General features: G+C 62.4%; 52 protein-coding genes and 2 pseudogenes (1 of these 54 running past the window's edge). 20 read left to right on the top strand and 34 right to left on the bottom strand.

Going from position 1 to position 56,354, the window contains the following annotated elements; all coding sequences use genetic code 11:
* The 6 genes from baeS to EV679_RS16165 all read left to right on the top strand — a co-directional run.
* Positions 1-1,247, top strand: partial view of a sensor histidine kinase efflux regulator BaeS gene (gene baeS / locus EV679_RS16190; RefSeq protein ID WP_339139345.1) — the 3' portion only. The gene continues 199 nt to the left of window position 1, outside the view; only the last 1,247 of its 1,446 coding nucleotides appear in the window; its start codon lies off the left edge, out of view; its stop codon occupies positions 1,245-1,247.
* Positions 1,244-1,957: a response regulator gene (locus tag EV679_RS16185; protein WP_130487777.1), complete on the top strand. Its 714-nt coding sequence runs from the start codon at positions 1,244-1,246 to the stop codon at positions 1,955-1,957. The genes baeS and EV679_RS16185 overlap by 4 nt, the downstream gene beginning before the upstream one ends.
* Before the next feature lie 219 nt (positions 1,958-2,176).
* Positions 2,177-2,740: a Spy/CpxP family protein refolding chaperone gene (locus EV679_RS16180; protein WP_130487776.1), complete on the top strand. Its 564-nt coding sequence runs from the start codon at positions 2,177-2,179 to the stop codon at positions 2,738-2,740.
* Positions 2,741-2,753: 13 nt separating this feature from the next.
* The gene (locus EV679_RS16175; protein ID WP_068370329.1) at positions 2,754-3,962 is read left to right on the top strand and encodes an efflux RND transporter periplasmic adaptor subunit; all 1,209 of its coding nucleotides are present in this window, start codon (positions 2,754-2,756) and stop codon (positions 3,960-3,962) included.
* Positions 3,962-5,920, top strand: coding sequence for a MacB family efflux pump subunit (locus tag EV679_RS16170; RefSeq protein ID WP_068370331.1), 1,959 nt, complete (start codon positions 3,962-3,964; stop codon positions 5,918-5,920). The genes EV679_RS16175 and EV679_RS16170 overlap by 1 nt, the downstream gene beginning before the upstream one ends.
* 2 nt (positions 5,921-5,922) lie before the next feature.
* Positions 5,923-7,329, top strand: a complete 1,407-nt coding sequence (locus tag EV679_RS16165) for an efflux transporter outer membrane subunit (RefSeq protein ID WP_130487775.1) — start codon at positions 5,923-5,925, stop codon at positions 7,327-7,329.
* An 80-nt stretch (positions 7,330-7,409) separates the two neighbouring features.
* Here the strand turns inward: EV679_RS16165 and EV679_RS16160 are convergent, their stop codons facing one another.
* The gene (locus EV679_RS16160) at positions 7,410-8,708 is read right to left on the bottom strand and encodes an MFS transporter (protein ID WP_068370335.1); all 1,299 of its coding nucleotides are present in this window, start codon (positions 8,706-8,708) and stop codon (positions 7,410-7,412) included.
* 582 nt (positions 8,709-9,290) lie between these two features.
* Positions 9,291-10,553 carry an aspartate kinase gene (locus EV679_RS16155; RefSeq protein WP_068370337.1) on the bottom strand — a complete coding sequence of 421 codons (1,263 nt, stop codon included), beginning with the start codon at positions 10,551-10,553 and terminating at the stop codon, positions 9,291-9,293.
* Positions 10,554-11,052: 499 nt separating this feature from the next.
* Between EV679_RS16155 and EV679_RS18075 the strand changes: the two genes are divergently transcribed.
* Entirely contained in the window at positions 11,053-11,445 is a 393-nt protein-coding gene (locus tag EV679_RS18075) for a helix-turn-helix domain-containing protein (protein WP_083953781.1), read from the top strand.
* 51 nt (positions 11,446-11,496) lie between these two features.
* Positions 11,497-11,787, top strand: coding sequence for a hypothetical protein (locus tag EV679_RS16145; protein ID WP_130487774.1), 291 nt, complete (start codon positions 11,497-11,499; stop codon positions 11,785-11,787).
* Between the two features lie 105 nt (positions 11,788-11,892).
* Here EV679_RS16145 and EV679_RS16140 read toward each other — a convergent pair whose 3' ends face one another.
* From EV679_RS16140 to EV679_RS16050, 19 genes and pseudogenes are all read right to left on the bottom strand, one after another.
* The gene (locus EV679_RS16140) at positions 11,893-12,117 is read right to left on the bottom strand and encodes a DUF2274 domain-containing protein (RefSeq protein ID WP_130487773.1); all 225 of its coding nucleotides are present in this window, start codon (positions 12,115-12,117) and stop codon (positions 11,893-11,895) included.
* Positions 12,114-13,391 carry a TraB/TrbI/VirB10 family type IV secretion system protein gene (locus EV679_RS16135; RefSeq protein ID WP_130487772.1) on the bottom strand — a complete coding sequence of 426 codons (1,278 nt, stop codon included), beginning with the start codon at positions 13,389-13,391 and terminating at the stop codon, positions 12,114-12,116. Before EV679_RS16135 ends, EV679_RS16140 begins: the two co-directional genes overlap by 4 nt.
* Before the next feature lie 2 nt (positions 13,392-13,393).
* On the bottom strand, positions 13,394-14,398 hold the full coding sequence (gene trbG / locus EV679_RS16130; protein ID WP_130487771.1) for a P-type conjugative transfer protein TrbG: 1,005 nt from the start codon (positions 14,396-14,398) through the stop codon (positions 13,394-13,396).
* Entirely contained in the window at positions 14,395-15,099 is a 705-nt protein-coding gene (gene trbF, locus EV679_RS16125) for a conjugal transfer protein TrbF (protein ID WP_130487770.1), read from the bottom strand. Before trbF ends, trbG begins: the two co-directional genes overlap by 4 nt.
* A gap of 17 nt (positions 15,100-15,116) precedes the next feature.
* On the bottom strand, positions 15,117-16,496 hold the full coding sequence (gene trbL, locus EV679_RS16120) for a P-type conjugative transfer protein TrbL (RefSeq protein ID WP_130487769.1): 1,380 nt from the start codon (positions 16,494-16,496) through the stop codon (positions 15,117-15,119).
* Positions 16,497-16,508: 12 nt separating this feature from the next.
* Entirely contained in the window at positions 16,509-17,246 is a 738-nt protein-coding gene (gene trbJ, locus EV679_RS16115) for a P-type conjugative transfer protein TrbJ (protein ID WP_130487768.1), read from the bottom strand.
* Entirely contained in the window at positions 17,243-19,693 is a 2,451-nt protein-coding gene (trbE, locus tag EV679_RS16110; RefSeq protein WP_130487767.1) for a conjugal transfer protein TrbE, read from the bottom strand. Before trbE ends, trbJ begins: the two co-directional genes overlap by 4 nt.
* Before the next feature lie 12 nt (positions 19,694-19,705).
* On the bottom strand, positions 19,706-19,975 hold the full coding sequence (locus EV679_RS16105) for a VirB3 family type IV secretion system protein (RefSeq protein WP_130487766.1): 270 nt from the start codon (positions 19,973-19,975) through the stop codon (positions 19,706-19,708).
* On the bottom strand, positions 19,972-20,340 hold the full coding sequence (locus EV679_RS16100; RefSeq protein ID WP_130487765.1) for a TrbC/VirB2 family type IV secretion system protein: 369 nt from the start codon (positions 20,338-20,340) through the stop codon (positions 19,972-19,974). Before EV679_RS16100 ends, EV679_RS16105 begins: the two co-directional genes overlap by 4 nt.
* Positions 20,337-21,379: pseudogene (gene trbB / locus EV679_RS16095) on the bottom strand (P-type conjugative transfer ATPase TrbB). Before trbB ends, EV679_RS16100 begins: the two are co-directional and overlap by 4 nt.
* On the bottom strand, positions 21,376-21,840 hold the full coding sequence (locus EV679_RS16090) for a ribbon-helix-helix protein, CopG family (protein WP_021018500.1): 465 nt from the start codon (positions 21,838-21,840) through the stop codon (positions 21,376-21,378). The pseudogene trbB and the gene EV679_RS16090 overlap by 4 nt, the downstream one beginning before the upstream one ends.
* Positions 21,837-23,831, bottom strand: a complete 1,995-nt coding sequence (locus tag EV679_RS16085; protein ID WP_130487764.1) for a conjugal transfer protein TraG — start codon at positions 23,829-23,831, stop codon at positions 21,837-21,839. The genes EV679_RS16090 and EV679_RS16085 overlap by 4 nt, the downstream gene beginning before the upstream one ends.
* Before the next feature lie 233 nt (positions 23,832-24,064).
* The gene (locus tag EV679_RS16080; protein WP_130487763.1) at positions 24,065-24,340 is read right to left on the bottom strand and encodes an EexN family lipoprotein; all 276 of its coding nucleotides are present in this window, start codon (positions 24,338-24,340) and stop codon (positions 24,065-24,067) included.
* Positions 24,337-25,278, bottom strand: a complete 942-nt coding sequence (locus EV679_RS16075; protein WP_130487762.1) for a LysR family transcriptional regulator — start codon at positions 25,276-25,278, stop codon at positions 24,337-24,339. The genes EV679_RS16080 and EV679_RS16075 overlap by 4 nt, the downstream gene beginning before the upstream one ends.
* Before the next feature lie 12 nt (positions 25,279-25,290).
* A complete protein-coding gene (locus tag EV679_RS16070) occupies positions 25,291-26,487 on the bottom strand; it encodes an MFS transporter (RefSeq protein ID WP_278043813.1) in 1,197 nt (398 codons plus the stop codon).
* Between the two features lie 30 nt (positions 26,488-26,517).
* Positions 26,518-27,009, bottom strand: a complete 492-nt coding sequence (locus tag EV679_RS16065; RefSeq protein ID WP_130487760.1) for a hypothetical protein — start codon at positions 27,007-27,009, stop codon at positions 26,518-26,520.
* A complete protein-coding gene (locus tag EV679_RS16060) occupies positions 27,006-28,268 on the bottom strand; it encodes an MFS transporter (RefSeq protein WP_130487759.1) in 1,263 nt (420 codons plus the stop codon). The genes EV679_RS16065 and EV679_RS16060 overlap by 4 nt, the downstream gene beginning before the upstream one ends.
* Positions 28,265-29,293 (bottom strand): class I SAM-dependent methyltransferase, encoded by a 1,029-nt coding sequence (locus EV679_RS16055; protein WP_130487758.1) that lies wholly within the window; start codon positions 29,291-29,293, stop codon positions 28,265-28,267. Before EV679_RS16055 ends, EV679_RS16060 begins: the two co-directional genes overlap by 4 nt.
* Positions 29,294-29,304: 11 nt before the next feature.
* On the bottom strand, positions 29,305-31,329 hold the full coding sequence (locus EV679_RS16050; protein ID WP_242611512.1) for a TonB-dependent receptor: 2,025 nt from the start codon (positions 31,327-31,329) through the stop codon (positions 29,305-29,307).
* 174 nt (positions 31,330-31,503) lie between these two features.
* On the opposite strand from EV679_RS16050, the gene EV679_RS16045 reads away from it, so the two are divergent.
* Entirely contained in the window at positions 31,504-32,487 is a 984-nt protein-coding gene (locus EV679_RS16045; protein ID WP_130487757.1) for a helix-turn-helix transcriptional regulator, read from the top strand.
* Here the strand turns inward: EV679_RS16045 and EV679_RS16040 are convergent.
* Positions 32,446-33,321: a LysR family transcriptional regulator gene (locus EV679_RS16040; protein WP_130487756.1), complete on the bottom strand. Its 876-nt coding sequence runs from the start codon at positions 33,319-33,321 to the stop codon at positions 32,446-32,448. The two genes, EV679_RS16045 and EV679_RS16040, sit on opposite strands and share 42 nt — an antisense overlap.
* A gap of 12 nt (positions 33,322-33,333) precedes the next feature.
* The gene (locus EV679_RS16035; RefSeq protein ID WP_130487755.1) at positions 33,334-34,827 is read right to left on the bottom strand and encodes an efflux transporter outer membrane subunit; all 1,494 of its coding nucleotides are present in this window, start codon (positions 34,825-34,827) and stop codon (positions 33,334-33,336) included.
* Positions 34,828-35,067: 240 nt separating this feature from the next.
* On the opposite strand from EV679_RS16035, the gene EV679_RS16030 reads away from it, so the two are divergent.
* From EV679_RS16030 to EV679_RS16000, 7 genes are all read left to right on the top strand, one after another.
* The gene (locus EV679_RS16030) at positions 35,068-35,670 is read left to right on the top strand and encodes a TetR/AcrR family transcriptional regulator (protein ID WP_130487754.1); all 603 of its coding nucleotides are present in this window, start codon (positions 35,068-35,070) and stop codon (positions 35,668-35,670) included.
* A 114-nt stretch (positions 35,671-35,784) separates the two neighbouring features.
* The gene (locus tag EV679_RS16025; RefSeq protein ID WP_130487753.1) at positions 35,785-36,630 is read left to right on the top strand and encodes a MipA/OmpV family protein; all 846 of its coding nucleotides are present in this window, start codon (positions 35,785-35,787) and stop codon (positions 36,628-36,630) included.
* Positions 36,631-36,655: 25 nt separating this feature from the next.
* Positions 36,656-37,918 (top strand): MFS transporter, encoded by a 1,263-nt coding sequence (locus tag EV679_RS16020; protein ID WP_130487752.1) that lies wholly within the window; start codon positions 36,656-36,658, stop codon positions 37,916-37,918.
* A gap of 161 nt (positions 37,919-38,079) precedes the next feature.
* Entirely contained in the window at positions 38,080-39,114 is a 1,035-nt protein-coding gene (locus tag EV679_RS16015; RefSeq protein ID WP_165390073.1) for an efflux RND transporter periplasmic adaptor subunit, read from the top strand.
* Positions 39,111-42,197: an efflux RND transporter permease subunit gene (locus tag EV679_RS16010; RefSeq protein WP_130487750.1), complete on the top strand. Its 3,087-nt coding sequence runs from the start codon at positions 39,111-39,113 to the stop codon at positions 42,195-42,197. The genes EV679_RS16015 and EV679_RS16010 overlap by 4 nt, the downstream gene beginning before the upstream one ends.
* Before the next feature lie 138 nt (positions 42,198-42,335).
* Positions 42,336-43,037, top strand: a complete 702-nt coding sequence (locus EV679_RS16005; RefSeq protein WP_130487749.1) for an aspartate/glutamate racemase family protein — start codon at positions 42,336-42,338, stop codon at positions 43,035-43,037.
* Positions 43,034-43,327 (top strand): hypothetical protein, encoded by a 294-nt coding sequence (locus EV679_RS16000; RefSeq protein WP_130487748.1) that lies wholly within the window; start codon positions 43,034-43,036, stop codon positions 43,325-43,327. The genes EV679_RS16005 and EV679_RS16000 overlap by 4 nt, the downstream gene beginning before the upstream one ends.
* Before the next feature lie 290 nt (positions 43,328-43,617).
* On the opposite strand, the gene EV679_RS17740 is transcribed toward EV679_RS16000, so the two are convergent.
* The 5 genes from EV679_RS17740 to EV679_RS15975 all read right to left on the bottom strand — a co-directional run bounded on the left by EV679_RS17740 (position 43,618) and on the right by EV679_RS15975 (position 47,493).
* Positions 43,618-44,277, bottom strand: a complete 660-nt coding sequence (locus tag EV679_RS17740) for a hypothetical protein (protein ID WP_207224951.1) — start codon at positions 44,275-44,277, stop codon at positions 43,618-43,620.
* 35 nt (positions 44,278-44,312) lie between these two features.
* Entirely contained in the window at positions 44,313-44,843 is a 531-nt protein-coding gene (locus tag EV679_RS15990; RefSeq protein ID WP_242611511.1) for a RidA family protein, read from the bottom strand.
* The gene (locus tag EV679_RS15985; RefSeq protein ID WP_130487747.1) at positions 44,840-45,991 is read right to left on the bottom strand and encodes an MFS transporter; all 1,152 of its coding nucleotides are present in this window, start codon (positions 45,989-45,991) and stop codon (positions 44,840-44,842) included. The genes EV679_RS15990 and EV679_RS15985 overlap by 4 nt, the downstream gene beginning before the upstream one ends.
* A gap of 71 nt (positions 45,992-46,062) precedes the next feature.
* Positions 46,063-46,464 (bottom strand): MerR family transcriptional regulator, encoded by a 402-nt coding sequence (locus EV679_RS15980; RefSeq protein WP_130487746.1) that lies wholly within the window; start codon positions 46,462-46,464, stop codon positions 46,063-46,065.
* A 72-nt stretch (positions 46,465-46,536) separates the two neighbouring features.
* Positions 46,537-47,493 carry a LysR family transcriptional regulator gene (locus EV679_RS15975; RefSeq protein WP_130487745.1) on the bottom strand — a complete coding sequence of 319 codons (957 nt, stop codon included), beginning with the start codon at positions 47,491-47,493 and terminating at the stop codon, positions 46,537-46,539.
* Between the two features lie 102 nt (positions 47,494-47,595).
* Between EV679_RS15975 and EV679_RS15970 the strand changes: the two genes are divergently transcribed.
* Entirely contained in the window at positions 47,596-48,522 is a 927-nt protein-coding gene (locus EV679_RS15970; RefSeq protein ID WP_130487744.1) for a pyridoxal-phosphate dependent enzyme, read from the top strand.
* 103 nt (positions 48,523-48,625) lie between these two features.
* Here EV679_RS15970 and EV679_RS15965 read toward each other — a convergent pair whose 3' ends face one another.
* On the bottom strand, positions 48,626-49,378 hold the full coding sequence (locus tag EV679_RS15965) for a maleate cis-trans isomerase family protein (protein WP_130487743.1): 753 nt from the start codon (positions 49,376-49,378) through the stop codon (positions 48,626-48,628).
* A gap of 123 nt (positions 49,379-49,501) precedes the next feature.
* Positions 49,502-49,648 (bottom strand): hypothetical protein, encoded by a 147-nt coding sequence (locus tag EV679_RS17670; RefSeq protein WP_165390072.1) that lies wholly within the window; start codon positions 49,646-49,648, stop codon positions 49,502-49,504.
* Here EV679_RS17670 and EV679_RS15960 point away from each other — a divergent pair, their 5' ends adjacent.
* Both EV679_RS15960 and EV679_RS15955 read left to right on the top strand, forming a co-directional pair.
* Complete coding sequence (locus EV679_RS15960; protein WP_130487742.1) at positions 49,649-50,284, top strand: YbhB/YbcL family Raf kinase inhibitor-like protein; 636 nt, start codon at positions 49,649-49,651, stop codon at positions 50,282-50,284.
* A 3-nt stretch (positions 50,285-50,287) separates the two neighbouring features.
* A complete protein-coding gene (locus EV679_RS15955) occupies positions 50,288-51,178 on the top strand; it encodes a helix-turn-helix transcriptional regulator (protein WP_242611510.1) in 891 nt (296 codons plus the stop codon).
* Positions 51,179-51,302: 124 nt separating this feature from the next.
* Here EV679_RS15955 and EV679_RS15950 read toward each other — a convergent pair whose 3' ends face one another.
* Positions 51,303-52,316: a zinc-binding alcohol dehydrogenase family protein gene (locus EV679_RS15950; protein WP_130487741.1), complete on the bottom strand. Its 1,014-nt coding sequence runs from the start codon at positions 52,314-52,316 to the stop codon at positions 51,303-51,305.
* 111 nt (positions 52,317-52,427) lie between these two features.
* On the opposite strand from EV679_RS15950, the pseudogene EV679_RS15945 reads away from it, so the two are divergent.
* Positions 52,428-52,754, top strand: a pseudogene (locus EV679_RS15945) (winged helix-turn-helix transcriptional regulator); the annotation flags it as partial.
* 26 nt (positions 52,755-52,780) lie between these two features.
* Here EV679_RS15945 and EV679_RS15940 read toward each other — a convergent pair.
* The 3 genes from EV679_RS15940 to EV679_RS15925 form a co-directional block, all read right to left on the bottom strand.
* On the bottom strand, positions 52,781-54,727 hold the full coding sequence (locus EV679_RS15940; protein WP_130487739.1) for a relaxase/mobilization nuclease domain-containing protein: 1,947 nt from the start codon (positions 54,725-54,727) through the stop codon (positions 52,781-52,783).
* A gap of 436 nt (positions 54,728-55,163) precedes the next feature.
* Positions 55,164-55,763, bottom strand: coding sequence for a S26 family signal peptidase (locus EV679_RS15930; protein WP_130487737.1), 600 nt, complete (start codon positions 55,761-55,763; stop codon positions 55,164-55,166).
* Complete coding sequence (locus EV679_RS15925) at positions 55,760-56,305, bottom strand: DUF2840 domain-containing protein (protein ID WP_130487736.1); 546 nt, start codon at positions 56,303-56,305, stop codon at positions 55,760-55,762. The genes EV679_RS15930 and EV679_RS15925 overlap by 4 nt, the downstream gene beginning before the upstream one ends.
* Positions 56,306-56,354: the final 49 nt, after the last annotated feature.

The following is a 56,354-nucleotide window of genomic DNA, read 5'->3' as shown; positions in this document are numbered from 1 at the left end:
TGAACCAGGCGCTGGTCACCGCCTACGAACATCACGGCAACTGGGAATTCCTGCGCAGCAACAGTTCCCTCTGGCTACGCCTGCAGCGTGCTTCGTCGCGCAACCAGATGCCGCACCATGAGCGCGGCAATATGCCCCCCCCACCGCCCCCACCGCTGGCGCTGATACTGCTCGATGAGAACCGCGAACTCGTGGCAGGCGAGCGGGCGCCGTCCAGCGGCACGCCGCTGTACCCCATCCGCCTGGAAGGACGCACCATAGGCTGGCTGGCGGTGGAGCCGCCGGACCGCACGCCGGATGCGCCCGACAACCGTTTCCAGCGCGAGCAAACCCGGACCACCTGGGTCATCCTTGGCCTGTCGCTACTGCTGGCGGCACTGGTGAGCATGTTGCTGGCGCGCAGCTTTCTGGCGCCGGTACAGCGCATTGCCCGAGCCACGCACCGGCTGGCCGCTGGCGACTATGCCATCCGCATCGAACAGACCTCCCGCGACGAACTCGGCCAGCTTGCGCTGGACTTCAACCGCCTGGCCCAGGCGCTGGAAAAGAATGAACGGTTGCGGCGCCAGATGATGGCCGACTTGTCCCATGAAATCCGCACGCCACTGGCCATCCTGCGCGGCGAACTGGAAGCCATGCAGGATGGCGTGCGCCAGCTGACGCCAGCCACCATCGCCTCCATGCATGCCGAAGTCACCATGCTGAACAAGCTGATCGACGACCTGCACGAATTTTCTCTGGCCGACCTGGGCGCGCTGAGCTACCGCATGCACCCCGTCGACCTGGCCGGGCTGGCCGATACCGCACTGGCCTTCTTCGGTGAACGCCTGGCGTCTTCCGGCTTGCGCGCGGAACTGCTCGCCGCCCCGAACTTGCCCGCCATCGAAGGCGATGCCCAGCGCCTGACGCAACTGCTGAACAATCTGCTGGAGAATTCCGTGCGCTACACCGACCCGGGCGGCCTGGTGCGGGTTCGGCTGGAACAGGCGGACGATGAAATATTGCTGACGGTCGAAGACTCCGCGCCTGGCGTGCCTGAAGAAGCCCTGCCCCATCTGTTCGAGCGGCTGTACCGCGTCGAATCATCGCGCAACCGCAACCACGGCGGTGCCGGCCTTGGGCTGGCGCTGTGCGAACGCATTGTGCACGCCCACCACGGCCGCATCACTTCCTCGCTTTCCGATCTGGGCGGCCTGAGCATTACCGCCGCCTTTCCCATTCCCTCACAGAAGACGACACAGCCATGAGTACCATTCTGATCATCGAGGACGAACCCAAGTTGGCCCAGCTGCTGCAGGACTACCTGACGGCGACGGGCTTTCAGGCCATCTGGATCAGCCATGGCGACGAGGCCCTGCCCGCCTACCATCGGCACACGCCCGACCTGGTGCTGCTGGACCTGATGCTGCCTGGCCGGGACGGCCTGGATATCTGCCGCGAATTGCGCCAGGACGGACACGTTCCCATCATCATGCTGACGGCCAGGGTGGAAGAAATCGACCGCCTGCTCGGACTGGAGCTGGGTGCGGACGACTATATCTGCAAACCCTTCAGCCCCAGGGAAGTTGTCGCCCGGGTCAAGGCCCTGCTGCGCCGCGCCCAGGCCTATGCGCAAGGCGCCGCAGGCAGCCAGGGAACGGATGCCCCCGTCTCCCCCGAGACACCCGCCGCCGCGCTGCAAATCGACAGCGACCGCTACCTGGCCACGCTGGACGGCCAGGCCCTGTCGCTGACCCCGGTGGAATTCCGCATGCTGCGCACGCTGGCGTCCGCACCCGGCATTATTTTCTCTCGCGACCAATTGCTCAGCCAGCTCTATAACGATCATCGCGTCGTTGCGGATCGTACCGTCGACAGCCACATCAAGAACCTGCGGCGCAAGCTGCAAGCCATTCGTCCCGAAGACGACATCATTCGCTCCATATACGGTGTCGGCTACCGCCTCGAACTGGAATGATGCCGGCAACAGGTCTGCCGGCATACCTGGCGCAGGCGCCAGCCGCCAAAACCCGCCTGGCCGCAACCCGCACGGCCGGGGATACACCGGAATCAGGCGCCTACCCGGACGATCTCCACAATTTCTGCCCATTGCACCCATAATTTGCCCCCATTGCCTCTTTAATCTGTCTGTAAGCCGGAAATCTCCTCCGGCTATCACCTGAAAAGGAGCGCAATCATGATCGGTTTTTCTCACTCCGCCCTGTCCCGCCGCCTGCTGACCGGCGCCTTGCTGGCCGCGCTGGCCGCTCCGGTCCTGGCACAAGCCACAGACACCGCTGATGCCGCCCCCGCCGTCCAGTCCCAGGATGTCCGCTTCGGCCCGCATCCCGGCATGATGATGCATCATGGCGATGCGCGTGGACCGGGGTTCGGCCCCGCTTTCGGCCCTGGTTTCGAGCGCCTGGACTTGAGCGAAGCTCAGCGTGACCAGTTGTTCAATATCCGCCACCAGGCCGAACCGGCCCTGCACGAAAGCCGCAAGGCCTTGCGCCAGGCGCACCGTGAACTACGCGAACTGCAGCGCGCCGACAAGCTCGACGCCAATGCGCTCAAGCGCGCCACGGATGCCCTGGGCAATGCCGTTGCCGAAGAAGCCAGGCTGCGCGTAACACGCGACAACGCGCTCTATCACGTGCTGACGGCGGAACAGCGCAGCCAGCTCGAGGAGCGCCGCCAGGAATCCCGTCGCGGCATGCACCAGTCCGGCGAACGCCGCCCGCAACAACAACTGCAACGTTAAAACAGAAGCAGCCATGGCACGTATCTCCCGCCGCTGGCTGCTGGCAGGCTGCGGCATCGCCGCAGCCGCTGCCGTTGCAGCCGCAAGCTATCCCCTGCTGACTTCATCCGGCGCCGACAGCAGCTTTGTCACCGTTCCCGTACGCCGGGCCGCCATCGAGGACACAGTCCTTGCCACCGGCACGCTGCAAGCGTACAAGCAGGTGGACGTCGGCGCGCAAGTTTCCGGGCAACTCGTCAGTCTGAAGGTCGAATTGGGCGACCGAGTCGAAAAAGGACAATTGCTGGCCGAGATCGACTCCCTGCCCCAGGAGAACGTGCTGCGCAACGCACAGGCCGGGCTGGCCAGCGCCCGTGCCGAGCAGGCTTCACGCCAGGCCCAGCTCAAGCAGGCGGAACTGGCCCACACGCGCCAGAAAACCATGCTGGCCGCAGACGCCAGCTCCCGCGAAGCCTATGAAGCCGCCGTCGCTACGCTGGCTGCCGCCCGTGCCGGCCTGGAATCGGTCAAGGCACAGGTTGAACAGGCTTCGGTTGCCGTCGATACCGCCACGCTGGACCTGGGCTATACGCGCATCTCCGCCCCCATAGATGGCGTAGTCGTCGGCCTGTCCGCCGAGGAAGGCCAAACACTCAACGCCAACCAGCAAACCCCTACCATCCTGACCATCGCCCAGCTCGATACGCTTACCGTCAAGGCACAGATTTCCGAAGCGGACGTGGTGCGCGTCGCGCCCGGCGATCCGGTTTACTTCACCATCCTGGGCCAACCCGGCCAGCGCCGCAGCGCGGTACTGCGCGCCATCGAGCCGGCGCCGGAAAGCAGCACGAGCAGCAGCAGCTCATCGAGCAGCAGCACTTCGAGCAGTTCCTCATCGAGTTCCGCGGTGTATTACAACGGCCTGTTCGAAGTCGCCAACCCCGACGGCCTGTTGCGCATAGACATGACGGCACAGGTCTACATCGTCCTCAAGCAGGCCGAAGATGCACTGGTCATTCCCTCGTCGGCACTAGGCGCCAGCCAGCCCGACGGCAGCTATCTGGTGCGCGTGCTGAATGCCCAGGGACGCCCCGAAGAGCGGCACATCACAATCGGCATGGACAACCAGATTCAGGCGGAAGTGCTGTCAGGACTGGCCGTCGGCGACGCCGTCATCCTGGGAGATGCGAGCCAGTTGTCCAGCACTGGCGGCATGCGCCGCGGCCCGGGCATGAGGCTGTGATGGATAGCGCAACCCCTTTGTTGGACATGCGCGGCATCCGCCGCGAATTCGGAAGCGGCGAACAGTGTGTGACGGTGCTGCAAGACATCGACCTGCAGATCCGGGCGGGCGAGATGGTCGCCATCGTCGGCGCCTCCGGCTCTGGCAAGTCGACGTTGATGAACCTGTTGGGGTGCCTGGATCGCGCCTCCGGCGGGGAATACCGGATCGCCGGCAAGAACGTCGCCAGTCTGGATGCCGACGGCCTGGCGGCATTGCGGCGCGAGCGCTTCGGCTTCATTTTCCAGCGTTACCACCTGCTGCCTGACCTCAACGCCAGGGACAACGTGGAAACCCCGGCCATCTACGCCGGCGTCAGTGGACAGGAACGTGATCAGCGCGCCCTGGCGTTGCTGGGTCGCCTGGGGCTGGCCGATCGTGCCCTGCACCTGCCCAGCGAGCTTTCGGGCGGACAACAGCAACGGGTCAGCATTGCGCGCGCGCTGATGAACGGCGGCCAGATCGTCCTGGCCGACGAGCCCACCGGCGCGCTGGACAGCCGCAGCGGCAAAGATGTACTGGACATCCTGCAGGAACTGCACGGCCGCGGCCATACCGTCATCATCGTCACCCATGACATGAACGTGGCGCGCCATGCCCAACGCATCATCGAAATTCATGACGGCCGCATTGTCGCCGACCGCGCCAATTCGGATGCGCCGGCAGCGACCACTGCCGCCCCGGAGTCCCCGGCACCGGAGGCCGCTGGCCGCACGCGCAACAGCGACCGCTACCTGGAAGCAGCACGCATGGCATGGCGCGCCATGCGCGCGCACAAGCTGCGCACCTTCCTGACGATGCTCGGCATCATCATCGGCATCGCATCGGTCGTCTCCGTCGTGGCGCTGGGCGAAGGCTCGCGCCAGCGCGTGCTGGCCGACATCAGCGCCATCGGCACCAATACCCTGGAAATATATTCCGGCCGCGGCTTCGGCGACGAGCGCTCAGGGCGCATACGCACCTTGCTGCCCGGCGACGTCGATGCGCTGGCGCAGCAACCTTATGTCGATAGCATTACGCCGCTGGTCAGCACCAACGCCAGCCTGCGCTTTGGCAACACCTCTGCCAGCGGCCAGATCAACGGCGTCAATGAGCAGTATTTCCGCGTGAAGGGCCTGAGCATTGAAGACGGCCATGCCTTCAATGCAGCGGGCGTGCGCAACCTTGCGCAGGAAGCCGTGATCGACCAGAATACCCGCAACACCCTGTTCGGCCCAAACACCGACCCCATCGGCCAGGTCATCCTGCTGGGTAACGTGCCGGTGCGAGTCATCGGCGTGACCGCAAAAAACGAATCGCCTTTCGGCAACAGCGAACAGCTCAATGTCTGGGTGCCCTACACCACAGCGATGAGCCGTATTCTGGGGCAATCCTACCTGCGCAACATCACCATCCGGGTCGCCGATAACATCTCTACCACTGCCGCGCAGCAAGGCGTGGAAACGCTGCTGACCCGGCGGCACAAGGCGCAGGACTTCTTCATCGTCAATACCGACAGCATCCGCAACACCATTGAAAGCACCAGCGCCACCATGCGCCTGCTGATTTCCGCCATCGCGCTGATTTCGCTGGTCGTCGGCGGTATTGGCGTGATGAACATCATGCTGGTTTCCGTGACTGAACGCACCGGCGAAATCGGGGTACGCATGGCGATCGGCGCGCGGCGCAGCGACATCATGCAACAGTTCCTGATCGAAGCGGTTCTGGTCTGCCTGTTTGGCGGCGTGCTGGGCATTCTTGGTGCGCTCGGCATAGGCGCCCTGTTCTCCGTGTTCAGCACCGGCTTTTCGATGGTGTTTTCATCCATGTCCATGGTGGCCGCAGTGGCCTGCTCCAGCCTCGTCGGCATTGTGTTCGGTTACCTGCCCGCACGCAGCGCTGCCAACCTGGACCCCATCGTCGCTCTCTCGAAAGGATAACCATGCCTGTTCCGTTCTCCTTGCGTCACGGCGGCGCCAGCCTGTTGCTGACTTTGCTGGTATCCGGCTGCGCCGTCCATACGCCGTACTCCCAGCCGGACCTGAACCTACCTTCGGCCTGGCAGGCAACCGCCGCCACACCACTGGTGCTGGCGAGTGCAGACAGCGCGACCGGCTGGTGGCAGCAATTCGATGACCCGCTGCTGGACCGCTGGATTGCCGATGTCCTGAACCGCAACAGCGACCTTGCCAGCGCCAGCCTGAAGACCCGGCGAGCGCGCCTGCAGGCCGGTCTGAGCGCAGATGCGCTGCGCCCGGCGCTGTCGGCCGATGCCAGCAACAGCCTGAGCCAGGATCTCGACCATGGCAATGAAAGCCGCCAGAGCAGCGCCCGGCTGGGGCTTTCCTATGAATGGGATCTCTGGGGCCGCCTGTCATCCCGGGACGCTGCGGCCCAATGGGAAGCCCAGGCCACCGACGCAGACCGCGAAGCCGTGCGCCAGGGCCTGGTTGTGACCACGGCCTCACTCTACTGGCAGGCCGGCTATCTCAACCAGCGCGTCGCGGCCAGCAGCGAAAATATCGCCAATGCCCGCAAAACCTGGCAGATCGTCAACGTGCAGCACCGCGCCGGCGCCGCCAGCGCCCTGGACCTGGCTGAAATCACCCGCAACCTGGCGGCCCTGGAGAGTACGCACGCCCAGCTACTGCAAAGCCGGGACGAGAATCTGCGCGCACTGGCGCTGTTGCGCGATGCACCGCCCAGCACCGAGCTGCCCGTGCCACTACAACTGCCCGACACCCGTCTGCACGATCTGGCCGCCGGGCTGCCGGCCAGCCTGCTGGCCCGCCGCCCGGACGTGCAGGCGGCGGAACTGCGGCTGCGCAAGAGCTACGCCAGCGCCGACGCCACCCGGGCAGACTACTACCCGCGCCTGTCTTTGACGGGTGCGCTGGGCACCAGCAGCAGCGCCCTGCTCAACCTGCTGTCCAACCCTGTGGCCACCCTCGGGGCCGGCCTCAGCCTGCCATTCCTGCAAGCCACGGAAATGCGCCTGAACCGGGATATCGCCGACACCGATACGGAACTGGCCGTCATCAGTTTCCGCCAGACGCTTTATCAGGCTTTCGCGGAAGTGGAAAATGCCCTCTCTGCGCAGACACGCTATACCTCGGAAACGTCGCAACGCCAATTGGCGCTGGATGCCGCGCGTGAGACAGAACGGTTGCAACAAGTCCGCTACCAGGCGGGAGCCGTGGACCTGAAGACCCTGCTGGATGCGCAGGACGCTCGCCGCAGCAGTGAAACCTCGCTTTGGGAAGCCCAGCTCAACCAGCGCATCAATCAACTGAAACTGTGGCAGGCTTTGGGGGGCGTGCCTGATGACACCCCCGCGGCAGCGGCCTGACTCCCTTCTGCGGGCAGACACCAGGCGGGCAGCAGGCAATCCTGCCTGCTGCCCGCTACCAGTAAGCTGCCCCCATTGTTTCAGGGGCGTGCCGGCACTGTGGCGGTGTTATTGCCCTGCGATGGGTCCAGCAGCTCATTATCCAGCGCCCCCTGAACCATATCCTCGGTCACTCGCAATTCCACCCCAGTAGGCGACATCTGTGATGCCGCCGCGAAAGGCGCTGCGGGCGCCGGGGCCGGCCGTTCCTGACGGCGCCACACATACAGCCCCAACATCATCAGATTCAGCAAGGCAAAGGCCCAGAACAGACCGCTTGCGCCCATCCAGGTCATCATGGGTGCAATCGCCAGCGGGCTGATGACCGACCCCAGCGAATTGATCAACAACAAACCCTGGATCATGCGCACCAGCGCATCGGCCGTGGCTCGATCTGCCGCATGGCTGACCGAGACCGGATAGATAGCAAACACGCCACCGCCCAGCAGGAACAGCAGGACGGACATCAGTGGCAGCGACGCCGGCAGCAGCAGGATGGCCAGCGAAAGCAGCGTGCAGAACACGCTCAGGGAAATCAGCACGACCTGGCGGCTTTGCCTGTCCGACCAGCGACCGACCGGATACTGCAAGACCATCGCACCGAGAATCGTGATGGCCATCATCCGGCCGATGTCGCCTACGCTCAGCCCGATACGCTGCAGGTACAGCGGCAACAGGGTATAGACCGCAGCGATAGCCACGCCGGAGCCGAAGCAGCCGATAACGCCGGTAGGTGACATGCGCAGCAGCTTGTGCGGCGACAAGGGTTCCACCCGTTCGACAATGGGCGACACCCGGGGCAGAATCACCATGGGCATCACCGACAGCGAGGCCAGCATGCCGGCCACCATGAAAGGGGCGGCCGCACCGGAGGCATCCACCGCGCCAAGCATGGCCTGGCCCAACATGCCCGCGCCGTACAGCGAGATCATATAGACCGCCAGCAGCCGCCCGCGCAATTTCGGGTCTGCCGCCATCAGCAGCCAGCTTTCCACCACCAGGAACACGCCCACCGTCGCCCAGCCGTTGAGCAGGCGCAACAGCGCCCAGCCCCAGGCATCCAGGAACAGGCCCTGCAACAGCACCGTCACGGCGATCAGCGAGGCAAAGCTGCTGTATGCGCGGATGTGTCCGATGCGCACGATCAGGCGATCATTGAACATGGCCCCCAGGGTCAGGCCGATGAAATAGGCGGAAGAAACGATACCGACGACGATGGCCGATTCACCCACCGCATCCAGCCTGATCGACGTCAGAGAAGAAATAAACCCGTTACCGATGCAAATGATGAACAGGCCGAGTAATGGCGCCAGCGCATTGGCCAGCAGTTGCCGCAACATAAGAACCTCGAAGCACCGGCGAAACTGCCGGTAAAACGCAAAGGAAATCCGCGAAAAGGAGAATCCGGAAGAAGAATCCGCAACACGGATTCAGGAAAGGGAGACGCCTGCCTGGCCCCATGCCCGGCCTGGCGGACCCTGGGCGCGCAACAGACCCAGGCAGCTGGCGGGACGGGATTGCGACAAACGCGCATACGCGGGTCGGGAGGATCGTCCCGAGGCACGCCCGTACAGTTTCATGATGAGGGGGATCTAGGCCACAGCCAGCCCGGGCTTGCGCGCATCCGGGGCAAAGGTCTGTCCAGGACGGGAAGCCGATGGAGGGAAACTGGCGATCAGGGCGTGCGCGTGTGGCCTATGGACAGACAAATGAGGGGAAGTAAACGGATGCCCGCCCCGCCTTCGGGGAGCAGGCCGTGGAAATTTTACTCCCAACACGGGAAAAATCACGTATCGCGCAGGCCACACCACAGCCGGTGTTGCTGAAGCAAAACAGCCCTGCCGGGACATGCCCGGCAGAGCTGTTTATTTCTGCCGCTGCCACCTGCCCCAAGGACAGGCACGCGCAGGAAAATGACAATATCAGGCGACCTTGGGCTCGCCGTCCAGGCCGAAGGCCTTGTGCAGCGAACGCACGGCCAGCTCCATGTACTTGTCTTCGATCACGACCGAGGTCTTGATTTCACTGGTGCTGATCATGCGGATGTTGATGCCTTCCTTGGCCAGCGTTTCGAACATCAGCGCCGCCACGCCCACGTGGGAGCGCATGCCGATGCCGACGATGGAAACCTTGCAGACCTTTTCGTCGGTCAGCACTTCGCGGGCCTTGATGGCGGGCACGACTTGCGTGTCCAGCACCTGGCGGGCGCGCAACAGCTCATTGCGGTTGACCGTGAACGAGAACAGCGTCGTGCCTTCGACCGACTGGTTCTGGATGATCATATCCACGTCGATGCCGGCTGCAGCAACCGGGCCCAGGATGGCCGATGCCACGCCAGGGGTGTCGGGCACGCCGACCAGGGTGATCTTGGCCTCATCGCGGCTGAACGCGATGCCGGAGACAACGGCGGATTCCATTTTTTCGTCTTCCTCGAAAGTAATGAGCGTGCCCGAGCGCATTTCTTCGTCGAGCGGAATAAGGGGGTCGGTGAGCGAGGACAGCACGCGCACCGGAACACGATACTTGCCGGCGAACTCCACCGAGCGGATCTGCAGCACCTTGGAACCCAGCGACGCCATTTCCAGCATTTCCTCGAAGGAAACGACATTCAGGCGGCGCGCTTCCGGGACGATACGCGGATCGGTGGTGTAAACGCCATCGACATCGGTGTAGATCAGGCACTCGTCTGCACCCAACGCTGCAGCAATGGCCACGGCCGACGTATCCGAGCCGCCACGGCCCAGCGTGGTGATGTAGCCGTTGTCATCCACGCCCTGGAAACCGGTGATGACGACCACGCGGCCAGCATCCAGATCCGCCTGCACACGGGTGGCGTCGATCTCCTGGATACGCGCCTTGGTGTAGGCGGAATCGGTACGCACCGGCACTTGCCAACCCGCATAGCTGCGCGCAGCCACGCCTTCGGCCTGCAGGGCCAGGGCCAACAGGCCGCTGCTGGCCTGCTCACCGGTAGCAGCGATCATGTCGAGTTCACGACCATCGGGCATGGCAGAAATTTCACGTGCCAGACCGAGCAGGCGATTGGTTTCGCCCGACATGGCAGACGGCACCACCACGACTTTATGGCCGGCAGCGTGCCATTTGGCGACGCGCCGCGCGACATTCTTGATCCTTTCGACAGACCCCATGGAGGTTCCGCCGTACTTGTGAACTATCAGAGCCATCTTCCACCCGGTTTAAGCACGCGCCCGTTGAACGGGAAATAAAAGGGGAATAATTTTAACGCCTAGCGTTTATTTGCATATGGCGCAAACGGTCTATCTTATCAATGATAGATAGCCAAATGCACAATTTCCTCGCGGAACTTGCGTATCTGTCGGCCCCGGCCTGCCAGATTCGCCTGCTGGCGGTCAAAAAAGGGCCGACGTCAAGCGTTTTATGAAAACAGCCTGCAAGCCAGAAGTCTATAAGAGGCGCGGGTTTGGCTCTACTTCATGCCGCGCTCCAAGGCAGCAGCGTTGTGGGCTAGGAGCCATATAAGAGCGTTGGGAAAGTAAGCGGCAGTAAGCTATGGCGGCCACTATCGCACATAGGCAACGCAGAGCAGCATGCTTGTCATGACCGTAGCTTAACAGTCTGTCCAATGCTCAAGTCCTGCAGGACAAACGGCAGAGCCATGTTTCTCATAAAGTAGTATGAGTTTCATTAGAAACGTGCTACAGTATGCGTAACTTAACTGAGACGTACGACGACATGGCTCCCCGACCACTCGCACCTATCCCCCCCCAACCGGCTTCTCGCCGTGAGTCTGTTGGGGAGATTTCGCAACAACTGGTAAGCGATCCCAATGTCGCATCCTTCGAGGTACGAGTGAATAAGCGAACCGGAACACTTCAGGTGAATGCTCGCCATACAGATGGTCGAACTGTTCACTACGAAGAGCCCGTACCCGGTCTGGCACAGACAACCCGTTTCGATCCGAACACTGTCACCATCGAACAGCGCGACAACGCAGCGATGCATCTCCTTGCCGAAGGTTGGTCTCAGGCTGAAGTGGGGCGGCGGCTGGGGATCTCCCAGTCTCGTGTTTCTCAGATATCCCGCAACCGTCGCTAGTCAAGACTCACTAGCGACGATCCTGATCGACTAACTGGAAGAGGTAAAAATATGAGCAAGCTTATTGATGCTGGGCGCGAAGTTCTTGGAACATGCCGTGAGGCGAAAGAAAATTTCGACTTTGATCAGCTGGTAAAAAAGTACGATCGTCACACGGCTGAAATGTTGGTTTCTGATCAACTGAAGAATGGGGATATCAGCCTGGATGAATTTCGCACGTACAAGAAGGTCAAAACATTCGTTCAGAATGGCGGACTCGATGTATCTCAGGCTCACAAGGAAGCTCAGAAGGCGGCATCTGATGCCTTGGCATCAGATGGGTTCAAAGCAAACGCTGTGTAGCGACAGCAGGTCGTGCGCGTAGGCAGATACCACAAGCTCCTGTAGTTCGTTGGAAACATGGTCATATTGAAAACGTAGCCGCTAACGTCATTTGGACAGGCAAATTCAGGTTGTAGTGCTTGTTCTCTTGAATCCGCGATCCCCCGCCATGAATGCCTCCAGCATGTGCGGGATCAGCGTCATGGCATCCACGGCCTCGCCATACGCTTGAGCGTGCAGCGCGGCGTAGCGATCGAGGTTGGCTTTCAAGCTGGTCGGACAGGCGAAGGTCAGCTTGATGCTCTCGGTCTTGGGCAGCGGCCCCAGCCGCAGTTTCCTGGTTGTGCTCATCGTGAAGTCCCCTTGTTGAAGAACAGCGGCTGATAGGGCCGCAGCACCAGATCGCGGTTCACGATGATGCGCACCGGCAAGCCGGGGCGGCTGGTCAGCGTGGGCTGGATGTTGAGGTTGCGCCGGGTCACTTCCTGGCCCACCTGATTCACGGTGTCCTGCAAGCTGTCGCGCCCGGCGATGATGACGCGATCACCGTCCTGACGGTTTTCAGGTGCGGCCAGTTCGGCTCCCACACCCAGCAGTGTCGTCAGCACGGCACCAGCAAAGATCCGATCCCAATGCCAGTCCACGTCGTCTTCCAGACCGGCATAGCCCGCCGGGTCGGTGCCGATCAGGTTGTCGAGCGTCAGCGAAGACGTATCTGGCAGGATGATCCGGTTCCACACCACCTGCACGCGGCTCTGGCCGTAGCTGACCTGGCTGTTGTACTTGCCCAGGATGCGCGCCCCCTGCGGGATCAGCAGAAACTTGCCCGTGGCGGTGTCATAGATCGGTTCCGTCACCGTGGCGATGACATCGCCTGGCAGGTCGGACTTGATGCCAGTGACCAGTGCCCCGGCAATGACGGTTCCGGCCATCACCTGATACGGCGAAGTGGGCATTTGCAGGTTGCCGGAGTTACGGGTTTCCGCAGAACTAACAGTCAGGAACGCTTCTTTCTGCTCTTGCCGGTTCTGCACAGCAGTTGGGTCGGCAGGCTGGGCCGCCATCGAGGCCGGGCCAGCGGCCAGCGGATCGAAAGCAGCATTGGCCGCGAAGCCCGGTGCGGCAGCGACTTGCGACTGCGCCACGGGCGCAGCCTGCGGGGGGCCAGTGCGGAAAAACACCGACGAAGCTGCAGCCGCTTCTTCCTCCTTGCGCAGCGCATCGTTGGGGTCGTAGCCCGGCGCGGCATAGGTGGCGGCGACCGGCTGCTGCGAATTGACGATGGCTGGCCCCAAATCACCCGGCAGCGGTGGCCCCAGTTCCGGCACGTCTTGCGGCAGCGCTGGCAGCTTGGAATAGTCCGTTGGCAGCGCATCCAGTCCTTCCGAGCGCGAGACGCGATCCACGTTGTACAACTCCGTGGATTCGCCCGCACCGCGCTGCTGCGGTTGCAGCGACCAGATCAATGCGCCCATCACGCCGACCGACAAGCCACCGACGAGGATGGCCAGCGTGCGCCGGTTCAGGCGCGTGACCGGGCGCGGCTGCGCGCGCAGCGCCACCGCCTCGGGCGCGACCTTGCCCGCCTGCGGCGTGGTGAGGTCGGGGGTGTCGTCCTGGCTCATGGTCAGTTCCTCCGCGCCACGCCATCCGTGCGTTCGATCCGCACCACGTCGCCGTCATCACCGCCCAGGCGCAGTTCGGCCGCGCCGAACAACCGATCGACGATGTAGTACGGCGAGCGGAAACGGTAGTTCACCAGTTGCCCATCGCCCTGCGCGCCGATGACGAACAAGGGCGGCAGCTCACCTTGGGCGATACCCGGCGGGAACTGGATATAGACCTTCTCGCCGTCATCGAAAGCGCGCAGCGGCTTCCACGGCGGATTGCTGCCCGACACCGCGTAGCGGAAACGGATCTTCTCCAGCGAGAGGCCGGTATCGACCGGCGCGGCGGCGCTGGCAGCCTGCGCCTGGCGTTGCAAGGCCAGCATCCGATCCTTGGGATAGTCCCAGGACACCGATGCCATCCATGCCTTGTCGGTCGAAGTCAGTTCCAGCAGGTACGTCCTGCGGCTGGTGGTGATGACCAGATTGGTCTTCAACCCAGAACGAATAGGCTTGACCAACACATTGACTCGCAGATCGGCCCCGCTGCCGCTGGACGTGTCGCCCACGATCCAGCGCACCGTGTCACCCGCAGCGACCGTTACCAGTTCCTCGCCGGGCTGGAGCGCGATCACCGTCACACGGCCCACGGACGCATAGATCTGGTACAGCGCGCCGTCGGTGAATGGCCAGACCTGGATTGCATTGACATAGCCCTCTCGGGTCGGCGCGATACGCGCTTCGGCATTGGCACGCGAGACGCGCACCTTCTCGTCGGCAGGCTCCGGCACAGCCGGGGCCGGATCGACTGCCGGCAACGGTTTCAACTGGGCGGGCAGCGCCAAGGGCTCGGGAACCGCCACGACTTCGATGGGCTTGGGCGGCTCGGGCAATGGCTGGGCCTGCACCGGTTCATCGAGCGAGATTACCGGCGGCGGTTTGCCCTGCGTAGCGCAGCCCGCAAACAGTAAAGTCGATGCCAGCAGAATCACCGGCAATGCGGTTTTACGGAAACGTGCATTCATGGCTTCACTCCTTCAGAAGAATCCAGTTCACGGCTCCACGACAGGCCATTGACGTAGATGCCCAGCGGATTGCGGCGCAGGCGTTCTTCAGTGCGTGGGGTCTGCTGCACGATGGACACCACCGCCGTCCATCGTTCCAGCCCAGCAGCAGCGCCATTGACGTAGCGGCGTTCTGTCCAGCGGACGTTGAACGACGTGTCGCTGGCGCGAACCACGCTGGTGATCTGCACCGTGACCGACTCCTTGCCGATGCGGGCGAACGGATCATTAGTGCGGGCGTAGTCGTTAAGCACCGCCGCGCCCCGATCGGTGGCGTAGTCGTAGGCATCGAGCCAGTTCTGGCGCACGACGATAGGGTCGATGGACAGTGAGCGCACCAGCGTCACGAAACGCGCAATGTGGTGCGCCGTCTGCGCATCAGTGGGCCGGTATGGCGTCGCCGCTTCACCCACAGTGCGCACCTGACCGGACTGATCGACCTCGATGACATAGGGCGTGACGATGGACTGGGCTGATCGCCATACCAGGCCGCCAGCCATCAGCAGCGCGAGCACCAGGCAGCCAAAGGCCATCAGCCGCCAGTTCTTCGCCTGCACGCGGGCCGAGCCGATACGCTCATCCCAGACTTGGGCAGCGGCTTGATACGGGGTGGCAGGCTGCGGCGTATCGGCATAGCGCACCTGCGGTCGTTTGAATCGCATGGGGTTCTCCTTGAAAGTCAGCTATCGGAATCGCGCAGGCTCGGGCCTTGGCCCGAACCGCCACCGTCGCCACCGCGCAGCGTGTGCGCGGCGGTCGTGGTGGCCTGTGTGAGTTGTTGTCGGCGATGCAGGCGTTTGGCCCAGCCGGGTTGTTCTTGCTTCTGAGAACTGGCTTCGCCAGAGGCGGCCTGCCCGGAAGCGGCAGCGCCACTACCTGAGCCGCCATCTGTGCCAGAGCCTTGCCTGCCTGCCTTGAAAGGTGCAGTCGTCTTCGCTGCCGCTGACTTGATGCCTGCACTGGCGCGTTGCCCAGCCGCTTGCGCACCACTCTTGGCAACATTGCCCAATCCCGCCATCGCGCCTTTGGCACCGCCGCCCGCAGCAGCGGAACCGGCCTGAAATGCCGACTTCGCGCTGCCAGCCGCTGAGGTGGCGGCCCGCGCACCAGCACCCGCGAGCTTGGCCGCCGCCGGTGCCATCCTTGCCCCGGCCATCACGGCACCACCTACCCCGGTGGCAGCAGCCCCCACGGCAACTGCCGCGCCGGCAGCGCCAAGGGCCGCACCGGCCATGGCACCTGCGCCCAACTGCGGCGCACCCGACACCAGCCCGGTCGCGATACCCGGTCCGAAGATTCCCAGCGCCAGCAGCGTCAGTGCGGCCAACATGATGACCAGCGCATGGTCAATCGAGGGCTCGGCTGGATGTACCTGGAACTGGGCAAACAGTCCTGAGCCGATGCCCACGATCACGGCCAGCACCAGCACCTTGATGCCCGACGACACCACATTGCCCAGCACCTTTTCGGCCAGAAAGCTGGTCTTGTTCCACAGCGCGAACGGCACCAGCACGAAACCCGCGAGCGTGGTCAGCTTGAACTCGATCAGGGTGATGAAGAGCTGGATCGCCAACACGAAGAAGCACAGGATCACCATCGCCCAGGCCAAAAACATGACTACGATGGGCGTCATGTTCACGAACACTTCGGGGAAACCCGCCATGTCGCTGATCTGGTCAAGCAGCGGCGCAGCCGCGTCAATGCCTGTTTTGGCCAGTCGGCCCGGCTGAAGAAAGTTCTCCATCGTCAGGGTCGAGCCGGATGCGGTCAGACCCAGTCCGGCAAAGGAGCGGAACACGATGCCGGCCAGCCAGTTGAAGTTGTTGAGGATGTAGGCGAAGGCACCGACGTAGAGCACCTTGCGCAGCAGCTTAGCGATCACGTCCTCGCCCTGGCCGGTGGCGTGGCTCATCGCCCAGTACAGCCCGGCAATCGTCATGTCGATGACGATCAGCGTGGCGGTCAGGAATGCCACTTCGCCCTGCAGCAGCCCAAAGCCCGAGTCGATGTAGCGCGAGAAGGTATCGAGGAAGCGATCAATGACCGTCACGTTGTTCATGGCAGTTCCTCGTCAGTTCCCGTAGAAATTCACGCGCTCAGGCGTGTACGGCGTGCCGCTGCCCAGAAAGCGCCGGGTCACCTCACGCCCGCGTTCCACAGCCGCTGCCTGCCGCGCCAGTTCCAGCGAGGCCGCTCGGTCTTGCGTGATCTGGAGTTGCTGGGCCTGGATGGACTGCTTGGCCTGCAAGGCCAGAAGCTGGTTCGTCGCCTGCATGGCTTGCAGCGCACCTGTGGCCGACTGGCTCTGACTCACGAGGTCGGCCAGCGCGCTTTCGTCTTGCGTCAGGCTCTGCGACACCTGCGCCTGCATCCGCATCGCGGTGTGCAGGCCGTTCAGGGTGTTCTTCCAGCGCTCCTGCGCATCGCGCAGCATCTGGTCGCCGCTGATGGTGGCGGCATACTGCTCCGGGTACAGGCGCGAGAACGTGGCATCCATGTTCTGCACATCAAAAGCCAGCCCTTGCGCCTCGGCGATCAAGCGTTCGGTGGTGGCGAGCGTCGAGCGCAGCCGGTTGACGATGTTGAAGTCGAGATTCGCCAGGTTGCGCGCCTGGTTCATCAACATCTGCGCTTCGTTCTGAAGCTGGTTGATCTGGTTGTTGATCTGCTCCAACGTGCGAACGGCGGTCAGCGTGTTCTGCACGAAGTTGGACGGGTCAAACACGGTGAGCGCGGATGCGGGCTGCACTGCCAGCAGCGACACCGATAGCACGGCGGCGAGCGAAACGGAAAGCACACGGGTCTTCATGGCAGGTTCTCCTGTCGTGGTTGGGAAAGGAAAGAAGCCGCCGCCGGCGAGGACGGCAGCAGGTCGGCGGCCCAATCGAGGCCGCGATGACGCAGCCACGCGCCGGCGAAGCCGGGAGCGCCGGCCTGCATCAGCACGCGGTCAATGTCGCGTTGGTTTTGCTGTGTGGATGCGCCCGCGAAGGCGAGCGCGGCCGGCCCCAGGTCGAGGTCGAACAGGCGATTGCCTAGACGCGATTGGTAGTAGTAATCGCGCTTGGGCTGCGCTGTGGCGACGATTTTGATTTGTCGGCTGTTGAGGCCGAAGCCTTCGTAGATTGTGCGAATCTGCGGTTCGGTCGCCTGCGGGTTAGGGAGGAAAATCCGACTGGAGCAGCTTTCGATCACCGCCGGGGCAATGCTCGAATCTTTGATGTCGGCCAGCGATTGCGTGGCGAAGATGACGCTGACGTTCTTCTTGCGCAGCGTCTTCAGCCACTGGCGGATGCGGGCGGCGAACACAGGGTCATCGAGGAACAACCAGGCTTCATCGAGGATCAGCAGCGTGGGCGCGCCGTCGAAGCGTTCATCGAAGCGGGCGAACAGGTAGCCCAGCACGGCCAGCACCGCTGCCTTGCTGGGCATCAGCTCTTCCATCTCGAAGCACTGCACACTGCCGGAACCCAGGCGGTCGGCATCGGCATCCAGCAGCTTGCCGTGGGCTCCACCTAGCACATAGGGCGACAACGCCTGCCGCAGCGCGTTCGATTGCAGCAGAACCGATAGCCCGGTCATCGTGCGCTGCTCCACGGGCGCACCGGCAAGACTCCCCAGCGCCGACCAGATGGCGGATTTCTCGTCCGGGCCGATCGCCACTCCTTCGTGCAGCAAGCGGCCTTCCACCCATTCGGCAGCCCAGGTGCGGTAACCCTCCTGGTCAATACGGGCAAGTGGCTGGAACGCAATCGCTCCGTCATTGCCCAGGTCGTAGTGTTCGCCCCCCAGGCCCAGCACCGTCGCCCGCATGGATCGTCCCATGTCGAAGGCGAATATGCGCGAGCCACCATAGCGGCGGAACTGCAAGGCCAACATCGCCAGCAGCACGGACTTGCCCATGCCGGTCGGGCCGGCGACCAGCGTGTGCCCCACGTCGCCGATGTGCGTCACCAGCCGGAACGGCGTCGCGCCATCGGTGCGGGTGACGATCAGCGGCGGGCCGTCGAGGTGGGCGTTCTTCTCCGGCCCGGCCCACACGGCGGATACCGGCATCATGTGCGCCAGGTTCAGCGTCGAGACAATAGGCTGGCGCACGTTGGCATAGGCATTGCCCGGTATGGACGACAGCCACGCATCCACGGCGTTGAGCGTTTCGGGGATGGTGACGAAGCCACGCCCCTGAATCACGCGCTCCACCATGCGCAGCTTTTCGTCGGCCACGGCCGGGTCAGCATCGAGCACCGTCACCGTGGCGGTGAGGTAGCCGAAGGCGACCTGATCGCTGCCCAGCTCCTGCAAGGCGGCGTCCGCGTCGGCCGCCTTGTTGCTGGCATCCGTATCCACAAGCTGCGATTCCTGCTGGAAGATGGTCTCTCGCAGCAGCGCGATGACGTTCTTGCGCTTGGCGAACCACTGGCGGCGCAGGCGGCCCAGCTCTTTTTCCGCCTCGGCTTTGTCGAGGCAGACGAACCGGGTTGACCAGCGATAGGCAAAGCCCAGGCGGTTGAGATCGTCCAGCAGGCCCGGCCAGGTCGAGGTCGGGAAGCCTCGCACGGATACCACGCGCAGATGCTGGTCGCCCAGCATGGGCGCGAGGCCGCCGACCAGGGCGGAATCGGCCAGCAGCGCGTCAAGGTGGAAAGGCACTTCCGGTACGGCGATCCGGTAGCGCCGCGTCGAAACCGTGGCGTGCAGGTAGGTCAGCGTCTGCGAGTCATCGAGCCAGCCGATTTCCGGCATCAAACCGTCGAGCAGGTCGAACACCCGATCCGTTTCCGCGACAAAGGCATCGAGCCGACCGCGCCAGTCCACGCCATCTCCCGGCGCGTGCTCGTAGAGCAGCTTGGCCGCACGGGCGCGGGATTCTTCGGGCGGCAGGTAGGCCAGCGTCAGGTGGTAGCTGCTTTCGTAGTGGTTGCCCGATTCCTCGAAGGCGGCGCGGCGCTCCTCGTCCACCAGCCACGACAGCGGTTCGGGGAAGTCGGAATGCGGATAGTCCGCCGCTGGCTGGCGCTCGGCTTCCACGAACAGCGCCCAGCCCGAACCCAGCCGGCGCAGCGCGTTGTTCAGCCGCGCCGTGGTGGCGATCAGTTCGCCTTGCGTGGCACTGTCCAGATCCGGCCCGCGAAAGCGCGCCGTGCGCTGAAAGCTGCCGTCCTTGTTCAAGACGACACCCGGTGCGATCAGTCCGGCCCAGGGCAGCCAGTCGGCCAGCAAGGCGGGCCGCTGGCGGTATTCGGCAAGGTTCAGCATGTCGGCATCCCCCTACACGTCCAGCAGCGGCTTGTGCTTGATGTGCCGGGCGAAGACCTGCATGAACTGCGGATCGACGCGCGCGCCCCAGACCGCCAGCGAATGGCCGACGATCCAGAGCACGACACCGGGAATCCAGAGTTGCAGGCCCAGCCCGACGGCTGCGGCCAGCGTGCCGTTGGCAATCGCCACGGTGCGCGGCGCTCCGCCCATCAAGAGCGGTTCGGTCAGCGAGCGATGCAGCGGCACTTCAAAGCCCGGAAGATCGGTGGCCGTACTCATACGACGGCCCCACCGGAGAAGCTGAAGAACGACAGGAAGAAGGAAGACGCCGCAAAAGCAATGGACAGGCCAAACACGATCTGGATCAGCTTGCGGAAACCGCCACTGGTATCGCCGAAGGCCAGCGCCAGGCCCGTCGAAATAATGATGATGACCGCGACAATGCGCGCCACCGGCCCCTGGATGGATTCGAGGATGGATTGCAGCGGGCCTTCCCACGGCATCGAGGAACCTGCGGCCTGCGCCGTTCCGGCCAGGAGCAGCAACAGCGCAGCCAGCAGCAATCCTTGCCCCGCAGGACGGGCCAGGATGATCAAGCGGGAAAGCGGATTTACAGAAAAACGGAAAGCATCAACGTGCGTCATGGCAGTTCTCCAGAGTGGTAAGGGGACGGGGAAGAAAGCGGCGGCAGCTCGGGAAACGGCGTTTCCAGCGCATCCGCCAGCCGGTAGCCCACGCCGTCGAAGCCGACGACACGGGAAATGGTTTCGACGCAGCGCTTTCGGCCACGCCCTGCGATGTGGATCACCACATTGACCGCCTCGGCGATTAGCGCACGCGGCGGGTTCACCGCCACTTCGAGAATCAACTGTTCGAGGCGTAGTAGTGCGCCCAGCGCGGAACCAGCGTGGATGGTGGCGATGCCGCCCGGATGGCCGGTGCCCCACACCTTCACCAAGTCCAGGGCTTCACCGCCGCGCACCTCGCCGACGATCACGCGGTCGGGGCGCAGGCGCATCGTGGCGCGCACCAGCTCGGTCATGGACACGACGCCCGCGCGGGTGCGCAGCGGCACATGGTCACGGGCGGCGCATTGCAGTTCGATGGTGTCTTCGAGCACCAGCACGCGGTCTCCGGTGGCGGCGATTTCTGCGAGCAAGGCATTGGCGAGCGTGGTTTTGCCGCTGCTCGTCGCCCCGGCGATCAGGATGTTCTGGCGCTCGCGCACCGCGCGGCGCAGGAACTCGGCCTGCGCGGTGGTCAGGATGCCGTCGGCGACGTAGCGATCCAGGCCGATGATGTTCACGGCGCGCTTGCGCAGCGCGAAGGCCGGGCCAGGCGCAGCCGGCGGCAAGATGCCCTCGAACCGCTCGCCGGTTTCGGGTAGCTCGGCGGTCAGCAGCGGCTGCCGCGATGCACCTCTGCGCCGACGTGCGCGGCCACCAGGCGAATGATGCGTTCGCCATCGTCTTCGGACAGTTCCACGCCCAGCGGCGTGCGGCCCGATGACAGCCGATCCACCCAAAGGGTACGATCGGGGTTGAGCATGATTTCCACCACGTCGGGATCGGCCAGCGCGCTGGCGATGACCGGCCCCATAGCCGTGCGCAGCATCTGGATGCGGCGATCCAGCGAAGCCGCGGTGGCTGAGCGTTCGGGCGGGGTCTGCGGAACGGCGCTCACGAGGCACGCTCCTGCGCTTCGGCTAGCGCCGCCGCGTCGTCCATCCGCACCGGGTCGGGATGCAGTTCCTCCACCACGTCCCGCACCAGGCTGCGGCCGCGCAGCAAGTGGCGGCCCAACTGTTCAACGAACTGCTCGAAGCGCGCCCGGCCCTGGGCGCGGGCCGCGTCCTGATGGGCTTCGGGCACTGGCGTGCTGACGGTCAGGAAGTAGCGGATGAACAGCGCCAGCGTTTCGATCTGGATGTTCTGGTCGCGCTCCATGCGTTCGGCCTGGCGCGACAGGCGATCCAGCCGCTTGGCAATGGCCGCCTCGCGCTGGTCGCCTGCATCGGGCGACAGCCACGATGCGAGCGCCGCTGCGACGATGGACGACTTGGACACGCCTTTCTTGGCGGCCAGTTCTTCGAGACGCTTGGCGTGCTCGGGTTGGATGAACAGATTGAGGCGGTATTGGCTCATAAGTCGATTCCGTCGTTGGGGTCGAGGGAAGCCAGCCGGGCCGTGCGCTGCATGGCCGGATCGAGCTGACTGGGAAGTGGCAACAGGTCGTCGTCATCGAGCAATGACAGATCGCTGGCCGAGTGCTCCGGTTCGGGGTCGTAGGCGACGGATTCGGACAGTTCGGGTTGGCGGCGGGGGCCACCGTCATCGTTTGAAGGCATATCCGCCAGACCATCACTCGCAGCCGTGACCGGCATGGCAGGAATCGCCAGCCCGCTCCAGTCGTCAGGGCGCGCAGGCGGCACATCGGCATAACGGCCTGCCGCCACCACAGGCGGTGGCAACACCCGTTGCTTGAAATTGGCGTCGGCGTAGTAGCGCAGCTTCTTCGCCTTGATCGGCGCGACGCTGGACACCATCACCACGGCTTCGTCGGTCGGAAGCTGCATCACTTCGCCCGGCGTCAGCAGCGGGCGGGCCGTCTCCTGCCGCGACACCATCAGATGCCCGAGCCACGGCGCGAGCCGGTGGCCCGCGTAGTTGCGCTGCGCGCGCAGTTCGGTAGCCGTGCCCAGCGTCTCGGAGATCCGTTTGGCCGTGCGTTCGTCATTGGTCGCGAACGTCACGCGCACATGGCAGTTGTCCAGAATCGAATGGTTCTGGCCGTAGGCTTTGTCGATCTGGTTGAGCGACTGCGCGATAAGAAAGCTGCGGATGCCGTAGCCCGCCATGAAGGCCAAGGCTGTCTCGAAGAAGTCGAGTCGGCCCAACGCCGGGAACTCGTCGAGCATCAGCAGCAGCTTGTGGCGGCGCTCGATGCCGTCGCTCCCGTCGAGCGATTCGGTGAGCCGCCGGCCGATCTGGTTGAGGATCAGGCGAATGAGCGGTTTGGTGCGGGAAATGTCCGAGGGTGGCACCACCAGATAGAGGGACACCGGATGTTCGGAAGCGATCAGGTCGGCGATGCGCCAGTCGCAGCGCGAAGTGACTTCCGCCACGGTCGGGTCGCGGTATAGGCCGAGGAACGACATGGCCGTGGACAGCACGCCCGAACGCTCGTTATCCGATTTGTTCAAGACTTCACGCGCAGCGGAGGCAACAACCGGGTGCGGTGCATCGCCCAGGTGCTTCGTGGTCATCATCCGGTGCAAGGTCAGCTCGAACGGGCTGGCCGGATCGGACAGGAAGTTGGCGACGCCGCGCAGCGTCTTGTCTTCACCCGCGTACAGCACATGCAGGATCGCCCCGACCAGCAGCGCGTGACTGGTTTTCTCCCAATGGTTTCGCTTCTCCAGCGCGCCTTCGGGGTCAACGAGAATGTCCGCGATGTTCTGCACGTCGCGCACTTCATGCGCGCCGCGCCGAACCTCCAGCAGCGGGTTGTAGGCCGCCGACTTCGCATCGGTGGGGTTGAACAGCAGGCAATGCGAGAAGCGCGAGCGCCAGCCTGCGGTGATCTGCCAGTTCTCGCCTTTAATGTCGTGAATGACCGCTGACGCGGGCCACGAAAGCAGCGTGGGCACTACCAGGCCGACGCCTTTACCGCTACGGGTCGGCGCAAAGGTCAGGACGTGTTCCGGGCCTTCATGGCGCAGGTAATCGTTGCGATACTTGCCGAGGAAGACGCCGGCCGGCTGCGTCAACCCGGCCTTGCGAATGTCATCCGCTTCGGCCCAGCGCGCCGAACCGTAGGTGGTGACGAGACGCGATTGCCGCGAGCGCCACACCGACATGGCGATGGCGACGACCACGGCCACCAGACCGCTGCCGCCCGCGATGGCGCCGCCTATGTCGAAGACGTGCGGCGCGTAGGCATCGAAGAAGAACCACCACTCGAACAGCTTCCACGGGTAATAAACCGGCGTGCCGTACAAGTCGAACCAAGGCGAGCCCAGGCGTAGCTGATAGCCCAAGGCGGCGGCTGTCCATTGCGTGGCACCCCACACGCCGGCGATCACGATGCCGAATACGGCGGCGATCTGCCCGAACAACACCCCTTGAGCTTGCATACCCTGGCCTCCAATTTCTCCTGCGCTGATTCCTCATGGAAAGGCGGCACAAGCGCGTGCCGCAGGCGTCAGGATCGGTGCCGGGTCAGTGCCGGTCAAAGACCGTTATCGGGAGAAAAGTCGAGAAAAAGGCATGAATTCGCGCAGGGGGAAGCGCGATAAAAACGCCGCAAGCGAAGGCGCATTGCGGCGTAGCGAGCAAGAAAAACAAGATTTTTACAAACGGCCAGCAATCAGAACTTCGGCGGCGTTTCCGGTGGGGTATAAGGCACGTTACCGTCACCGAAGAAACGCTTGTTGGTCGCCTCGGCCACGCGGTTGCACAGCACCTCACCCATGGTCGGGCGCTCGGTCTTGCATTGACGGCGCAACTCCCTCAAACGCTCGGGGTTGGACGCCAGTTCTTCCACGCTCGGCACCTCCGGCTGATTCACAGGGGGCTTGGGTGCTTCCGATTGGCCGCAAGCTGTCAGCAGCGCGGCAAGAAACAGCAAAGTGGGTTTACTCATGGTTCGATGCCTCCCGGTTTATTGGTTTGATCCTGTGCTGCATCTTCAAGCGCAACCGCGTCGGCGGTTTGCACCCGCTGAATGAATCTGGCCAGCGTTTCCGATGGCTCGCCCTCCGGGCGCAGCAGGTAGGTGGTGATCATGTGCGCATGTCCGGCCAAGGGACGAGCGACCACGCCCGGTTCACGGCTGGAGGTGATATGCGCCTTGCTGGTCAGCCCAAGCGCCATGCCTGCCGATACCAGCACCATCATCAGGTCACAGGATGCCACCCGTTCGGCCACCATTGGCTCCGTAGCGGCTTGCCGCAACACACGTTCGACATGCCTGGCGTGCCCCTCGCACACATGCGGATCACACAGCACCAGGGGATAGCGCAGCACCTCATCCAGCGGGATGCGCTTGTGGCTGAGAATGGGATGCCGCGCTGGCACCGCCACCATCAGCGGGTCATGCCAAACCGGCTCGGCCACGATACCGTCGCCGACATCATCGCTTTGGGCAAAGCCCACATCGAACAGGTCATCGTGCAGCCCCCTGATCTGCTGCGACAGCGGCAGCTCGAACAGGCGGATTTCTACATCCGGTTCTTCCTCGCGGGAACGCGCCAGCAAGGCAGGAAAGCGCGAAGGCGTAATCCCATCGGATAGTGCTACCCGCAATTGCCGATGAAAGCCGTTGGCCGCTGCCGTCACGCTCTCGCGGGCCTGCTGCAAGGCGGTGAATACACGCGGCACATGCTCCAGAAACAACCGACCGGCCCGAGTCAGCCGGGTGCTGCGCGTGGTACGGGCAAACAAGGCCACGCCCAATTCCTCTTCCAGTTCCTTGATGGCCCGTGACAGCGGCGACTGCTCGATGTGCAGCTTCTCAGCCGCACGGGCGAAGTGCAGTTCCTCGGCTACGGCCAGAAAGCAACGCAAGTGCCGAAGTTCCATCGCATGCTGTCCTCAAATCTTTGCATTACGGCCCGCAGGCAAAGACACGATCAACTCAACGATCAGAATTGCCGCCAGTATCCCTATTGGGACATTCCAATTTCCCAGCTTGTGATACAACGCGCCTACCAACAAAGGCCCCACGGCTGCAATCAGATAGCCAACGGTTTGCGCCATCGCCGATACACGAGTTGCCGTCTCTACGCTCCCCGCTTTGGCCACGAACAACAAGGCTCCCAAAGCCGGACCGGCCCCTTGCCCAAAGCCCAGCAGCAAAGCCCACAGCAGGGCCGTACCAAACGGCGCGAACTGCAGGCCCAGCGTTCCTGCCAGGCACAGCAATACGGTCATCGCGATAAACACCCGCTGATCCGGCTTGCGCGCAGCCAACAAAGGCGTCACAAAGCTTCCCACCATCAAACTGACTTGCGACAGAGAAAAGATCCATGCTGCGCTTTCCTGGCTGGCACCACGATCCATCAATATGGTCGGCATCCAAGGCAGAAATACATACAGATTGAGCGCCTGCAGGCCGAAGAACAGCGTAATAGACCAAGCCATGCCGTTGCGGTAGACATTCACGGCGGGCTTCGCTGCCATGCCACCTGCGCCAAGCCCCGCAGCCTCTACTTTCTGAAAACGTAATTGCGGCAACCAGAACACCAGAGCCAATAAAGCGGGCAGCGCCCACAACCCGAGCGAATGGTAGGCCGCATCGGTATCAGCCCCCATTGCCTGGAACAAAGGAAACGAGGCACTGGCCCCCAGCACAGCACCCACGCCCAGCATCAGGGCATAGACACCCATGACCAGCCCCATGCGTGGCGGCCCGAAGCGCTTGCGTGCGAGCGCGGGCATGATCACGTTCATCACTGCAATGCCCGCACTACCCAGCACTGTCCCCAGGATTAATCCCTGTTCACCAAACCAACGCACGCCGCAGCCAAGCGCCAGCAATACCAACGCCAGCCCGAGGGCACGCTCTTCCCCGAAAGACTGGCGCAAGCGCACGCCGGGAATCGAAAACAAACCCAACAAGGCGGTAGGCAGTACCGTCACAAGCAGCGTCGAGCTGAAATCCAGTTCCAGGTTACGCAGCAACGGCCCCAGCGTGGAAAAGATCAGCCGCAGATTCAGGGACACGAGAACAAAGCCGACCCATAGCCAAACTGTAGCTGTCGCGCCTATGGTTTTTGCTGTCTCGGGCATTGGTTTGAGAGTGGATTGCATAGTTTTCCCTTACCTCCCGCTGAGCGAGGCGATCATTTGCTGACTGCGTACCAGCGCTCTGATCAACGCAGCCTCGCTATTGGCGATGCCAAAATTCTGTGTCATCAGAGGTCGTAGCCATGAGATGGCATCCTCGACGCTGCAAAACGCATGTGCAGGCACACCGAACAATCGTTCGGCCTGCATTCGCTGCGCTTGATCCAGAACATCCTCAGGCAGCACCAGCGCCATTCCAAGCATGTGTTGCCGGATAAGATCGCCATGCTCGGCGAGCCAGGCTTTTCGTGCCTGAGCCGCGCCTGGGGGATGAGCATAGGCATCACGATCCAGCAGAACACGCAATATCGCAAAGCGTTCACCTCGACCGAGCCATGCACGCCAGTTCGCCGCATCATCCAGCATGTCCTCCAACCGAGGACTCCCGCTCGAAAACGTCATGCCGAGCGGCCAGCAGGAGGCGTCGTACACAGATCTCTTTTGTTGGTCGCCCGTGGTACTCATGACTGACCCTTGAGGCGTTCGTCGCGGTGGATGAAGATACGATCACGGCTGCGCCACGCCAGCAGGCATACCAGCCCCAGCGCGATCGCCAGACCAGCCAGTAATCCGCCGTAACCGAACCGATCCAGCAAAATTCCGGCCAACAGAGGCGCTGTGGTCCGAGAAGCTATAAAGAGGCTGGATTGCAAACCATAGTCCAGTGCAGCCAGATGCTGGCGTGCGTGATTCATCATCAAACCGAACAACAGACCCGAGGTCATCCCCATGGCCAGCGCCAAGGCCAGAGCCGTCGCCATCAAGGCAGTCTTGCCCCATCCACAACTCACCACCAGGGCCAGCGCAATCATCACCAGCAGATTCAGTGCAGCGAACGTGGGCAAGGCTGCTTTGGCACCCATGGCCTTGATGACCGGCCCAGCCAGCATGCTGGCAATAGCGGCCACCACGCCACCGCCCACGCCAATGCTCCAGGCGATCTGTTCCTGCGCAAAACCGTGATCCAGCATCAACGGTTTCAGGTAAACCCAGGCAGCGCCGATGGCCGGGAAGTAGAACAGCAGCAGTAATGTCCATACGCGGTGTTCGGAGGTGCGGAAATAGCCGATCCACTCCCTTAAGCCCGCACGGGATGCCTTGCCACGAAACGGCTCGTCCTCACCGCCGCCATCTATTGCCAGCCAACGCAACAACAAGATGCTGGGCAGAATGCTGGCCGCAAACATGGCGAAGGGCCATGCCCAACCCAGACGCGCATGCAGCACCAGCATCACCCCGCCACCCACGATGGCAGCCAACGATGCGGCAACCGAGCGGATCGCACCGGCGCGGATGCGTTCGGATTCGGGAAGCAGCCTGATCGCCAATGCGTTGACCGGTACATCGAACCAGGTGCCCAGCAGGCTTGCCAGCATGGCCAGCGCAAACAGCAGCGCATAGGGCGTATCGGCAAGATCATTCACTGCCAACAGCACCAGCGCTGCTGCGTACAGCACACCCAACAAGACACCCCAGTTTCTGTAGCTGGCAGCGCCCAACCGCCAGCGATCGACAGGCGTGGCGAGGACGAACTTGAGCATGGCGGGCAAGCCCGCCAGTTGGAGAAGGCCGATTTCTGTGCCGCTCCAGCCATGCTGGCGCATCACCAGTGGCAGGCCCACGAACAGGTAGATGATGGGTGCAGTCAGCACCAAGTTGAGCCAGCCGATCAGCAACTGCTGCGGCCACCAGGAGCGCGGTGCGGGTATCGTTGCCGTGCTCATGGGCGCCTCCCCATGTGCAGGCAGACCGGTGCCATCGGGAAATCGACGCGCCCCAGTGACTGGATGTCGGTCAAGCCCTCATCGGCCATCATCCGGGCGATGTCTCCCGGACGCGGCAGCAGGTTGCCGCGCAGCGCCACCGTGCCGTAGAACGGCAGCACACGCGCCGCCACTGCGGGGTCGTCGCTCTGCTCAGCGTGCGCCATCAACAGCAGGCCACCGGGATTCAAGGCCTCGCTGGCCTTGCGCACCAGCGCATGCGGATCGCGCAGGAAATGCAGGACTGCAGAACACCAGATTAGGTCGTAGCCGCTGCCGATACCATCCGTGTTCAGGTCGCAGCCCTGCGCCAGGAGCCGATCAGCCAACCCGGCCGACTGGATATTTTCCTGCGCCACCTCGGCAGTTTCCGGCTGGTCGCATACAACGCCCTGCCAACCCGGCAGACGTTGCGCCAATGCAATACCGACATGGCCGGGGCCACCTCCCAGGTCAAGCAGGCGACCCGTTTCAGGCAGGGGCGGCAAGGTATCCAGCAGGCGCAGCACCGCCGGTACGGTCACGGCGATCTGCTCCTGCCCGATCTGCTCGCGAGCAGCCTGCGCCCAGCTTCCTTTGGGTGCTGCCTGGCCCTGCGGATCAAAGCCGTGGCGCAGCAGCGTTTCCCATTGCCCGGCGAAACGCGCCAGGAAACGGGCGCGATACAGCCAGCCCTGTGCGCAGTTCTCGCTGGATCCATCGACGAAGTGGCGTAATGCCATCGGTGAGGTGACGTAGCGCGGCTCGTCGGGTACATCGGCAGGTACCTGCCGTGACAACAGATCCAGACTCCAGAGCAGATCCAGCCATACCGAAGTTGCAGCCTTGTCCAGTTGCAGGTCTTTCGCTACGGCTGCTGCATCGGCAGGCCGACGCAGCCGATCGAACAGCCCCAGGAGCAATGCCTGTTCCAGCGCCTGGGTTTGGATGGGCGCAGCCGCAATATTCCAGAACGGCTGCAAAGGGTGCGGTGTAAGAAAGTCCATTACCCTTTTCCTCACATCCGCCAGGTCAGGCGCATGCCCACTTCGCGGGGCGGGCTGTAGACCGTGACAAAGCCATTCTGGTAACCGACGGCATCGTAGGTCTTGTTCGCGGCGTTGTTCACATACGCGGCGATTTCCCAGTTGCCCTGCTGGTATCCGGCCACCAGGTCGATCAAGCCATAGCCATTGCGCTTGTAGCTGTTGGCCGCATCCAGATAGACCTTGCTGGTGCCACGCACCTGGGCCTGCGCGTACCAGCCTTGTGGCGCGTCATAGCGGATGCCGAGATAGCCTGTCAGATCAGGTGCAAACGGGTTTCGCTTGCCGGAGTAGTTCGCAGCACCGTCGATGAAGCGGTCAAAGCGCGTGCGGTTCCATGCCAGGCCGCCCTTGAGCTGCCAGCCATGGCCCAGCAAGTAGTCCACATCCAGTTCGATGCCCTTGGACTGCGCCGTCGCGGCACTGGTGATGTACATGACACCCGGCATGGGCATCTGCATCACCTGCATATCCTTGATATCCATGAAGTAGGCTGCCACCGAGTAGCGCAGCCGCTTGTCAATCGCCCAGCCCTTGAAGCCCATTTCATAAGACCAGTTCTTCTCTGGCTCGAAGGCGGCATAGTTGGTTGCAGCCGACAGCGCGTTGAATCCACCAGTGCGGATGCCCCGGCTCGCACTGACATACCACTGGTGCTCGGGGGCGAACTGGTACTGGAGAGCCAGTTTTGGTGAGAAATGGGTCCAATCCCGATCCTGTTTCAATGCCCCTTGAGGGGCGATCTCCACCTTGCTGCGCTCGACACGCGCACCGGCGGAAAGGCTCCATGTGTCATTCAGCGGAACATTCCAGTGCGTGAACAGCGCCACCGTACGGCTCTTCTGATCGGCGCGAAGGTCTTCCAGCATCATCATGCGGCGACCCACGTTCTGTAGATCGTTATCGCTGCGGTCCGCGTAGATGCCAGCAAGCCAGTCGGTCGTTCCCAGCTTGCCTTCCAGCCGGAACTCTTGCGATACGGTGCGCAACCGGTGATTGCGGCGGATGTGCATGATGTCCGCCGCCATGAAGTCCGTATCCTGCTGGATGTCGTCGGTGAAATCGCTCCATGCCGTGATCGACCGCAGTCGCAGGCCAGAACCGAAAGTGTGCGAGGCATCCAGCGACAGCGACTGCCCTTCGGATCGGTTCCAGCTCGGTGTACCTGATGCCACCTGCTTGCGGGGTGCGGTGAGCGAGCCCCACAGTGCCGCGCCATCGTCGTAGTCCTGACGGGCATAACGCAGCACCAGATCAGTGGCGGCAGTGGGCGTCCAGCGCAGACCCAACTTCAGGTTGCGCCGCTCGCGGTCATCTTCTTTACCGCCAGAATGGATGTTGTTGATGAACCCATCCTGTTTCAGCCATGACCCTGAGATGCTGGCGTACAGCTTGTCCTCCACCAGTGGACGGCTCAGCGAGAAGCGAACGCCCCGCTTGTCACGGCTGCCAAGATCAGCGGAGACGCTGGCGCGTGGCGTGTTGTCCATCGGCAGGCTGTGGATCGCGATCACCCCAGCCTCGGCATTGCGTCCATAGAGGGAGGACTGCGGCCCGCGCAGTACTTCGATGCGATCCACGTCCAGCATCGCATCATCGAAGCCCTGCGCGGTATGTGTCGGCACGCCATCGACCAGCAACAGCGTTGACGTCGAGAAGGTGTTGAAGTTGGCCGTCAGCCCACGCATGACAGGCGAGTTCAGCCCCGCCTGGCCGAATGGTTGGAATGACAGGCCCGGTATCCGACCCTCCAACTGCTCCATGCCGACGATGCCGGATTGTTCGAGATCCAGGCCGTCGATCACCGCCACACTGGCAGGCACCTTCTCCAGTGCGCGTTCAGTCTTGTCGGCAGTGATGGTAATGGCAGGCAGTTCCGCAACAGTGGCGTCTGCCATCGACGCAGAAGCGCCCTCGGCGCTTGCCACGGCAGGCAACACCAGTATCGGCATTGCAAGCAGGATGGCGCGGTGTAGTGCGCAAAACTTGTAATCCATGAGATGACCCAATCAAAAAAAGCAAATGAATAGGCGTCAGTTCGCCTTTGGGTCACTATAATTTTTAATCGCAAATAGGTATCATTTGATATTTAGGCGTTCCGGATTTTTTCTTTGGCATTTCGGAGTCACGCCATCTCCCGGCAAGGAGAAAGTTGGCACGAAGGAGATGGCATGATCTATCGAATCCATACGGCAGACATTTCCAGCCCGATACCGCTCGGTCAAGGTATCTGGCTACGCTCGCAACTGCCCACGGAACTGGGCGACTGCATGAACGACATGTGCCAACTCGACGACGGCCTCGCTGTGGCCTATGCCAACTATCGACCTCGGCATGACCTGCTGGAACACAGCAACATGGAGAGGGAAAACCGCTCGCTGACCGTCACCGTGGCGCTGGAAGGTGAATCCAGCACGTTGGGCGAGAATGGGCAGCGCTTCGATTTCATCGCCGGTCACAGCACCGTGGCTGCTTTCTCAAGCGTACGCGGGGAACGTCGCTTTCCTGCCGAGCGTGAAATCCGCCAACTGCGCCTGATTGCCCAAGAGTCCCTGTTGCGTCGCTATGGGCTGGCCCACCTGCTCGATGGAGTGGGCAACGACCACTCTGCACGCCATATCTTCTTCGGCAAGCATGGCGCTGGAACCCAGCGCCTGGCGCAGTCACTGGTGCATCTTCATGGCCGAGATGCAGGATTGCTGGATATTCAAATAGCCGCTCTCAGCTTGTTGGCCGCACAAACCCGTACATTTCTCCCTTCAACGCCAGTCAAAGGTCGGCTGCGTGGCGACGATCAGGATCGGATACTGCGCGTGCGCGACATCCTGATGCACCAGCACGATCGGCAATTGACGATTGCTTACCTGTGCGCCACCGCAGGCATCAACGAATTCAAGCTCAAGCAAGGCTTCCGGGAGATGTTCGACACCAGCCCGCATCGCATGCTCATGGACATCCGCATGAAGAAAGCCTGGGAACTGCTGGAGACAGGTCTGTATGTCTCGACTGTGGCTTACAGGGTCGGCTACGAACACCTGTCCAGTTTCAGCGCAGCATTCGAGCGCTACTACGGTCGCACACCCAAGTCCGTCGCCAAGACCAAACTGGCAAACCTATCTTCGGGCTCGCTCGATGAAGCGCACCAAGGTATGTGATGGCACGCGATCAAGGTGTAGCAGATAGGTGGTCAGCGGTGGCTGAGCACCGGCTAACTGGCGAGCCACAACACCAGGTTCACGACTGGCGGCAATCTGCGATGCGCCCGCCAGCCCTAGCGCGAAACCGGCGGATACCAGCGTCATCATCAAGTCGAAGGATGTGACCTGTTCCGCCGTCAACGGTTCGACATCCACTGTGCGCAATACACGCGCCACTTGGCGAGCATAGCCTTCGCATGCAACCGGGTCACACATCACCAGTGGATAACGCAGGACTTCTTCCAATGGAATACGCTTATGGCTCAGAATCGGATGCCGTGCAGGCACTGCCACCGCCAAGGGATCGTGCCAAACCGGCACGGCCAGAATGCCATCTCCCACTTCATTGCTCTGGGCAAAGCCAACGTCGTACAGATCTTCGTGCAGCCCTTTGATCTGCTGCGCCAACGGCACCTCGAATAAACGGATATCGACTTCGGGTTCGTCCTGACGGCACTGCGCCAAGAGCGCTGGCAGCCGCGCAGGCGTCATCCCATCGGACAAGGCAATGCGCAACTGGGCATGAAATCCGTTAGCTGCCGCCGTAACACTGCCACGGGCCTGATCCAAGGCTGCAAATACGCGCGGCACGTGTTCCAGAAACAGCTTGCCTGCACGGGTTATTCGAGTGCTACGTGTGGTGCGCGCAAAAAGCACCACTCCCAGCTCTTCTTCCAATTCCTTGATGGCACGCGACAGGGGCGACTGCTCGATGTGCAGGCGCTCTGCCGCACGAGCGAAATGCAGTTCTTCAGCGACGGCCAGGAAGCATCGAAGGTGGCGCAATTCCATGATGCTGTCCTTTCATATGCCAGCGTGCATGGGTTGTGCTGCACGCAGGCTGGCGCCTCCTACTGCCTTGTGCAGTGCAACCACAGCCAAGGCCTGTTGCTCGACCACTTCCACGCCTGCCAGTTCTGCACCACGCAAGACAATGGCTGCCTCCAGCCTGTCGGAAAGCGAAGTGATGCCACGCCGATTCAGCATGTCTGCATGGGAATCTGCACGTTGTGCTGCTTGCAGGCGAACGGACTCCTCGTTCATCCGGCGGCGTTGTGTCTCGATGGCATTGAGTGCATTTTCGGTTTCTTCGATGCCTTCGAGTACGGCCAGCCGATAGCTTTCAATGGTCGCCGCCAATACGGCTTCACGCGCATTCACCACAGCGCGGCGCGCGCCCCAATCCAACAAGGGGATCTGAATCGAAAGCCCGGCGAGCGCCTGCGAGGTTCGGCCCGGCAGCGCGTTCCCGACCAGGTTGCCCGTGGCCTGCAAGGCACCGGTCAAGCTCAGGCGTGGGTAGAGGTCGGCCACCGCAACATCCAGCTCCGCTGCGGCCTGCGTTACAGCGTGTTCGGCGCGCCGAATGTCCGGTCGTACTCGCAACAGGTCGGCAGGCAATATCGGCAGCGCCAGCAACCTGGCCTGTGGTTGGGAGACAGCCTGCAAAAGTGCGTCATTGACGACCGATTCCCCGGTCAGCACCGCGATCCGTTGCACGGCCTGACCAATGAGCAAGCCTTGCGTATGCAACTGCCCAGCGGTATCGGCTGCGATCGTCAAACTGCGATCCACGTCCAGGTCGCTTCCTATTCCTGCATCACGCCGCTCACGCGCCAGTGCGACCAGACGATTCTGGGCTTCTATATTCGCTGTCAACAGCGCTTGGCGTTGCTGCGCGGCTCGCAGTTCGACATAGGTTCGCACCACCTCGGCAACCACTGACACACGGGCCATCTCCGCTTCGGCTTCGGCACCTTCGGCTGCCGCCCGTGCCGCCGTGACTCCGGCAGAGGCCCGTCCGAACAGGTCAATTTCCCACGCTGCATCGAACCCGGCCTGCCAATTGCCGCTGGCGCGTCCTTCTTCGCGCAGCAGCAGGCCGTCTGGAGACAGCTCACTGCGCTGAAGGTCAATGTTGCCCGGGCCGGAGAGTCGCTGCTGCCGCTGTCCGCTAGCACCGGCAGTAATCTGCGGGCGTTGCTGTGCGATCGCAGGTCGGACCAGAGAGCGCGCCGCGCGCAAACGATGTCCGGCCTGCGCCAAGTTCAGATTCGACCCCAGCGTCTGCGCCACCAGCGCATCGAGCACCGGATCGTTGAATGCACTCCACCATGTGGCCGGGTCCGCACCTGGGGCGGTGGTCAGCACACCGCGATTGCGCCAATCAGCCGCTACGGGCTGCGCCGCATCGGGCAACGGCCCCAGGGTGACGCAGCCACTCAATAGCGCAACGGCCATGAACAAGGATGTACGTCGAAACACGCCGCGCAACGAGAAAGGGGGTGGATAGCTCATAGGTGAGTCCTTGGTTACGGAATTGCTTGACACGTTTTAGATTGATCACAATAATAGATCGACTACTTAGTCTAGTAAAGATAAATGATGATCCAAGGTAGTTGCGGTGATGCGTGATTCCGCCCGAATGACGACTCCCAGCGGCACCTTGCACGGTGTTGATCCTCGCCGCGAGCATGGCCTATGTCGGCCAGCGACAAGCGAAATCAGCACTGGCCCCGAACATGAAGGAGTAATGCAATGCGCAAGATCGACCCCGAAAAACAGGAGGCCAAGCGCCGCCATATCCTCGATGCCGCCGTGGCCTGCTTTGCCCGCAAGGGTTTCCATGGCACCTCGACCAACGAGATTTGCGCTGCCGCCGGGATGAGTCCGGGCAACCTGTTCCACTACTACCCGAACAAGTCGGCCTTGATCGCCGCCATTGCCGAGGAAGATCGCAACGAAATGAATGCGCGTTTCGCTCGCCTGGCCGATGAGGATGATGCGATCACCGCCATCGAAACCTTAGCGATTGAATTGCTGGAACAGTCGGCCGATCCAGTCTATGCACGCATCAGCGTCGAGATTGCTGCCGAGACGATGAGTAATTCGGAGATCGGCAGCCTGTTTGCCGAGAACGAAGCACAGATCAAGGCCGACTTGGCGGCGCTGTTGCAACGAGGTATCGCCAAGGGCCAGATCGACCCCGCAATCCAGCCGGAGCTTGCGGCCACATGGCTGATTGCCTTGGCCGATGGTGCTGTAGGCCGTGCACTGATGGACCCGGACTTCAAAGCCAGCACGCATACCCCTGTACTGCTGCGCATGGTGCGTCGTTTCCTGGAACCACCTGCTGGTTAAGCGACTGAATGCGCCTTCCAGCGCTTTCCCTCGACTGCTCGATTCTTCCTCCGGCACCTGACTGACAGGCGGCCGTAGGCCCCGCTTTGTCTGTCAAAACCGAAGGAACCATTCATGAGTACGTTTTTCTCTTTCTCTCTACGCCCCACACGCACCCGCAAACTGCTGGCGACCACCCTGGTAACGACCGGCTGCATTGCAACGACGGCCGCCCACGCACAGGACGTCCCTGCCACGCCCAGCCTGTTCGGCGAAAAAACCGAGGTCATCGTCGGCCTGGGTGCAGGTGTGATGCCACGCTATCTGGGAGCCAAGGACACAAAGGTGGTGCCGGTGCCGACGGTGGCGGTGTATCGCGGCATTTTCTTTGCCGACAGCGTGCGCGGGTTGGGTGCCGAATACATGACCGAATCCGGCTTTTACGTCAGTTCAGCACTGAGCTATGACTTCGGCCGCACCGAGAAGGACAGCGACTGGCGACCCGGCTCGAAGAAACTCGCGGGTATGGGCGAGATCAAGAGCAGCGCAGTCATTAACGTGCTTGCGGCACAACAGCTCACGTCTTGGCTGGCCGTCAATGCCGAAGCCGAGTTCCGCGTGGCGGGTCAGAGCGATCGTGGCAATCGCTATCGGCTTGGCCTGGAAAGCACCGTCTTCGACGGCGCCAAGGACACCATCACCGTGGGTATGAACGTGCATGCGGCCGATCGTGACTACAACCAGACGTACTTCGGTGTGACCCAGACACAAAGTCAGCGCAGCCGCTTCTCACAATTCACGCCGAAGTCGGGCATCTACGCCTATTCGCTGACAGCCGACTGGAGTCACGATTTCAACAAGCACTGGACGCTGTTCGCGGCCGTAAACGTCATGCAGTTTTCCGAGCCTGCCAAGAACAGTCCGCTGGTCGAAGAAAAGACCGGCATCACCGGCACCCTGATGCTGAACTACAGTTTCTGACAACTGGCTCAATGAAGCATACGCCATGAGCCTGCTCCCCAAGCGCCGTCGTGCGCCCATGCTGGGCGTGATCGCCGCCAGCGGCAGTTCGCTGTTCGGCAACAGCGTGGCAGCGGTCGCGCTGCCCTGGCTGGTGCTGGACATGACCGGCAGTGCAGCCTGGACAGGCGTGGCCGCTGCTGCCGGTATGCTGCCGCTGATCCTCGGATCGTTTTTTGGCGGTGCGCTGATCGACCGCTTCGGTGCCCGTCCGGTGGCGGTCAGTGCCGATCTGGTCAGTGCTGCCAGCATGGCGCTGATCGTCTGGTTGGCGGGCCACCAATGGCTTGGGCTGACGACCCTGCTGGCCTTGATTGCGCTTGGCGCATTGTTTGATGGCCCAGGGATGACTGCGCAGGAGTCGCGCTATCCCGAACTGGCGCGACTGGCCCGTATGCCGCTGGAGCGTGCCACAGCACTGAACAAGCTGGTTGGCAGTATGGCCAATATCGTGGCACCGGCAGCGGCGGGCCTGGGTATTGCACTGTTCGGACCGGAACGGACCTTGCTTCTGACAGCCGGATGCTCGCTGATGGCAGCGGTGCTGGATCGGTTGTCCCTACCGGGCCGACGCGTGCGCCGCATCAGCCAGGACACCAGCCGATCCGCCGACGTGCTGGCTGGCGCGCGTTTCCTGCTGGGCGATCCCTCGCTGCGCAGCCTGCTGCTGCTCGGCACTGCCGTGGTCGGCCTGTTCGGTGCGCTCGATGCGATCGTGATGCCGGTACGCATCCGCGAGGCTGGGTTGGCGGCCAGCTCACTGGGCTGGTTCCTGGCAGCAGCCGGTAGCGGTGCAATTGTCGGCGCACTGGCCTTTGCCCGCTTCGGTCCGCGGCTGGGGCTGCGCCGCATCGTGCTGGCCTGTCTTGCGCTGGAGGTTATGGCGTTCTGCCTGCTCACCTTAGCCAATGACGAAGGCCTGCGGCTACTGGCCGGCGTGCTGGCTGGTCTGGGCTCCGGCCCACTCAACCCCTTGCTGACCACCGTTCTGCTGCGGCGCGCGCCAGTCGCCATCCGCAGCCGGGTACTTGGTGCTTCGACCGCCGCCGCGCTGGTTGCCACGCCTTTGGCAGTACTGCTGGCCGGTGGTGCCATCGACCTGACCGGCAGCCGTCCGGTGCTCGCGGCGATGGCCCTTGTTGCCATTGCCTTGCTTGTCGCAGCCGCATGGCTACCCGGACTGCGCGGGTTGGACAACCTGACCCACGTATCCGCTTCCGACTCTCCCTTATCCAGATCACGCCGATGACACTCCTAACCGCTGAATGCTCTCCCCCAACTGGTCGCCCATTTCGCACATGGTCGTTAAAGCTTGCCGTCTTGGCGATACTTGTCCTCGCTATCTGGTGGCTCTGGCCTGGCACCACGGATGCACCTGTCAGCGAACCACCGTTGCAGGTGAGCACAGCGGTGGCAGCCCCGGTCTCGGTGACGCCCACGCTACGCCTGAGCGGCACGCTGGTAGCGCGGGATGACATCGCTATCGGCACCGCCTTGCAGGACCTGCGCATAGCCGAGGTGCATGTGGAGGTGGGCGAACAGGTGCGCCAGGGTCAATTGCTGGCGCGGCTGGAAACCATCCATGTGCAGATGCAGTTGCAACAGGCGGAGGCGGCATTGTCGCGGGCACGAGCAGTGTTGCGCGAGCAACAGGCACAGGAAGCAGAGGCCCGCACCACGTTGGCGCGCATCGAACCACTGGCGCGCTCAGGCGCGGTCAGTACGCAACAGGTCGATGAACAACGTGCGCGGGCCACCTCCGCCGCTGCCAATCTGCAGGCGGCGCGTGCCGATGTGCAGCAGGCCCAGGCGCAGGTCGTGGACCAGCACAACCAGCGCGGCAAAGCCGACATACTCGCCCCTGTCGATGGCGTGGTGTCATCGCGCAACGCACGTGTCGGCGCATTGGCTGGTTCCGCCCCCCTGTTCCGCCTGATCGGCGATGGCGAGATCGAACTCGATGCCGACGCCACGGCAACCGATCTCTCCCGGCTTGCCATCGGCATGACCGTCAAGGTACATGTGGGCGACGCGGCGGATGACCTCAATGGCACGGTACGGCTGATCACCCCGGAACTCGATACGCGCACGCGCCTGGGGCGCATCCGTGTTGCTCTCGATCAGTCAGACAGCAGGACGCAACGACTGCATGCCGGTAGCCATGCCGAAGCCTACTTCAGCTTGCCTGTGCAAGTCTTCCCTGTGGCGGTTCCGGCACGGGCCGTCACGATCACAGCCGAGGGCCAATCCAGCGTGATGCAGGTCGATGAGCACGGCCGTGTCGTGCGACGTGTGATTACACCAGGTCGCCGCCATGGCGACCTGCTGGAAGTCGTTGCTGGGCTAGCGCCGGGCGAGCACGTGGTGCGCGAATCCATCGCTTTTGTGCGCGAAGGCGACGTGGTGCGAATGGCCAACGGCACTGAGAACGGATACACGCCATGAGCTTCCAGTTGTCCTCTTGGGCGATTCGCCGTCCGATCCCGACCATCGTATTGTTTCTGGTGTTGTCGATCGCCGGATGGATGGCCTTCGTCAAGCTGCCGGTCAATGCCAATCCGCAAGTGACCTTTCCCATCGTCACCGTCTCCATCGCCCAGCCCGGCGCAGCGCCAAGCGAACTGGAAAACGCCGTCACGCGTCGGGTGGAGGCTGCCGTGGCCGGGTTGGCGGGCATTCGTCACCTGAGTTCGACGATGAGCGATGGGTTGTCGCAGACCACGGTGGAATTCCAGCTCGGCATCAACCCAGATCGCGCAACCAACGACGTGCGCGATGCTGTGACACAGATCCGCTCCAACTTGCCTCAAGGTATCCTGGAGCCAGTAATCGCACGGGTGGATGTCGAAGGCGGTGCGTTGTTCCATTACGCGGTACGTGCCCCGGCCAAAAGCCTGCCGGAGTTGTCGTGGTTCATTGACGATACGGTCAGCCGCGCCTTGTTGGCAGCCCCCGGTGTACAGCAAGTTCAACGTCTGGGAGGCATCGGACGAGAGGTGCGCGTCGCGTTGCTGCCCGAGCGACTGGAAGCGCTTGGCATCACGGCAGGACAGGTCAATACGCAACTGGCACAGTCCAACATTGACGTGCCTGGTGGTCGCGCCACGCTCGATGGGCGCGAGCGGGCTATCCGTGCCCTGGGCAGCGCCACCAGTGTGGAAACCCTGGCCGACCGCCCGATTGCATTGCCGGATGGACGTTGGGCGCGACTGTCGGATTTGGCAAAGGTCACTGACGGCGGTGCCGAGCCGCGCACCCGTGCCCGACTCGATGGCGAGGAAGTGGTAGGTTTTGCGGTGTTCCGCACACGAGGCTCCAGTGACACCGTCGTCGCAGCAGGCGTGGAAGCAGCGATCAGTACGTTGCAACGCACACACCCCGATGTGCGTATCGAGCAAGTCTCCAACACCGTGGACTACACCCGATCCAGCTATCGCGCTGCGATGACCACGCTGATCGAAGGCGCGCTGCTGACCGTGCTGGTGGTGCTCCTGTTCCTACGCAGTTGGCGTGCCACGTTGGTCGCCGCTATCGCCTTGCCGCTGTCGATCCTGCCGACCTTCGTGGTCATGGCCTGGCTGGGCTACACCTTGAACAGCATCACCTTGCTGGGGCTGACACTGGTGATCGGCATTCTGGTGGACGATGCCATCGTCGAGATCGAGAACATCGAGCGTCACCTGGACAGGGGCAAGCGCCCGTTCCAGGCCGCCATCGACGGTGCTGACTCCATTGGTTTCGCGGTGATCGCGATCACCGCGACTATCGTGGCCGTTTTCCTCCCTGTCAGCTTCATCGGCGGCACCATCGGCCAGTACTTCAGCCAGTTTGGCGTCACAGTCTCTGTCGCGGTGCTGGCCTCAATGCTGGTGGCTCGGTTGGGCACACCGCTGCTGGCAGCGTACCTGCTCAAGCCCAAGGCCGAACACACAGACCATCCCACACAATCCGCCGGTGGCTTGATGAAGCGCTATTTGCGCCTATTGGACTGGGCGTTGCAGCACCGCCGTACGACGGTGCTGGCCGGTGCCGCGTTCCTGACGATCTCGCTGGCGTTGGTACCACTCCTGCCGACAGGATTCCTGCCGGTCAATGACCGCAGCCTGGTGCAACTGGACGTGACATTGCCGCCAGGCACGCCACTGGCCGAAACCGATGTCCGTCTGCAAGCGCTGGCTGACACCATCGCACAACGTGCTGAAGTGGCCGCGATCTTCGCCACCGCTGGCGGTGACGACGTGGCGCAAGGATCGTTGCTGATCAAGCTGGTGTCACCGCGTGAGCGCAAGCTGGATCAAAAAGCCTTCGAGCAGGCCTTGCGTCGTGAACTGGCGAACGTTGCCGACCTGCGATTGGCCGTGCGCGGTGAAACCGCCGCGCGCGAAATCTCGGTAATTCTCGTCGGCGAGGCCCCCGACACGCTAACAGAAGCCGCTCACGCGCTGCGTCGCCAGATGCAAGGAGTCCCCGGCATTGCCAACGTGCAGGTCAACGAGCCGCTGCTGCGCCCAGAACTGCGAATCGAGCCGCGTATGGACGAAGCCGCGCGCGCCAACATCCCGCCGCTGGCCATTGGCGACACACTGCGCATTGCTACCGTGGGCGATCTCGATGCCAATTCGGCCCGTTTCAACTTCGCCGACCGGCAGGTGCCGGTGCGCGTAGCACTGGCCGAATCTGCGCGCGACGATCTCGACACCCTGCGCCGCCTACGTGTAGCAGCGGATGACGGGAGTACCGTGCCGCTGCATGCGGTCGCCGATCTGCGCTTTGCCGACGGACCATCGCGCATCGAGCGCTTTGACCGCCAGCGCCGCGTCTCGGTGGACGCCGACCTGATGGCAGGCACCACACTGGGTGAGGCACTGGCCGCCATCAACGCCTTGCCAGCGCTGCGCGAACTTCCCGACGGCGTCCGTGAGGTCGAGTACGGTGATGCCGAGTACATGGCCGAAATGTTCGACAAATTCAGCATCGCCATGGGTTTTGGCGTGCTGATGGTGTTCGCGGTGCTGGTGCTGCTGTTCCGTGACTTCCTGCAGCCAATCACGATCCTCACTGCGCTGCCGCTGTCGCTCGGCGGTGCAATCGGCGGACTGCTGCTGTACGGCGCAGCGCTCGACCTGCCGGCGGTGATCGGTATTCTGATGCTGATGGGTATCGTCACCAAGAACTCGATCCTGCTGGTGGACTTCGTGATCGACAAGCGCCGCCACGGCATGCCGCGTGCGCAGGCACTGCTGCAATCAGGTGCCGAACGCGCCCGGCCGATCGTCATGACCACCATCGCGATGGCCGCAGGCATGGTGCCCGCCGTGTTCGCCAGCGGTGCCGACGCGGGATTTCGTGCACCGATGGCCATTGCCGTGATTGGCGGACTGGTTACGTCAACACTGCTCAGCCTGGTGTTCGTGCCAGTGGTCTATTCGTTGATGGACGACCTGCGTCAGTGGTGCGCACCGCGACTGGCAAAGATGACCTCGGTGACGGCCGAAGACAGAGAGGCTGCCGATGCCGCATCGGCCTGAACATACGACGAGTCATCCGTGACCACATATCGAAAGCAATTCTCGCAGGCAAGCGGGACTACCATTGCTAAGCAATGGAAGGGGTAGTTGATGGTCAACACCGCTTCCGTCAATTCAAGACCGTTCGCAAGGAACCATATGAAGACACTAGGCCTGATCGGCGGGATGAGCTGGGAATCCACCGTCCCCTACTATCGGCACATCAACCAGACCATCCAGCAGCGCATGGGCGGGCTGCATTCGGCGCGCATCGTGCTTTGGAGCGTGGACTTCCATGAGATCGAGCAGTTGCAGCACGCTGGCCAGTGGGATGCTGCTGGCGCGATGCTGGCCGAGGCCGCGCAGCGGCTGGAAGACGCCGGTGCCGAGGCGCTGGTGCTGTGCACCAACACCATGCACAAGGTGGCCGCGCAGATCGAGGCCGCCACGCGTATCCCGCTGCTGCACATTGCCGACCCCACCGCTAGTGCCATCCGCGCCGCGGGGCTGGAGCGCGTCGGGCTGCTCGGCACCCGTTTCACGATGGAGCAGGAGTTCTACCGCGCCCGGCTGCTGGATCAACATGGCCTGCACGTGCTGGTGCCCGACGAGGCCGACCGCGCCACCGTGCACCGCGTGATCTATGACGAGCTGTGCCAAGGCCAAGTCCGAGATGCATCGCGCCAAGCCTATTTAGAAGTGATTGAGCGGCTGATGCAGCAAGGCGCGCAAGGCATCATCCTGGGCTGCACCGAAATCTCCCTGCTGATCGAGCCGCAGCACGTGCGCGTGCAACTGTTCGACACCACAGCGCTGCATGCCACCCATGCGGCTAATTGGGCTTTGGATTCAATGCCATGAGCGCAACGGATGATTCTGCAGTCGATCTAGATCTGAGCGACATGACCCAAGCGCAACTGATCGCTGAAGTAAGAAAACTGCGTGCTGGCATCCGCGCCCATCGCGATTGTTCCGGCCACGACCTGTGCTGGTATCACCCGCATCTGTGGGCGCTGCTGCCTGAGCAAGTCGAGCCGCAGCCTGTTGTTCCCGACTGGCCGCAATTCATGCGCGGCTGCGTCAGGTACCGGGCGTCACTGGATGCGCAGCTTCCCGATGCTAAGCGCAGTGAAAAAGAGTTCGGTGAGTGACCAGCCGCTATCGCGGCCTTGCAAGAACATCCGCGCTATGGCGTTTTCCGGCCACAACGGCTCATGACGTTGCACATTCACACTCTCAGCATTAAATCTCAAGCCCTCGGCCAGCGCTCTGGTCGTCGTGCCTGGTTAAAGCTGGAGAACTTGCAGTCACCGCTATCCGTTGATAAATGCTCTTCGCCAATTGTGCGCATCACGAAACTGCCATAAGCGATGTGCTTGCGGCAGTTTCAAAGCCATCCACCCTGACCTGGCACGTGGTCGTCTTTCAAAAGCGCTACAAATTACTGAGCTTGCGCCTTGAGCCAGCTATCGTGCAGCCACTTCTCGGTCTTGCGATGGCCGGGGAACGTGATCCACACGATATCGCGCTCGAACACCATCGGCTTCTCGTCAGCACCGACAATCACCCAGAACCAGCGGCCATCTGCCAGGTTGCGGGCCTTGACCTTCATGCCGGTCAGCGTGACGGTTTCCTCTTTGCCGTTGCGCTGCACGCGAATCGGCTCATCATGCGGGTCGATCCAACTGATTTTCATGCGTGGCAACAGATCGGGCGCAGTCTCCTGCAGGAACGCCCGAGCGATCTGCTCACTGCGTTCGCGTGATGGCAGCGGCTTGCCCACCAGATCCAGAGACATATTGGCAAAGCCCTTGAGCGTGCCGTCTGCCGCCACCACCGTGCTGAAATGTTCTCCTTCCAGGCCTGCATTGCGTCCGTCCTGGCGTTCATAGCGAGTCAGGGTGGCGGCTTCGCCATCGACCTCGACACTGCGCTGCTTGACCTGGCGATGCGTGGCAGGCACGAATCGGGTTGCGGTTGGGGATTCAGTCATGGGAATGGTCTCCTGAGTGGATGAGGTGGATTGCGCAGATGCCACGGCACCGGCAAGAAAGGCGATGGATAATGCGGCGGCGACAGCCGTGGATAAGGTTCGGGTCATGATGGAATTCCTTTGCATCAACAAGACAATGGGGTTCAGGCATCCGGAGGCAGGATGGCCACAGCATCCACCTCCACCCGGACATCGGGGTGGAACAGTTCCGCAACGCCAATCAAGGCGCTGGCGGGTGGGTGCTCGGGGTCGATGAAACGATCGCGCGCGCGTCGAATCACGGGCAGTTGATCCGCCTGGAAATCACGCACATAGATCGTGATGCGCGCCAAATTGCGCGATGAGGCGCCAGCGGCCGCCAGGGTGGCATCCAGATTCCTGAACACCTGATCCAACTGCTGTTCCAGATCGGGCGGCAGCACCTGCCCGTCGGCTGTCATCGGCACATGGCCCGACAGATACATGGTTCTGCCGTGTTCGACGACGACTGCCTGGGAAATGCCGGGGATGACGGCACCGGCAGGGTTGATCGGACGAAGCATGGCTTGGGCATGCGTCATGGAAGTCTCCTTGTCTGAGTCGGGGTTGGGAGTCTGGGCATGCGCAGTGGCCAAGGCATTTGCAGCCAACAGCCCCAGCGCCGCCAAGGTGGCGCGGCGTGGAAAGAGGTTCATCGGTTCTCCTTTGGATGAGGGATTCGGGCTGTCGGCCAGCCGCCGACAATGACAGCCGCGCCAATAAGCGCCGCAGCAGGAACCAGCAGCAGAACGGGCCAACCTTGCGCGGCCAGCACAGCGGCAATGGGCGGCGCGACACTCGCCCCCATGAACAGCGCGAAGGTGTAGCGCGACATGGCGCGCGCCCGAGTCTCAGGGCTCGACCGACTTGCCAGCGTGCCGATCAGACCCGGCACAGCCAGCGCAATACCGGCAGACAGCAGCACGCTGGCCACCATCAGCGCCCCAAACTGACCAGACCAACCTGCCAGCAACCCTGTCGCCGCCAGAATCAAACCAAGGCGTACCGTCGCCAGCGTGCCAATGCGCCGTACCAGTCCCGCCGCCGCAATACTGAGCAGCAGAGGCGGCAGACCTGCCAGACGCAGGGCTTGCAGAGCAGCGGCCTCCAGGCCCATGGCTTGCGCCCCAGCGTGAAAGGTGACGAAACCAAACAGCACCGTCGTAGCGGCCAGCCACACGCCCAGCAATGCCGGTGGCGACGCTTGCGATGCTGACTGCATCGGCGTCAGGACAGGTTCCGATGTGGTGGGTGACGGCAGCGGCAGTGTCTGCGACAGACCCGCTGCCAGGAGGACATACGCCAGCGCAAGCGCCGCCATCATGATGGGCAGACCAAAGCCTGCGGACTGCGCCGCAAGAAACTGCGCCAATGGCGCGGAAGCCAGGAAAGCAAAACTCAATAACGAAATGCCCAGCGGCCGCCGTGCGGGCGGCAAGGCTTCCGCCACCAGGGCCAGCGCAGCCGGCGGAAAGCTTGCGGCCAGCAAGCCTTGCACGGCGCGAGTTCCCAGCAGCATGGTGAAACTCGTGGCACAGGCCACCAGTACGCTGGCAGCAGCCGTTGCCAGCAACCCGGCCAGCAGCACACGGCGGCGGCCCAGGCGATCGGACAAACGCCCCAACAGCAGAAAGCCAGCGGCATAGGCAAAGCCAAAGGCACTGCCCGCCCAACTGGCCTGCGCCGCCGAGACCTGCCAGCGCTGCCCCAGATCAGCCGCCAGCGGGATCGTGACATAGAGCTGCCCAACCACCAGCACAGCGCCGGTCATCAATAGCAGCAAGGTGATCGTTGGATGCCTCACAAAATAAACCTTACGTTAAGTGTAGATTTAAGATAAAAAAAGGACGACACACAGCCGCCCCTTCCGAATGCTCAGACTTGTTTGCGCGCCGCTTCGATCAAGCCCTTCATGCGGGCGATATTGGATTCCAGATCACGCTCGAAACTGCGCAAGTCACCCAGCTTGCTGCGAGTAGCCTGCAACTGGGTTTCCAGCAACTTCAACACCTGCTCCTTGCCTTTGATGCCGCTAGGGTCTTCAAAGTACAACTCGATGACCTGGCCGATTTCATCCAGGCTCAAGCCCAGGTTCTTCAACGCAGCGATCTTCTCCAGTCGCTGCACCGCCTGCTCGTCGTAGTAGCGGTAGCCCACGCCCTCGCGCTCGGCCGGACGCAGCAGGCCGATCCGCTCGTAATAGTGGATGGTGCGATGACTGACGCCCGCGCGCTGGGCAAGCTCGCCAATCTGCAACAAGGCGTTGGATGCAGACATGCAGAATATAAACCTGACGTTTAGTGTAGATTGAATTGTAGGGAAGCCTATACAAAGCGTCAAGCTGGATCTTCAGCCCTCTGCTTCCGGCGTCTCATACAGCATGGTCAACCTCGGCTCGCGTGCCAGTTGTTCGGCCAAAAACGCAATCAGCACCTTCAATTTGGGTTCCAGGTGGCGCGTGGGCGGGTACAGCAGCCAGGCCTGGCCGCTGTAGTGCGTCTTGAATACCCAGTCTGGCAACACTTGCACGATCAAGCCTTGCGCCAATGCGTGCCGTGCCGTGAAGTATGGCAGGCTACCGATGCCGATGTGGTTGAGCACGGCATCGAGACGCACCCCGGTGTGGTTCGCCGCGTAGCGTCCCCGCACCTGCACACTGACTGACTTGCCTTCACGCATGAACTTCCAGCGGGCATCGCCCGGCGACTCGCCCAGATAGATGCAGCTATGGTCTTTCAGCTCGTGCGGATGTTGCGGTGTGCCATGTTCCTCCAGATAGCGTGGCGTCGCGCACAGCATATGGTCGATGGGCAACAACGGCCGCCCCATCATGCCCGGCGGCGGTTGGTCGGTAATGCGAATTGCCAGGTCGATCTGCTCGTCGATCAGGTCAAGCTGACGATCATCCAGGCGGATCTGCACATCTACCTTGGGATAGCGTGCCAGAAAATCTGGCATGTGCGGATGAATGACGAAACGTCCGACCGCTTTGGGCACGCTCAGGCGCACCAGGCCACGCGGCTCATCGTCGAAACGCCCGGAACTGGCCAGCACCGCCTGCGCGGCCTGCACCATGTCTAGGCACATGGCATGCACTTCTTGACCGCTTTCGCTCAGGCGCAGCTTGCGTGTCGTGCGTTGCAGCAAGCGCGTGCCCAGGGCTTTCTCCAGCCGCGCCACCGCCCGGCTGGTGGCCGATGGGGTGCTGCCAAGCTGGCGTGCCGCCTCGGAAAAACTACCAGTCTCCACTACCTTGGTGAAGACCGCCATTTCCTCCATCAGCATGGCATTCAGATTTGTGCTCATGACGCAAAGATTATTTGAAATTTATGTGGATTATCGCATTACATTTATTTTTCTACACTCTCTGTACGCACTACCGTTTATTGCTTTTAAGGCTTACCCCGCATGCCGCTGCATATCGAAACCCCGCTGATTGAATCCGACTGCCTGAGTGACATCTCTGGCCGCAACATCTGGCTCAAACTCGATGCCTTACAGCCTCCCGGATCGTTCAAGATCCGTGGCATCGGTGCGGCATGTGAAGCCCATGCACGCCAAGGCAAGCGCCGTTTCATTTCTTCATCTGGCGGCAATGCTGGCATTGCCGTGGCCTATGCAGGTCGCAAGCTGGCTATCCCTGTCGTGGTCGTGGTGCCGGAAACCACCACCGAACGCGCCCGTGCGTTGATCCGTGCGCAAGGCGCGGAATTGATCGTGCATGGCTCAGCCTGGCACGAGGCCAACGCGCTGGCGCAATCCATGCTGGGCGAGGACGATGCCTTCTTGCACCCGTTCGACGATGCGCTGCTCTGGCAAGGTCACGCCAGCTTGGTGGATGAAGTGGCAAGCGCAGGCGTGAAGCCCGATGCCATTGTGTTATCGGTAGGCGGCGGCGGGCTGTTCTGCGGCATCGTGGAAGGCTTGCAGCGCAATGGCTGGGCGGATGTGCCCGTCATCACTGCGGAAACAATCGGTGCTGATGCGTTGGCGCGCTCAATCGCGGCCAATGAGCGCATCGCACTGGACGCCATCACCAGTATCGCCACGTCACTGGGCGCCAGGCAGGTATGCGAGCAGGCATTCACCTTGGCCGGGCAGCATCCTGTCCATTCAGTCGTCGTCAGTGATGAGGCCGCGCTAAACGCCTGCACCCGCTTTCTGGACGATCATCGAATGCTGGTGGAACCGGCCTGCGGTGCAAGCCTGGCCGTGGCCTATGACCGACATGAGGTGTTGGACAGCTTCGGCAATGTGTTGGTGGTGGTCTGCGGTGGTGTAACGGCCGACGTGGCACAACTAGAAAAATGGCGGGAAAGCATCGCTAGGGAATGAATACGCCCGCCAGAAATCCGATGGTAAGTTTAAGTCCTGCGCACACAGGACTTAGTGACACGCCAGCTCGTAACACAGGAGCCTTCCGCGAGATTCAACGCAATCAAAACCGTCCAGAAAGCAGATACCCCGCATTGGGCACTCGCGCCGCCAAGCCCAACGTCTTGAGGATTTGGTAGGTCGTTGCTCCAGCAGCCGACAGCACAGGCTTGCCCAGCATATCTTCAACGCGCTGGATCGCCGCCAGCGAAGGCATCTGCACGCAAGCCGAAAGAACCACGGCATCCGCCTCACTTGTATCCAGACGCTTGACGTGTTCGAGCAGGCTCATGGGAGCGATCCGGCCGACAGCCAGATTATCGGACACCTCCAGGCTGACAGAATCCGTCACACGGATGGCTTCGCTCTCGATGTATGCGGCGACCTGCTGTGTCAACGGCTTCGTGTAGGGCGTCAGGATCGCCACCTTATCGAAGCCCATGATCTTGATGCTGTCACACAGTGCGCCAGCCGAACTGATAATCGGCGTGGGCGCCTTGTTTTCCTCTGTGGCTTTGCCAAGACGCGCTTCGGATTGTCGATGGTAGCCAGGCCCCTGGCACATGATCGCCACAAGGCAGGCGTATGCCAGCACGTCACAGCGTGCATCGCTCAATTCCTGCGCGCAGCGATCACTTTGGCTATCCATCGCTTTCAATTCGTCGGGGGTGACGTGCATCATCCGCATACGAGCGGCATGGAACGTAAAACCCTCCTGCGGAAAATCCCCCTGCCTTGCATTAAGCATGGCGGGGATTTCTGTTTCCATTGTCGTGTTGGAGCTCGGCACGATCTGGCCGATTCGATATGTTTTCATAGTGGCTTCGTCCAAAGTACGAGGTATCAAGAGTCGCGATGCATACATGCCTGACCCGAAACAGGCCCGGTACGGCCATGCGTGCAGCGTCTGAAATTTAACTCCCGTCACTCATAAAACAACTCAAATTAGATCAATTTGATTGGCAATGTGAAATAATTGATTGGATATGATGTTTTCCAAGAATTCCTGCGCCCCTAGAATGGCCATCAGTTGTGCACAGGTCGGCACAACATCGCCTTTTCCATCACCCACAGGACGAAACCTCATATGCAACTCATCAGTCACAGCTTCAAAGACGGCCAGTCGATTCCTGGCGAATTTGCTTTCGCAGTGCCAGACGCTGCCCAGCACATTGCGCTGTCGTCGAACCGCAATCCACATCTTGCCTGGAGCGATGTTCCAGCAGGTACCCGGTCATTGGTCATCGTGTGCCACGACCCTGATGTGCCAAGTCGCGCCGATGATGTGAATCAGGAAGGCCGTGAAGTGCCGACTGATCTGCCGCGAATCGACTTCTTTCACTGGCTGCTACTCGACATTCCCGTCAGCACCACGGAGATCGAAGCCGGCACGCATTCGAACGGCGTCACGCCGCGCGGCAAGCCCGGCCCCGATGCCGACGCAGGCTTGCGCCATGGCATCAATGACTACACCACCTGGTTTGCCAGTGACGAACAAATGAAGGGTGACTACCATGGCTATGATGGCCCCTGCCCGCCTTGGAATGACACGCGCGTTCACCGCTACATATTCACTATTTATGCATTGGCTGTACCCGCGCTTGAGGTGGATGGGCCACTGACTGGCGAAAGCGTGCGTGCGGCACTGGCCGCCGCCCCGGTGCTGGGACAAGCCAGCCTGACCGGCTTGTACAGCCTCAACCCATCCGTGCCGCTTGATTGACCTGTGCGCCAGCAAAAATTAGCCACGGCAGAGCCTCGGCAAACCATCACCACACCAGCACAAGCTGAGGCTCGCCTGCACTGGCCGCTGCCATCCGGCACACCCGTGCTCCGGCGCGGCTTGTGCGCGCTGGCGCAACCCGTTCTGACGCGAGTTCAGCGCACACCGCGTTTTCTGTTCCATGATGCCACCGTCCTGCTGGTCGCTGCGGGGCGGCTCGACCTGGATGATGGTATCCACCCGCTCAGGATTGACGCACAAGCGTCGGTGCTGCTTGTCGATCCTGGCACATGCGCTGATTTGGTGAAAACGCCAGATAGCCGCGAGAAACGCTTCAGATCCATCTTCCTGACGCTCTCGGCAGCTTTGCTTGAGGCATTTCAGCGCAATCACTCCACTCGGCCGCCGGATAACGCTAGCCCGGCGCCTTATCGGCTGGCATCACTGGACGACGACCTCGAATCGACGTTTCACCGGGTACTCGAAAGTGTGGACACCAAGCGCGTCAGCGACGAACGGCTTCAGTGTCGGCTGATGGATTTCCTCCTTGCGCTTGCCGAACGAGGCCATGCGTTCAAGGACGCCAAACAGAGCGGAATTGCCGGGCGCTTGCGCACCTTGATTGGCGAGGCACCAGATCAAAACTGGACAGCGCACGAGGCAGGCCGTGCGCTAGCGATGAGCGAGGCGACATTGCGGCGGCGTCTTGCAGGTGAACGTGTGGGTTTCGAGGATATTCTGATCGACACGCGCATGCACCATGCCCTGATGTTGCTCCAGACAACATCCTGGAGCATTCCACACATCGCGCAGGCCTGCGGATACCAGTCACGTGCACGTTTCTCCGACCGATTCCGCGCACGTTTTGGTTGCCTGCCGTCCGCCGTTCGCTGACAGTCATCGGCTTTGTTGGGTGCATGCCCAGAACATGGCGGACTTACCGCCATGGATCACCCACACTGCCTTCCAACCTCCCGCAATACATTACCGCCGCGCACAGTGGCGACACCACAAACATTCACCAACCGGACAGCACGATCTTTCCGATCGCACTTCCTCTTTCCAGCAGTTCATGAGCGACACGCAGGTTCTGCGCATTGATCGGCCCCAGCGTTTGCTTGCGGGTAGTAACGATCCTTCCCTGCGCGGCAAGTTCCGCCACTGTTTGCAGGATGGCTTGTTGATGGGCGATATCAGCGGTTTGCAACAGAGAGCGCGTGAACATGAATTCCCAGTGGATCGACAGACTCTTGCGTTTGAGCGAAACAATGTCGAGTGACTTGGGATTGTCAATCAGCGCAATGCGGCCTTGAGGAGCGATCAGTTCCACGATATCGGAGAGATAGTGGTCGGTGTGGGTGGTGGAAAACACGAAAGCCGGTGCGCCAATACCCAGGGCTTCAACCTGCGGAGCCAGCGGCTGGCGATGGTCGATGACATGGTGAGCACCAAGCTGCCTGACCCATTCCACCGTTTCAGGACGTGAAGCGGTGGCGATGACGGTCAGGCCAGTCAAAGCCCGCGCCAACTGGATGGTCATGGAACCCACGCCGCCCGCGCCACCCACAACCAGGATGGCATTGGCAGCGCCCATCACAGGGTGTTCAACCTTCAGGCGGTCAAATAGAGTTTCCCAAGCAGTAAGGGCCGTCAGCGGCAGAGCCGCCGCATCCTCAGCACTGAAATTGCTCGGCACATGGGCGGCAATCCGCGCATCCACTGCCTGTCGCTCGGCATAGCAGCCAGGCCGGTCAATAGCACCCGCATAAAACACTTGGTCGCCCGGTTTGAAGCCCGAGACACGCGCGCCAACCGCACGCACGTGGCCCACGGCATCCCAACCCAGGATGCGCCAAGTACCCGACGCAGGCTGGGCGGAAGCCCGCACCTTTGTATCAGCCGGATTGACCGCGATCGCCTGCACTTCGACCAGTAAATCCTGCTCACCGTACTCAGGACCGGGCAGGTCGAGTTCAACCAGGGATTGAGGGTCAGAAATTGGCAGGGGTTGATTGAAACCAATGGCTTTCATGTTGCACTCCTTTCAGTGGATAATGAGAGCCATTTTTTCCTGTATTGATTATTTACGTAAGAACGCACATTCTTTGTACATAGTGTCAAAAAATATACTGTGAGATTGAAAATGGCCCGTATTCCTCACGCATCCTTTGATTGCGCCACCGGCTGTACAGTGGAAGCCACGCTCAACCTGATTGGCGGCAAGTGGAAAGGCGTCATCCTCTACCGCCTGCTGACTGGCGAAGTGCTGCGTTTCAACGAACTGCGAAGGCTGCTGCCCAACATCACCCAGCGCATGCTGACCAACCAGTTGCGCGAGTTGGAGGGTGACGGCCTGATTGCTCGCAAGATCTATCCCGAAGTCCCCCCAAAGGTTGAATATCGGCTGACGGACTATGGGCAGACACTGGCTCCGGTCATCCATGCGCTGAAGGCATGGGGTGACGCGCATATCGAAATTCAGGCCGCACAGGAAAATTAGCCTACGGTTGGCCCTCTTTGCCGTCCAATTTCCCAAGACACACCGCCGCTGTGTACTGTCGCGGCGATCTGCTGTCCCAGCTTTTGCTCGATCACTGGCTTCCACGGCACCAGGCTGAACCCCATGCCGTCATCAAGCATGGCGTAGCGCCCACTGGCGAGCATAACTGAGCGCCGGTAGATACCGGCGACGCGCTGCCCGTCGGCCACCGGGCGATGCTCAAGGCCGGTTTCCGCCGCCACCTCCTTCGCGGCCTGCGCCAGTTCTCGGTTTCGCAGCGTGCTTAGCAGGTTGCGCGCCAGGATGACGCGCTGCCCGCGCCGCTCGGCCAGCCCCTGTTCTTCAAGAAAATCGGCACGCTGCTCCAAGGCTTGCTTGGCGTCACCACCAAAGCCCAGGTCGCCCAGCCCCTTGCCGCCGCCGATCAACTGCTGATCCAGCCAGGTCGCGCCGATGAGGCGGGCCTGCCGCTCAATGGACAGGTGCGATTTCAGTTCCACGGCAACGCCGCCCAGGCGCTGCGCGTCGTACTGGCGGCCACGCTCGGCCAGGTCGTCCGACACCTTCCATAGCCCTTCGGCCACGCGCTCCACGATGCCTGCCCGGCGCAGGGCTTCCAGCCGCCGCACGTGAGCGGCGACAACCTCCTGCGGGTCGCGTCCGGGCTTGGCCCGGCCCTGTTCGATGGCCAGGTGATGATCGGTGCGGTACAGGCCATCGCTCGCCAGCGCGGCGATGTTCTTGTCAGCCGCACGCACCTCGGCAGAACCTCGCACCTCCACCACGGCACCGGTCGGGTACTGTTCCAGCTCGGTCTTGGGTGGCAAGGCGACGTAGTGGGCTTTGCCGTCGATGCCATCGACAACCAAATAGCCCTTGTCGTACAGCTCATCGGCCATGCCTTTGCCAGCCACGCGGCCCACGATGGTTCTGGCGTCCTCGCCTGGTTGGAATACCGCCAGTTCCCGCTGCTGCCCGCTCATGGCACGCTGCATGGTGCGGATGATGTCTCCACGCTCGCCCATGGCCCGCAAGGTGCTTTCCGCTTCGGCATGAACGACCCATACGCCGGTCTGCATTTCGGTGGCCAGCCCCATGCGCTGCAAGCGTTGCAGGCGACCGATCAGCAACAGACGCTGGCGCTTCAATCGGGGCTCAGTCTCCAGCCTTTCGGTGCGGATAAGTCCATCCACGGCTTCGCGCTGCAAGGTGCGATCCAGGCCTGTCCAGCGTTCCTGCTCGACTTGACGCTGCATGCCGCGCTGGATCTCCAGTTCGGTACGCGGCCCCAGCCATTCTGTCGCCAGCTCCGAAGCCCGCTCCCGCATACCCTGGCTGATGTAGTCGCGGGAGATGATGAGGTCTTTGCCAGTGTCATCCTTGCCGCGCAGGACGACATGGGTGTGGGGGTTGTCGGTGTTCCAGTGATCGACCGCGACCCATTCCAATCTGGTGCCCAGGTCGGCTTCCATACGCGCCATCAGGTGGCGGGTGTAGGTGCGCAAGTCATCAAGCGATTCGGCATCTTCGGGCGAAACGATGAAACGAAACTGGTGCCGATCCTCTCGCCCACGTTCCTCGAATGCAACCAGATCGGCCTCATCCGTCGTCGGGCCATAGGCTTTGCCGGGTTCGCCATCACGGCCGACGCCTTCGCGCTCGATATAGCGCAGGTGCGTACTGGTGGAACGCGCCCCGGCCTTGGCGAGATTCACCAGCCGGGTTTTGATGGTGACGCGCCGAGAATTGGCGGTCAGCGATGCGCCAGTGAAGCGTGCAGCGACATGGCCGCGCCCCAGTCGAGAACCTGGCCTGCCACCCGCCTTGGCGACTTTGGCACCGGCTTTGCTGGTCTGGCGCAGCACCTGGTTGATAAAGGCATCGCCACGCTGCCTAGGTGCGCCTGGCCGGATGCGGAAACGGTCATCGTCGTTGCGGCTCATACATCACCTCCATCGCAAGCCATCCAAGCCGAGCGTGGGTAGCACGCACCTTTCCGAATGCCGGCAAGGCATTGGCGATCTACGCGGCACCGTGCCGCGATCAGGCGCGTGCCGCGCCACCTCAATGTGCAGACACGGTTTTTGCGAAACGGAGTGCCGCAACCTTTTATCTTGCCTTCCGCCTTTGCCTTCCGCTGTCGCTCCAGGCACCGGCGGTCCGGCGGCGCTGCTGCGCGAGCAGCCAGCGCGCCAGCGAACGCGGCGACGGCGGCAGGCCGGGCGCGTTCGAGGCAAGACGCCTGCACATGGGAAGGCAGCGCGAAGTGCAGCGCGGATGCGCTCGCACTGCACGCGCGACAACAGCCGGAAAGCCACTGGATCGACACGCCCGATGGCACGAGAAGATGCACGGCAACGTGCAGCGAGTCGGCGGCCATCATGGGCGTGTCTCCAGCCATACCGGATGCGCGACGCCGATCACGGTGGATGCGCTGACCGGGCCGAAGTAGCGGCTGTCGAACGATGCCGGATTCGTCACGCTCAACAAGAACAGTTCGCCCTGTTCAAGGCGGCGGCAAAGCTGCAAGGACGGCAGCGGCCGACCTAGCCGGTCGGTCGGCAAAACGGCGGCCGCAGGCACGCCGTCGATGCGTACCTGACCGGCGACGATGCAGACGTGTTGCGGCGCGACAGCGCCCACACGTTTGAGCAGCGGCACGCGGGTCGGCAGGTAGGCGCGCTGAGCAGCCAGCATGGTGGCCCTGGCCGGCAGCGGCACCAGCACGATGCTGTTCACGGACAACGGATGTGGCAGCGAGGCGGTGCGCGGGTCGAACGGGTCGATGCGATACCAGCCGACCGCCACGCTGTCGGACGGGTTGTAGGTCAGACGCGGCAGGGGCGACACGAAAGCCGCCCAGGCCAGCGCAGCGAAGCCGATGGCGGCCAGTGTCGCCACGACGATGCGAGCGCGCAGGCGCGAGCGAGGACGCGGCGCCACGTCGGACGCGTTGGGTGTGGTGGTCGGGGCGGTCATGGCAGCACCTTCCCGGTCAGCCAGGCGGCGTGCCGCTCGGCGGTGTATTCGGGCAGCGGCGAACGCGCTGCAAGACGGTTGCCCAGCGTGCGCCAGTACGCGGGCGACACGTCGATGGCGGCGATGCCCAGCGCCTCGATGGCGTCGATGCGTTCCAGCACGGCGCGCACGTTGGCATCGCCTTCGGCATGCAGCAGCAGGCGCGCGCCCGGCTGCACGCCGGGAATGCGCTGCATGGCGTCCAGTGGCGTGCACGCCTGCATCACCATGAACTGCCAGCGGATCGTGCCGTAGTCGTTGGCCTGCCAGCGGATACGGCAGAGCATCGCGCCCGGCAGGAACACCACGCAGCGCCGCCAGCGGTCGAGCTGGAGCGTGCGCGCCGGTTCTCCGAAGCGCAGATAGAGCTTGAAACGGGCCTCGATGTAGGCCAGTGAAACGCACGTCAGCGGCACGTTGTCGGCCTGTCCGGCGAGTGCTGTGGAATGCGGCGGCAGCGCAGCCGTGGCCGCGCCAGCGGCAGGCGAAGCGGATGCGGTCATGGTGTGTTCTCCGGGGGAAACTCCCGCTCCAGCAGGCCGCGCAGCAGAT

It is taken from the genome of Kerstersia gyiorum, assembly GCF_004216755.1.
Lineage (GTDB): Bacteria > Pseudomonadota > Gammaproteobacteria > Burkholderiales > Burkholderiaceae_B > Kerstersia > Kerstersia gyiorum.
Note: the sequence above shows the minus strand (reverse complement) of the source record. Positions and strands in the feature narration are given on the sequence as shown.

What these genes read in the sequence shown, in the direction of transcription:
- EV679_RS16050 (WP_242611512.1), bottom strand. Translation starts at nt 31,329, where the DNA reads ATGGATTACAAGTTTTGCGCACTACACCGCGCCATCCTGCTTGCAATG.
- EV679_RS16090 (WP_021018500.1), bottom strand. Translation starts at nt 21,840, where the DNA reads ATGAGCCAATACCGCCTCAATCTGTTCATCCAACCCGAGCACGCCAAG.
- EV679_RS16175 (WP_068370329.1), top strand. Translation starts at nt 2,754, where the DNA reads ATGGCACGTATCTCCCGCCGCTGGCTGCTGGCAGGCTGCGGCATCGCC.
- EV679_RS15960 (WP_130487742.1), top strand. Translation starts at nt 49,649, where the DNA reads ATGCAACTCATCAGTCACAGCTTCAAAGACGGCCAGTCGATTCCTGGC.
- EV679_RS15950 (WP_130487741.1), bottom strand. Translation starts at nt 52,316, where the DNA reads ATGAAAGCCATTGGTTTCAATCAACCCCTGCCAATTTCTGACCCTCAA.
- EV679_RS16070 (WP_278043813.1), bottom strand. Translation starts at nt 26,487, where the DNA reads ATGCCCGAGACAGCAAAAACCATAGGCGCGACAGCTACAGTTTGGCTA.
- EV679_RS16180 (WP_130487776.1), top strand. Translation starts at nt 2,177, where the DNA reads ATGATCGGTTTTTCTCACTCCGCCCTGTCCCGCCGCCTGCTGACCGGC.
- EV679_RS16100 (WP_130487765.1), bottom strand. Translation starts at nt 20,340, where the DNA reads ATGACGCACGTTGATGCTTTCCGTTTTTCTGTAAATCCGCTTTCCCGC.
- EV679_RS15975 (WP_130487745.1), bottom strand. Translation starts at nt 47,493, where the DNA reads ATGAGCACAAATCTGAATGCCATGCTGATGGAGGAAATGGCGGTCTTC.
- EV679_RS15965 (WP_130487743.1), bottom strand. Translation starts at nt 49,378, where the DNA reads ATGAAAACATATCGAATCGGCCAGATCGTGCCGAGCTCCAACACGACA.
- EV679_RS16140 (WP_130487773.1), bottom strand. Translation starts at nt 12,117, where the DNA reads ATGAGCACAACCAGGAAACTGCGGCTGGGGCCGCTGCCCAAGACCGAG.
- trbF (WP_130487770.1), bottom strand. Translation starts at nt 15,099, where the DNA reads ATGCGATTCAAACGACCGCAGGTGCGCTATGCCGATACGCCGCAGCCT.
- EV679_RS16060 (WP_130487759.1), bottom strand. Translation starts at nt 28,268, where the DNA reads ATGAGCACGGCAACGATACCCGCACCGCGCTCCTGGTGGCCGCAGCAG.
- EV679_RS16055 (WP_130487758.1), bottom strand. Translation starts at nt 29,293, where the DNA reads ATGGACTTTCTTACACCGCACCCTTTGCAGCCGTTCTGGAATATTGCG.
- EV679_RS16135 (WP_130487772.1), bottom strand. Translation starts at nt 13,391, where the DNA reads ATGAGCCAGGACGACACCCCCGACCTCACCACGCCGCAGGCGGGCAAG.
- EV679_RS16165 (WP_130487775.1), top strand. Translation starts at nt 5,923, where the DNA reads ATGCCTGTTCCGTTCTCCTTGCGTCACGGCGGCGCCAGCCTGTTGCTG.
- EV679_RS16020 (WP_130487752.1), top strand. Translation starts at nt 36,656, where the DNA reads ATGAGCCTGCTCCCCAAGCGCCGTCGTGCGCCCATGCTGGGCGTGATC.
- EV679_RS15925 (WP_130487736.1), bottom strand. Translation starts at nt 56,305, where the DNA reads ATGACCGCATCCGCTTCGCCTGCCGCTGGCGCGGCCACGGCTGCGCTG.
- trbG (WP_130487771.1), bottom strand. Translation starts at nt 14,398, where the DNA reads ATGAATGCACGTTTCCGTAAAACCGCATTGCCGGTGATTCTGCTGGCA.
- EV679_RS16105 (WP_130487766.1), bottom strand. Translation starts at nt 19,975, where the DNA reads ATGAGTACGGCCACCGATCTTCCGGGCTTTGAAGTGCCGCTGCATCGC.
- EV679_RS16040 (WP_130487756.1), bottom strand. Translation starts at nt 33,321, where the DNA reads ATGGAATTGCGCCACCTTCGATGCTTCCTGGCCGTCGCTGAAGAACTG.
- EV679_RS16035 (WP_130487755.1), bottom strand. Translation starts at nt 34,827, where the DNA reads ATGAGCTATCCACCCCCTTTCTCGTTGCGCGGCGTGTTTCGACGTACA.
- trbJ (WP_130487768.1), bottom strand. Translation starts at nt 17,246, where the DNA reads ATGAAGACCCGTGTGCTTTCCGTTTCGCTCGCCGCCGTGCTATCGGTG.
- EV679_RS16075 (WP_130487762.1), bottom strand. Translation starts at nt 25,278, where the DNA reads ATGGAACTTCGGCACTTGCGTTGCTTTCTGGCCGTAGCCGAGGAACTG.
- EV679_RS16145 (WP_130487774.1), top strand. Translation starts at nt 11,497, where the DNA reads ATGAGCAAGCTTATTGATGCTGGGCGCGAAGTTCTTGGAACATGCCGT.
- EV679_RS16065 (WP_130487760.1), bottom strand. Translation starts at nt 27,009, where the DNA reads ATGAGTACCACGGGCGACCAACAAAAGAGATCTGTGTACGACGCCTCC.
- EV679_RS15990 (WP_242611511.1), bottom strand. Translation starts at nt 44,843, where the DNA reads ATGAACCTCTTTCCACGCCGCGCCACCTTGGCGGCGCTGGGGCTGTTG.
- trbL (WP_130487769.1), bottom strand. Translation starts at nt 16,496, where the DNA reads ATGAACAACGTGACGGTCATTGATCGCTTCCTCGATACCTTCTCGCGC.
- EV679_RS16045 (WP_130487757.1), top strand. Translation starts at nt 31,504, where the DNA reads ATGATCTATCGAATCCATACGGCAGACATTTCCAGCCCGATACCGCTC.
- EV679_RS16170 (WP_068370331.1), top strand. Translation starts at nt 3,962, where the DNA reads ATGGATAGCGCAACCCCTTTGTTGGACATGCGCGGCATCCGCCGCGAA.
- EV679_RS15970 (WP_130487744.1), top strand. Translation starts at nt 47,596, where the DNA reads ATGCCGCTGCATATCGAAACCCCGCTGATTGAATCCGACTGCCTGAGT.
- EV679_RS15930 (WP_130487737.1), bottom strand. Translation starts at nt 55,763, where the DNA reads ATGACCGCCCCGACCACCACACCCAACGCGTCCGACGTGGCGCCGCGT.
- EV679_RS16000 (WP_130487748.1), top strand. Translation starts at nt 43,034, where the DNA reads ATGAGCGCAACGGATGATTCTGCAGTCGATCTAGATCTGAGCGACATG.
- EV679_RS16005 (WP_130487749.1), top strand. Translation starts at nt 42,336, where the DNA reads ATGAAGACACTAGGCCTGATCGGCGGGATGAGCTGGGAATCCACCGTC.
- EV679_RS16085 (WP_130487764.1), bottom strand. Translation starts at nt 23,831, where the DNA reads ATGCAAGCTCAAGGGGTGTTGTTCGGGCAGATCGCCGCCGTATTCGGC.
- EV679_RS16030 (WP_130487754.1), top strand. Translation starts at nt 35,068, where the DNA reads ATGCGCAAGATCGACCCCGAAAAACAGGAGGCCAAGCGCCGCCATATC.
- EV679_RS16010 (WP_130487750.1), top strand. Translation starts at nt 39,111, where the DNA reads ATGAGCTTCCAGTTGTCCTCTTGGGCGATTCGCCGTCCGATCCCGACC.
- EV679_RS16080 (WP_130487763.1), bottom strand. Translation starts at nt 24,340, where the DNA reads ATGAGTAAACCCACTTTGCTGTTTCTTGCCGCGCTGCTGACAGCTTGC.
- EV679_RS16160 (WP_068370335.1), bottom strand. Translation starts at nt 8,708, where the DNA reads ATGTTGCGGCAACTGCTGGCCAATGCGCTGGCGCCATTACTCGGCCTG.
- EV679_RS18075 (WP_083953781.1), top strand. Translation starts at nt 11,053, where the DNA reads ATGCGTAACTTAACTGAGACGTACGACGACATGGCTCCCCGACCACTC.
- EV679_RS16155 (WP_068370337.1), bottom strand. Translation starts at nt 10,553, where the DNA reads ATGGCTCTGATAGTTCACAAGTACGGCGGAACCTCCATGGGGTCTGTC.
- EV679_RS16185 (WP_130487777.1), top strand. Translation starts at nt 1,244, where the DNA reads ATGAGTACCATTCTGATCATCGAGGACGAACCCAAGTTGGCCCAGCTG.
- EV679_RS17670 (WP_165390072.1), bottom strand. Translation starts at nt 49,648, where the DNA reads ATGAGGTTTCGTCCTGTGGGTGATGGAAAAGGCGATGTTGTGCCGACC.
- EV679_RS16025 (WP_130487753.1), top strand. Translation starts at nt 35,785, where the DNA reads ATGAGTACGTTTTTCTCTTTCTCTCTACGCCCCACACGCACCCGCAAA.
- EV679_RS15980 (WP_130487746.1), bottom strand. Translation starts at nt 46,464, where the DNA reads ATGTCTGCATCCAACGCCTTGTTGCAGATTGGCGAGCTTGCCCAGCGC.
- EV679_RS15940 (WP_130487739.1), bottom strand. Translation starts at nt 54,727, where the DNA reads ATGAGCCGCAACGACGATGACCGTTTCCGCATCCGGCCAGGCGCACCT.
- EV679_RS17740 (WP_207224951.1), bottom strand. Translation starts at nt 44,277, where the DNA reads ATGACCCGAACCTTATCCACGGCTGTCGCCGCCGCATTATCCATCGCC.
- trbE (WP_130487767.1), bottom strand. Translation starts at nt 19,693, where the DNA reads ATGCTGAACCTTGCCGAATACCGCCAGCGGCCCGCCTTGCTGGCCGAC.